The sequence below is a fragment of the Nitrococcus mobilis Nb-231 genome, from assembly GCF_000153205.1.
GTDB classification, from domain to species: Bacteria; Pseudomonadota; Gammaproteobacteria; order Nitrococcales; family Nitrococcaceae; genus Nitrococcus; species Nitrococcus mobilis.
In genome coordinates, this window is record NZ_CH672427.1 from 1,838,541 (window position 1) to 1,896,211 (window position 57,671).

At 60.6% G+C, this 57,671-nt stretch carries 53 protein-coding genes and 1 pseudogene; 27 read left to right on the forward strand and 27 right to left on the reverse strand.

The features are described from left to right. The first annotated feature begins 55 nt into the window (after positions 1–55). From NB231_RS08420 to NB231_RS08430, 3 genes are all read left to right on the forward strand, one after another. Positions 56–439, forward strand: a complete 384-nt coding sequence (locus NB231_RS08420; protein ID WP_005001589.1) for a hypothetical protein — start codon at positions 56–58, stop codon at positions 437–439. Between the two features lie 172 nt (positions 440–611). Beyond that, positions 612–1,205: a C39 family peptidase gene (locus tag NB231_RS08425; protein ID WP_198007263.1), complete on the forward strand. Its 594-nt coding sequence runs from the start codon at positions 612–614 to the stop codon at positions 1,203–1,205. Between the two features lie 8 nt (positions 1,206–1,213). Then, positions 1,214–2,161: a hypothetical protein gene (locus tag NB231_RS08430; protein WP_156776951.1), complete on the forward strand. Its 948-nt coding sequence runs from the start codon at positions 1,214–1,216 to the stop codon at positions 2,159–2,161. Positions 2,162–2,233: 72 nt separating this feature from the next. On the opposite strand, the gene NB231_RS08435 is transcribed toward NB231_RS08430, so the two are convergent. The 3 genes from NB231_RS08435 to NB231_RS08445 form a co-directional block, all read right to left on the reverse strand. Then, positions 2,234–3,412, reverse strand: a complete 1,179-nt coding sequence (locus NB231_RS08435; RefSeq protein WP_156776952.1) for a transporter — start codon at positions 3,410–3,412, stop codon at positions 2,234–2,236. A 307-nt stretch (positions 3,413–3,719) separates the two neighbouring features. After that, positions 3,720–4,118 (reverse strand): hypothetical protein, encoded by a 399-nt coding sequence (locus tag NB231_RS08440; protein WP_232210425.1) that lies wholly within the window; start codon positions 4,116–4,118, stop codon positions 3,720–3,722. A gap of 145 nt (positions 4,119–4,263) precedes the next feature. Continuing rightward, positions 4,264–5,619 (reverse strand): sigma-54 dependent transcriptional regulator, encoded by a 1,356-nt coding sequence (locus NB231_RS08445; RefSeq protein ID WP_005001609.1) that lies wholly within the window; start codon positions 5,617–5,619, stop codon positions 4,264–4,266. Positions 5,620–6,202: 583 nt separating this feature from the next. Here NB231_RS08445 and NB231_RS08450 point away from each other — a divergent pair. Next, positions 6,203–7,240: a 2Fe-2S iron-sulfur cluster-binding protein gene (locus NB231_RS08450; protein ID WP_005001611.1), complete on the forward strand. Its 1,038-nt coding sequence runs from the start codon at positions 6,203–6,205 to the stop codon at positions 7,238–7,240. 184 nt (positions 7,241–7,424) lie between these two features. Continuing rightward, positions 7,425–8,246 (forward strand): MlaA family lipoprotein, encoded by an 822-nt coding sequence (locus NB231_RS08455; protein WP_005001612.1) that lies wholly within the window; start codon positions 7,425–7,427, stop codon positions 8,244–8,246. Here the strand turns inward: NB231_RS08455 and NB231_RS08460 are convergent. Together NB231_RS08460 and NB231_RS08465 are read right to left on the reverse strand one after the other, a co-directional pair. Beyond that, entirely contained in the window at positions 8,215–9,102 is an 888-nt protein-coding gene (locus tag NB231_RS08460; protein ID WP_005001615.1) for a fructosamine kinase family protein, read from the reverse strand. The genes NB231_RS08455 and NB231_RS08460 overlap by 32 nt on opposite strands. After that, positions 9,099–9,680: an HNH endonuclease gene (locus tag NB231_RS08465; protein WP_005001617.1), complete on the reverse strand. Its 582-nt coding sequence runs from the start codon at positions 9,678–9,680 to the stop codon at positions 9,099–9,101. Before NB231_RS08465 ends, NB231_RS08460 begins: the two co-directional genes overlap by 4 nt. Before the next feature lie 717 nt (positions 9,681–10,397). Here NB231_RS08465 and NB231_RS08470 point away from each other — a divergent pair. Genes NB231_RS08470 through NB231_RS08485 form a run of 4 tightly spaced genes read left to right on the forward strand, consistent with a single transcriptional unit; the run spans position 10,398 to position 13,907 of the window. After that, complete coding sequence (locus tag NB231_RS08470) at positions 10,398–11,528, forward strand: NAD(P) transhydrogenase subunit alpha (protein ID WP_040662080.1); 1,131 nt, start codon at positions 10,398–10,400, stop codon at positions 11,526–11,528. Next, positions 11,525–11,833: an NAD(P) transhydrogenase subunit alpha gene (locus NB231_RS08475; RefSeq protein WP_005001621.1), complete on the forward strand. Its 309-nt coding sequence runs from the start codon at positions 11,525–11,527 to the stop codon at positions 11,831–11,833. The genes NB231_RS08470 and NB231_RS08475 overlap by 4 nt, the downstream gene beginning before the upstream one ends. Continuing rightward, positions 11,830–13,302 (forward strand): NAD(P)(+) transhydrogenase (Re/Si-specific) subunit beta, encoded by a 1,473-nt coding sequence (locus NB231_RS08480; RefSeq protein ID WP_005001624.1) that lies wholly within the window; start codon positions 11,830–11,832, stop codon positions 13,300–13,302. The genes NB231_RS08475 and NB231_RS08480 overlap by 4 nt, the downstream gene beginning before the upstream one ends. 14 nt (positions 13,303–13,316) lie before the next feature. Further along, positions 13,317–13,907, forward strand: coding sequence for a TIGR02444 family protein (locus NB231_RS08485; protein ID WP_005001627.1), 591 nt, complete (start codon positions 13,317–13,319; stop codon positions 13,905–13,907). On the opposite strand, the gene NB231_RS08490 is transcribed toward NB231_RS08485, so the two are convergent. From NB231_RS08490 to NB231_RS08515, 6 genes are all read right to left on the reverse strand, one after another. Beyond that, positions 13,904–14,884 carry a hypothetical protein gene (locus NB231_RS08490; RefSeq protein ID WP_005001630.1) on the reverse strand — a complete coding sequence of 327 codons (981 nt, stop codon included), beginning with the start codon at positions 14,882–14,884 and terminating at the stop codon, positions 13,904–13,906. The two genes, NB231_RS08485 and NB231_RS08490, sit on opposite strands and share 4 nt — an antisense overlap. A gap of 23 nt (positions 14,885–14,907) precedes the next feature. Further along, positions 14,908–15,912, reverse strand: coding sequence for a diacylglycerol/lipid kinase family protein (locus tag NB231_RS08495; RefSeq protein WP_005001631.1), 1,005 nt, complete (start codon positions 15,910–15,912; stop codon positions 14,908–14,910). 62 nt (positions 15,913–15,974) lie between these two features. Further along, positions 15,975–17,057 (reverse strand): LPS export ABC transporter permease LptG, encoded by a 1,083-nt coding sequence (gene lptG / locus NB231_RS08500; RefSeq protein WP_040663624.1) that lies wholly within the window; start codon positions 17,055–17,057, stop codon positions 15,975–15,977. Next, positions 17,054–18,130 (reverse strand): LPS export ABC transporter permease LptF, encoded by a 1,077-nt coding sequence (gene lptF / locus NB231_RS08505; RefSeq protein WP_005001637.1) that lies wholly within the window; start codon positions 18,128–18,130, stop codon positions 17,054–17,056. The genes lptG and lptF overlap by 4 nt, the downstream gene beginning before the upstream one ends. A gap of 123 nt (positions 18,131–18,253) precedes the next feature. Continuing rightward, positions 18,254–19,117 (reverse strand): nucleotidyltransferase family protein, encoded by an 864-nt coding sequence (locus NB231_RS08510; RefSeq protein ID WP_005001646.1) that lies wholly within the window; start codon positions 19,115–19,117, stop codon positions 18,254–18,256. Positions 19,118–19,143: 26 nt separating this feature from the next. Beyond that, positions 19,144–20,322, reverse strand: coding sequence for a hypothetical protein (locus NB231_RS08515; RefSeq protein WP_005001647.1), 1,179 nt, complete (start codon positions 20,320–20,322; stop codon positions 19,144–19,146). Between the two features lie 737 nt (positions 20,323–21,059). Between NB231_RS08515 and NB231_RS08520 the strand changes: the two genes are divergently transcribed. The 4 genes from NB231_RS08520 to spt are packed head-to-tail and all read left to right on the forward strand — an operon-like array spanning position 21,060 to position 25,283. Continuing rightward, complete coding sequence (locus NB231_RS08520) at positions 21,060–22,835, forward strand: fatty acyl-AMP ligase (RefSeq protein ID WP_050756078.1); 1,776 nt, start codon at positions 21,060–21,062, stop codon at positions 22,833–22,835. 20 nt (positions 22,836–22,855) lie between these two features. After that, entirely contained in the window at positions 22,856–23,764 is a 909-nt protein-coding gene (locus NB231_RS08525) for an NAD-dependent epimerase/dehydratase family protein (protein WP_198007265.1), read from the forward strand. 53 nt (positions 23,765–23,817) lie between these two features. Then, positions 23,818–24,069, forward strand: coding sequence for an acyl carrier protein (locus NB231_RS08530; RefSeq protein ID WP_198007266.1), 252 nt, complete (start codon positions 23,818–23,820; stop codon positions 24,067–24,069). Beyond that, a complete protein-coding gene (gene spt / locus NB231_RS08535) occupies positions 24,069–25,283 on the forward strand; it encodes a serine palmitoyltransferase (RefSeq protein WP_005001652.1) in 1,215 nt (404 codons plus the stop codon). The genes NB231_RS08530 and spt overlap by 1 nt, the downstream gene beginning before the upstream one ends. Before the next feature lie 60 nt (positions 25,284–25,343). On the opposite strand, the gene NB231_RS08540 is transcribed toward spt, so the two are convergent. Continuing rightward, on the reverse strand, positions 25,344–25,937 hold the full coding sequence (locus tag NB231_RS08540) for a DUF2147 domain-containing protein (protein ID WP_050756079.1): 594 nt from the start codon (positions 25,935–25,937) through the stop codon (positions 25,344–25,346). Positions 25,938–26,208: 271 nt separating this feature from the next. On the opposite strand from NB231_RS08540, the gene NB231_RS08545 reads away from it, so the two are divergent. Both NB231_RS08545 and NB231_RS08550 read left to right on the forward strand, forming a co-directional pair. Beyond that, positions 26,209–28,413 carry a primosomal protein N' gene (locus NB231_RS08545; protein WP_005001654.1) on the forward strand — a complete coding sequence of 735 codons (2,205 nt, stop codon included), beginning with the start codon at positions 26,209–26,211 and terminating at the stop codon, positions 28,411–28,413. 373 nt (positions 28,414–28,786) lie between these two features. Continuing rightward, positions 28,787–29,458, forward strand: coding sequence for an SPOR domain-containing protein (locus tag NB231_RS08550; protein WP_005001657.1), 672 nt, complete (start codon positions 28,787–28,789; stop codon positions 29,456–29,458). On the opposite strand, the gene NB231_RS08555 is transcribed toward NB231_RS08550, so the two are convergent. The 3 genes from NB231_RS08555 to speA form a co-directional block, all read right to left on the reverse strand. Beyond that, entirely contained in the window at positions 29,442–30,458 is a 1,017-nt protein-coding gene (locus NB231_RS08555; protein ID WP_040663642.1) for a lysylphosphatidylglycerol synthase transmembrane domain-containing protein, read from the reverse strand. The genes NB231_RS08550 and NB231_RS08555 overlap by 17 nt on opposite strands. Positions 30,459–30,787: 329 nt before the next feature. Beyond that, the gene (locus tag NB231_RS08560; RefSeq protein WP_005001660.1) at positions 30,788–31,672 is read right to left on the reverse strand and encodes an NAD(P)-dependent oxidoreductase; all 885 of its coding nucleotides are present in this window, start codon (positions 31,670–31,672) and stop codon (positions 30,788–30,790) included. Further along, entirely contained in the window at positions 31,672–33,591 is a 1,920-nt protein-coding gene (gene speA, locus NB231_RS08565; protein ID WP_005001661.1) for a biosynthetic arginine decarboxylase, read from the reverse strand. The genes NB231_RS08560 and speA overlap by 1 nt, the downstream gene beginning before the upstream one ends. 217 nt (positions 33,592–33,808) lie before the next feature. On the opposite strand from speA, the gene speE reads away from it, so the two are divergent. Then, complete coding sequence (speE, locus tag NB231_RS08570) at positions 33,809–34,666, forward strand: polyamine aminopropyltransferase (RefSeq protein WP_005001662.1); 858 nt, start codon at positions 33,809–33,811, stop codon at positions 34,664–34,666. 140 nt (positions 34,667–34,806) lie between these two features. Here speE and NB231_RS08575 read toward each other — a convergent pair whose 3' ends face one another. From NB231_RS08575 to NB231_RS08595, 5 genes are all read right to left on the reverse strand, one after another. Beyond that, the gene (locus NB231_RS08575) at positions 34,807–35,613 is read right to left on the reverse strand and encodes an ABC transporter permease (protein ID WP_005001663.1); all 807 of its coding nucleotides are present in this window, start codon (positions 35,611–35,613) and stop codon (positions 34,807–34,809) included. Beyond that, a complete protein-coding gene (locus NB231_RS08580) occupies positions 35,610–36,212 on the reverse strand; it encodes an ABC transporter ATP-binding protein (RefSeq protein WP_005001664.1) in 603 nt (200 codons plus the stop codon). Before NB231_RS08580 ends, NB231_RS08575 begins: the two co-directional genes overlap by 4 nt. Before the next feature lie 198 nt (positions 36,213–36,410). After that, entirely contained in the window at positions 36,411–37,718 is a 1,308-nt protein-coding gene (locus NB231_RS08585; protein WP_040662083.1) for an ammonium transporter, read from the reverse strand. Between the two features lie 32 nt (positions 37,719–37,750). Then, the gene (locus NB231_RS08590) at positions 37,751–38,089 is read right to left on the reverse strand and encodes a P-II family nitrogen regulator (RefSeq protein WP_005001667.1); all 339 of its coding nucleotides are present in this window, start codon (positions 38,087–38,089) and stop codon (positions 37,751–37,753) included. Positions 38,090–38,406: 317 nt separating this feature from the next. Beyond that, positions 38,407–39,588, reverse strand: a complete 1,182-nt coding sequence (locus NB231_RS08595; RefSeq protein WP_005001669.1) for an outer membrane beta-barrel protein — start codon at positions 39,586–39,588, stop codon at positions 38,407–38,409. Positions 39,589–39,828: 240 nt separating this feature from the next. On the opposite strand from NB231_RS08595, the gene ubiK reads away from it, so the two are divergent. From ubiK to NB231_RS08620, 8 genes are all read left to right on the forward strand, one after another. Beyond that, positions 39,829–40,176, forward strand: coding sequence for a ubiquinone biosynthesis accessory factor UbiK (gene ubiK / locus NB231_RS08600; protein ID WP_005001671.1), 348 nt, complete (start codon positions 39,829–39,831; stop codon positions 40,174–40,176). Between the two features lie 53 nt (positions 40,177–40,229). Then, positions 40,230–41,732: a YifB family Mg chelatase-like AAA ATPase gene (locus NB231_RS08605; protein WP_005001673.1), complete on the forward strand. Its 1,503-nt coding sequence runs from the start codon at positions 40,230–40,232 to the stop codon at positions 41,730–41,732. A gap of 388 nt (positions 41,733–42,120) precedes the next feature. Further along, entirely contained in the window at positions 42,121–43,392 is a 1,272-nt protein-coding gene (locus tag NB231_RS08610; protein ID WP_005001675.1) for a D-amino acid dehydrogenase, read from the forward strand. Positions 43,393–43,692: 300 nt separating this feature from the next. Further along, positions 43,693–43,845, forward strand: a complete 153-nt coding sequence (locus NB231_RS18510; RefSeq protein WP_156776953.1) for a hypothetical protein — start codon at positions 43,693–43,695, stop codon at positions 43,843–43,845. Next, positions 43,826–44,062: a hypothetical protein gene (locus NB231_RS18515; protein WP_156776954.1), complete on the forward strand. Its 237-nt coding sequence runs from the start codon at positions 43,826–43,828 to the stop codon at positions 44,060–44,062. The genes NB231_RS18510 and NB231_RS18515 overlap by 20 nt, the downstream gene beginning before the upstream one ends. Positions 44,063–44,178: 116 nt before the next feature. Continuing rightward, positions 44,179–44,355 carry a hypothetical protein gene (locus NB231_RS19065; protein ID WP_198007387.1) on the forward strand — a complete coding sequence of 59 codons (177 nt, stop codon included), beginning with the start codon at positions 44,179–44,181 and terminating at the stop codon, positions 44,353–44,355. 123 nt (positions 44,356–44,478) lie between these two features. Next, positions 44,479–45,579, forward strand: coding sequence for a RuBisCO large subunit C-terminal-like domain-containing protein (locus NB231_RS08615; RefSeq protein WP_005001686.1), 1,101 nt, complete (start codon positions 44,479–44,481; stop codon positions 45,577–45,579). A 10-nt stretch (positions 45,580–45,589) separates the two neighbouring features. Beyond that, positions 45,590–46,045 carry a cupin domain-containing protein gene (locus NB231_RS08620; RefSeq protein WP_005001688.1) on the forward strand — a complete coding sequence of 152 codons (456 nt, stop codon included), beginning with the start codon at positions 45,590–45,592 and terminating at the stop codon, positions 46,043–46,045. Between the two features lie 22 nt (positions 46,046–46,067). Here NB231_RS08620 and NB231_RS08625 read toward each other — a convergent pair whose 3' ends face one another. Further along, a complete protein-coding gene (locus tag NB231_RS08625; protein WP_040662088.1) occupies positions 46,068–46,673 on the reverse strand; it encodes a thioredoxin family protein in 606 nt (201 codons plus the stop codon). A 78-nt stretch (positions 46,674–46,751) separates the two neighbouring features. Then, complete coding sequence (locus NB231_RS08630) at positions 46,752–47,852, reverse strand: patatin-like phospholipase family protein (protein ID WP_005001693.1); 1,101 nt, start codon at positions 47,850–47,852, stop codon at positions 46,752–46,754. Between the two features lie 265 nt (positions 47,853–48,117). Between NB231_RS08630 and NB231_RS08635 the strand changes: the two genes are divergently transcribed. Continuing rightward, entirely contained in the window at positions 48,118–49,050 is a 933-nt protein-coding gene (locus tag NB231_RS08635) for a recombination-associated protein RdgC (RefSeq protein ID WP_005001697.1), read from the forward strand. Between the two features lie 52 nt (positions 49,051–49,102). Here the strand turns inward: NB231_RS08635 and NB231_RS08640 are convergent, their stop codons facing one another. Further along, positions 49,103–50,635, reverse strand: a complete 1,533-nt coding sequence (locus NB231_RS08640) for a GTPase family protein (protein WP_005001698.1) — start codon at positions 50,633–50,635, stop codon at positions 49,103–49,105. Then, the gene (locus NB231_RS08645; RefSeq protein WP_040662091.1) at positions 50,632–51,870 is read right to left on the reverse strand and encodes a YcjF family protein; all 1,239 of its coding nucleotides are present in this window, start codon (positions 51,868–51,870) and stop codon (positions 50,632–50,634) included. The genes NB231_RS08640 and NB231_RS08645 overlap by 4 nt, the downstream gene beginning before the upstream one ends. A 191-nt stretch (positions 51,871–52,061) precedes the next feature. On the opposite strand from NB231_RS08645, the gene NB231_RS08650 reads away from it, so the two are divergent. After that, positions 52,062–52,562, forward strand: a complete 501-nt coding sequence (locus NB231_RS08650; protein ID WP_005001701.1) for a DUF192 domain-containing protein — start codon at positions 52,062–52,064, stop codon at positions 52,560–52,562. 43 nt (positions 52,563–52,605) lie between these two features. Here NB231_RS08650 and msrB read toward each other — a convergent pair whose 3' ends face one another. The 3 genes from msrB to NB231_RS08665 are packed head-to-tail and all read right to left on the reverse strand — an operon-like array spanning position 52,606 to position 55,332. Continuing rightward, positions 52,606–53,118: a peptide-methionine (R)-S-oxide reductase MsrB gene (gene msrB, locus NB231_RS08655; protein ID WP_040663653.1), complete on the reverse strand. Its 513-nt coding sequence runs from the start codon at positions 53,116–53,118 to the stop codon at positions 52,606–52,608. A 20-nt stretch (positions 53,119–53,138) separates the two neighbouring features. After that, a complete protein-coding gene (locus NB231_RS08660; RefSeq protein ID WP_005001715.1) occupies positions 53,139–54,176 on the reverse strand; it encodes a CNNM domain-containing protein in 1,038 nt (345 codons plus the stop codon). Positions 54,177–54,213: 37 nt separating this feature from the next. After that, complete coding sequence (locus tag NB231_RS08665; RefSeq protein WP_005001717.1) at positions 54,214–55,332, reverse strand: PQQ-dependent sugar dehydrogenase; 1,119 nt, start codon at positions 55,330–55,332, stop codon at positions 54,214–54,216. 148 nt (positions 55,333–55,480) lie between these two features. On the opposite strand from NB231_RS08665, the pseudogene NB231_RS17640 reads away from it, so the two are divergent. Beyond that, positions 55,481–56,270, forward strand: a pseudogene (locus NB231_RS17640) (IS5 family transposase). Positions 56,271–57,671: the final 1,401 nt, after the last annotated feature.

The following is a 57,671-nucleotide window of genomic DNA, read 5'->3' on the forward strand; positions in this document are numbered from 1 at the left end:
CGGCGGATATCCCCCGCCGGCCCCTCCCCTTTAACCGATTCAGCCGGAGGACGCCATGAAGAACAAGCTCGCTATGCAATGGGGCAGGGCAGTGATGGCGGTGTGCGGATTGGCCGTTGCCAACAGCCAAAGCCTCGCCACCGAGCCCGCCACCGCCGCTCCAGGCAGCGATCCGTTCGCCGCCTTTGAGGTCGTGCCCTCGCAGGATCTCGCCACACAGCGCGGGCGCGCGGGCGATCTCACCATCGTCAGCAGTAATCAGGAGTTCAAATCCACCGTCGTCGGCAGCACGATCAATGCCGGGGCGATCAACTCGGGCAACGCCACGATAGGCGAAAATGCCTTCGCTGGGTTCGGCGGAATGGCCGTCAACGTCCTCAATACCGGCAACGGCAATGCCATCAACACCGGCGTGAATTACATCGTCAACCTGAACTGAGATACAACCCAGCATGGATAGGAAGCGGCGGATCTCTCAGGTAAAGCAACGACCCAGACGGGTAAGTGGGCGAGCGGCCCGACTTGTGGTCGGCCTGATAGTCGCCCTGCTGGCACCGGCTACCGCACAAGCCGCCAATATCCAAATCCCCGGCTTTGGCCATGGTTTCTTTATGAGCGCCAAAAGCCTCAAAGAGTCCAAGTGGGACACAACCATTCATCAGCAATACGACTACAGCTGCGGTTCGGCCGCGGTCGCCACGCTCCTAACCTACCACTACGCCATGCCCACGACGGAAGCCGTGGTTTTCCAAACCATGTTCCGGGCCGGCAACCAGCAAAAAATTCGTGCCCAAGGCTTTTCCATGCTGGATATGAAGCGCTTTCTCGACAGCAGAGGCCTGCACTCCGACGGCTTCCGCTTGACGCTGGACGGGCTCAAGAAAATCGGCGTGCCCGCCATTGCCCTGGTCAACACCAGGGGCTACCGGCATTTCATCGTCATCAAGGGCGTCAAGGCGACCGAAGTCGTGGTGGGTGATCCGGCCGCGGGCACGACGGTCGTGCCGCGCGCGTTGTTCGAACAGATATGGAACGGCGAGGTACTGGCCGCGCGCGGGCGAATCGTCACGGCGCGTGAACATTTCAACACCATCGAAGACTGGAGCGTGCGCCCGGTGGCGCCGCTCGCCCAGGGTATCCATCGCAATACCGGACTGGGCTGGTTCAACCTCAACCTGCCTGGGCGCAACGAGTTCGGGAGATAATGAAGGTGATGAGCGCAATCGTTCTTTCCAGGGTGGGGCGGAGCCGAGTACGCCGCCCCATGCAGGGGATGATGCTAGGCGCACTGCTGACGCTGCCGATCGCCACCCCCGCATTGGCCGGCGGGTGGAATGCAGCGGCGGAATCAGCTAATAGCCTCAACAACCCATTTGCAGCGTTCCCGGTCATTGACCACGATCAGATGGCGCAACTGCGGGGCGGATTCACATTCGCCGGCATGGAGTTCGAGGTCGGAGCCAACGTGCGCACCCTGATCGATAACGTCGTACGCTTGGAGACGATCTTTCAGCTCACCCAAGCCGGCTGGGTCAGCTCGAATAGGGATTTGGCGCAGGCAGCTAGCAACATGCAAAGCGCCCGCGGAGCACAGCTCTCCCAGGTGGCGCAGGATGCCGCCGGTCTGGTGAAGGACATCGCCACGGGCGCGGTCAATGGCAGCCAGACGGGCTCGGCTAACTCAACCGCCGTCGCGACGGCGGGCAATACTCAAGCCGCCGCAGCCAGTCGCGGCCAAGGAGGGGTCGTATCCATCGATCTCGCGGGGCAACTCGCCGGGCTTCGCAACTTGGCGACCCGGATCGGGGCGGAAGCGACCTCTATAGATAACCCGGCTGCGGCCAACGGTGCGCCCACTCAGCCCGGTGTTGCAACAGACCCTAGCGTTAGCCGCTTGGAGGCCGGCGCGCAAGTCGATCTCAGTGGTCTGGGGGACAAAATCCAAGCGGCGGTGCTCAACGACACCAAGGGGCTCACGACGGCCATTCAAGAGTTCACCCGCAATCGAATTAGCAATACCGTGATCAACCAGGCCAATGACCGTCGTATCGATATTCAGATGAATGTAGAAATCAACGTTAAGAATTTCAGCCAGTATAGCGCGGCGCTACGCAACACCCTCCTGAATAACCGTTTGTTGTCGAATCAAAATAACTTCTAAGAAATTAACGGCAGCACAATCTCAGAAGAGCGGCAAGGATATCGCTCTTTTTTTATATTTGCAGCCCCCCACTCAAAAGAGACCGAGCGCAAACGGTGCCCGGAAGCTGAGCACGACATCGGGGGCGTCCGCCGTAGCTCCCACCTCTAGATTAAAAGCGAGCTGAGAGCGCGGGGAGAGCGCGTAGCTGAAGCCGAGCAGAAATGAACCCACGATGAGCCGATCCGATTTAAAGGTCTGTCCGTTGATTTCGGTCCGGGTAGGGAAAATGTAGTCGTTTTTGTAGCCGAGTGTAAACGAGGTGTATTGATTCATGGCATAGGCCATGCCGAAACTCATGCGAAACGCATCCCCCGGATCCACCTCACCGATCCGGCGAGACAGATCATCCGCGCCGATGGTCTTGCCCACATTGGACTGCAGATTGAACAAGTAGCCGAAGTTGGCGAAGTAAACAGCAGGATCGGAAGGCAATAGGATTGTCAAGCTGGGCTCTACGCCGTGGAAGCCGGAGCCCGTGGCCAGCTCGGTCGGAAGCCCCTGCGCATTGCGGCTCACATCGAACGGCCCCGTGCCGGTGGTCGACTTGTAACGCAAATTCGCCACGAAAAAAGGCCAGCCGTTCAGACCTCCATTAATCTGATAGTGCAGATAGGCCTCCACGTCACCAAGGCCCGCGTTCTCTCGCGTTTGCTCCTCTTCCGCATTCGGATCATTGTTATCGAGCGAGACGAGGGTGAGTGTGCTCCTCTCCCGACGATAGATATAAGGCACTTTGACCCCGACTTCGAACCGATTGGTCACCCCCAAACGAAAAGTCAAAGCGCCTTCTGCCAGGTCGCGATCGGTATCTTCGGCATTGATGAGACCGATCAACAGGGTGTCGAGGACCGAGACGCCGTTGAAATTGAAACGGTTGACCTGAGCCGTTGAGAGTTGGAGCGAAGGTGTGACGATCAGTGTACCCTGGGGGGCCAGCACCCCCCCCAACTGGGGAATCGTTTGCACCCGCGGCACCACCGGCTTTTCCTTGCGTGGCGCCTGCCCGACCGGCTTTTTCTTGCGCGGCGCCTGCCCGACCGGACGTTGCGCCCCCTGGGGCTGTTTTTGCCCGGTATTCGCCTGCGCCAACTGCCAATTAAACCATTGCGGTTCGTGGCTGCTGTAACCGCTATCCTGCGCGGCACACACCCCCGAGAACACTGCGAACATAAGGCCTAGACAAGGCCAACCGATATTCTTTTTGGACATGAAATCAAGCCTCTACTGTCCGAAGTAGCGAATCATGTCGCTCCTACAGAGGTCCCGCTTGACCAGATCCCTCATTTATGAGCATACCCGCTACGTCTCCCTGGCACTCGGTGGCCGCCTCTCCGGTGAACCGCACTCCTGCGCTAGAACTTGTGCCGCTCTGGGAACTCCCTTTTGTATACGAAACACTTCAACTCGATCGAAGCTTTATTTTGCTGCCAAATGCACGCCTTCCCCCACCGCGGCGCACGCGTTACGCCAGCACCACTTTTACCCCCTGCTCGAAGGCAGACGCGTCATACGCTCGCTATTTGCCGTTGCCGATGGATACACTATGGGAACCGTTGAGAACCACTCCCCGTGCCAAATCACCGAAGTTATTTTCTGCCAGCGCTTGGGGCTTGGAACCACCATGGCCCGGTTCATCCCACAAGATGATACTTAGGTTGATCAGCGGTTGTGGCACACCCGCACCGCCTTTACCATGGATAGCGCGCAGCGCCTCCTCATCCAGCCGTTCGGATTGGAAGTGCGCCAGTGGAGTGCGTGCCGAAGCCTCACCGGTCTGCACCGAACGCTCCTCAGCATAACTCGGCGACACCAACCCGCCCGCAATAATAAGCGCAACCATGGCACTGTAACGGAGAATCCCCCACCGGCACCGATGGCGCGGCCGGATACGCATTCTCTGGGCTTGCGTGCTCACTGTGTTGTCCTCACCTCGACCGCCCGGCCGTTAAAGATAATATATAGAGAATAGTGCAACCTGCATGCCTAATTCTCATATATATGATCATACTGCTTTTATCGAAGGCGCAAGGAACACCGCCACATTCTGACTGTAACACCGACTAAACACCGTCTGGTGGGTTCTCAAAGCGAATTCGATACTTCTCTACCAGTCGGTATAGTGTAACGCGAGAGACATTGAGTTGACGCGCGGCTTGCGAAACATTGCCGTCCGCTTGACGCAGAGCACCCATTATGGCGGCGCGCTCGGCCGCATCCCGCGCTTGAGCCAACGTCATGATCCGGCGCACCGTTTGGCGCCGCTCCAACCCGAGATCGACGGGGGTAATCAAAGGTTTGTCGCACAAAACCACGGCGCGGCGTACCCGATTGATCAACTCACGCACATTGCCCGGCCAGCTATGTTGATTCATCGCTTCCAAGGCCCGGCGACCGAAGCCCTTCACCCCTGGGCTACGCTCGGCGGCGAAACGATTGAAGAAGAACCAGGCCAATAGCTCGATATCGTCTTGGCGCTCACGCAATGCTGGCATGTGCAAGCGCAATACATTCAGCCGAAAATAAAGATCTTCCCGGAAGCCCCTCTTCTCCGCCACCGCCTTTTCTAAATCTTTGTTCGTTGCCGCGATCACCCGCACATCCACATCGATCGGCTCTCTTCCACCGACCCGATCAATGGTCTGCTCCTGGAGAAAACGCAAGAGATTCACCTGCATATCGAACGGTAAATCACCGATTTCGTCCAAAAATAAGGTACCGCCATGCGCCGCCTCGATGCGCCCAATTTTGCGCCGCTGGGCGCCCGTAAACGCGCCGCGCTCATAGCCAAAGAGCTCCGACTGAATAAGACCACCGGGCAATGCACCACAGTTGACCACCACAAACGGCCCCTTGGCCCGACGGGAGCGTTCATGAATCGCCGCAGCGGCGAGTTCCTTTCCCGTGCCACTCTCACCCTGGATGAGCACCGGCGCGTCCACCGACGCCATCTTGCGAATGCTCTTGAAAAGCTCGCGCATGAGTGGGCTGACCCCGACCATCTCGTATTCGCCTTGCTGGCCTTCGCTGGGCAGGGTGGACGTCCTCAACGCAGCCATCCCGTAGGCATGTCCTAACGAAAGCGTCAGCCGGTCGAGATCCGCCGGTAGGGTGTGGTAATCGAAGAAAATCTGGTGAATTAGCCGCCGCAGGGATGAACGCTGCAAAGAGGGCCGCTCGAGCAGGGCCACCCAAGCCATCTGCTTGCCGCAGAGGAAGACGTCCTCACACGCAGACAATTTACTTTCTTTCTCTTCCAGCCACGCCAGGCCCACGTTGAAATCGGAGTGCTCGATCAATTGCCGAGCCTGATCTAGGTTCGTTGCCGCATGGATATCCCACTGCTCTTTCAGCATCCCCAGACCAGGAAGCGCATCGGTCCCATGCGCATTGAGGTAAAGCAGCTTACGTTTTTCCATCGTTCAAAGTCCCCCTCACAAGCGCGCCGTCCCTGCACGCTTTGTGATCATCGCGCTCTATACCCCTCTTCATGATTCTAGCATCAATACGGCCCTCCAAAAGCCGCCGCTGCATTACGCGACCCGCTGGCGGATTGGCTAATGCCACAAACGGCATGGGTTGCTATCCTTACTAAATTGAGAAATTGTCGATTGCCACATGGCAACGACAAGCGCTCCGGCATGCAATAAATAGCCGGTGGTACGCAAGCGCCGGCTTGTGTTGCCCACATCAGTTCATGTATAGAAACATGTATAGAAAGTCGGACTAAAGACAGCCGGAAGATCCGGACAGGGCACCTAAGCGGATAGCCATGTTGCTATTGGCAGTGCTGACCGGCCCGAGACGGGCATAACGTCTACCTTGGCGTTCGATCGGCAACCGGCGGTTGTCGCTTGCCAGCGTAATACCGGGTGGCAGTTCGGCGGGTAGCGCAAAGCACGGCGTGAGTAGGGTGCGCTACAAGCACGGGTGCTTTGCTCGTTATTGGAGGATCGGCCACAATGAAAATTGTTTCTACTCTTCGCTGACGCGTGAAACGAGATGAGCTACTGCGTCCGCATCGACAACACCGAGCTCGAGTTTACGGTCAATGCCGAGGAGTCGATACTCGATGCCGCCCTGCGGGAAGGGCTGGCATTCCCGTTCAACTGCCGCAGCGGCACCTGTGGGACGTGTGCAGCCAAGGTGATCGAGGGCGAGGTAGCTTACCCGGAAGGGCGGACCTCGGCGCTACCGGCCGCAGAAGCCCTCGGCAAGGCCCTGTTATGCCAGGCACAGCCGCTCACCGATCTGGTCATTGAGTTCCCGCGGCGACCGCCTGAACCCTTCATAGAGCCGCGTCAGTTGCCTTGCCGAGTTGCGCGCATCGAGGATCTGTGCCACGACGTGCGCCGACTCTACCTGCGCACGCCCGGCGTGGAGCGCCTGGAGCTGTTCGCAGGGCAATACATCGACATTCTGCTCCAAGGCGGCCGCCGGCGTAGCTTCTCATTGGCCAACCCGCCGCATGACAACGAACTGCTCGAGCTGCACATACGCCGTATACCCGAAGGGGAATTCACGAGCTACGTCTTCGACGAGATCGAACCGGAGACTCTACTACGCTTCGAAGGGCCGTTGGGTAATTTCTACCTGCGTGAGAATTCTCCGAATCCGATTCTGATGATGGGCGGCAGCACCGGTTTCGCTCCGCTCAAGGGTATGCTCGAACACGCTTTCCACGCCGGTATCGAGCGACCGATTCATTTGTATTGGGGTGCGCGCACTCGGGGCGACCTTTATCTCGACGAGTTACCCCAACGCTGGGCGCAGGAACACGAGAACTTCCAATATACACCGGTACTCTCTGAGCCCGAGGCGGATGTCGACTGGCCCGGCAAGACCGGCTGGGTCCATAGCGCACTGCTGGATGACTATCCGGATTTGGACGATTTCGACGTCTACATGAGCGGCCCGCCGGCGATGATCGAAGCGGCGTTGGACGAGTTTATCGCACACGGGCTGGACCCGGAGCATCTCTATTACGACTCGTTCGAATACGCTGCCGACTCACAGCCCGATGATAACACCGAGGCCTGAGGCGAACCGGCCCCGGTGCGGGACAGTGCCTGGCAAAAATCAGCTATCCATGCTATCGATTCGACCGTAAACCGCGGCGGCCAGCGACCTGCAGCACCGCCCCCTTAAACCGTATTATCCGAACTCGCTTGTGCCCGCTCTGGCGGCGTCGCCTGCCAAGGAACACTAAAAATCAGGAGAAGCAATGAGCGAACCGACCACCACCCGGACCAAGCTCTGGCTGGGGTTAACGCTCCTCGCCATACTGCTCGCGGGCTGCGCCAGCAATCCGGCACAACAGGACGTGTACGATCCACTCGAGTCGATGAACCGGAAAACCTTTCAGTTCAACGAGCAGGTCGACCGTTACGTGCTCCAGCCCCTCGCTCAAGGTTGGATGTTCATAACACCCAGCTCCGTGCGCGAGGCCATCGGCAATTTCTTCGTCAATATGACCTACCCTGGGGTCGTACTCAACGATATTTTACAGGGTAAGACCGTCGATGCCGGTCGGAACCTGCTGCGCTTTACGCTCAACTCCACGCTGGGCATCGCTGGTCTGTTCGACCCTGCCTCCGGTCTGGGGCTGCACCACCACCCCGAGGACTTCGGACAGACACTGGCCGTCTGGGGTAGCGGTCCGGGCCCCTACCTTATCCTCCCCGTGCTGGGCCCGTCGAACTTCCGTGATACGGCTGGGTTGCCGGCGGATCTGTATTCCAACGGCCTGACCTTCGCCCTGTCTTCGGTTGCTATACGCGCCGGGCTGTCGACCCTGCAAGCCGTCAATACCCGCGCGCAGCTGGACAAGGCCGTGCGCATCAGCCGCGAAGCCGCAGTGGATCACTACGCTTTCATCCGTTCGGCCTATCAGCAGCAGCGTCTCAATCAAATCTACGATGGCACCCCGCCGTTCGAGGAGCTCTACGACGAGGATCTATTCGAGGAGGATCTGCCTCCAGACGAGCCGTCTGCGCAGGAAGACACCGAGGGATCTAGCGAACCGCTGCCAGCAAACGGTCGATAAGCCGTCGCGCATGATCTGCGTAACCGGCGCCAAATATATTGAGATGGTTGAGGACATGATAGAGCTGATAGAGGTCACGGCGCAGCTCATAGCCGACAGTGAGCGGCCAAGCCGCCTGATAAGCCCGGTAGAAGCTCGCATCGAAGCCGCCGAACAGCTCGGTCATGGCAAGGTCGGTTTCGCGATCACCGAAATACACCGCAGGATCATAGAGTACCGGCACGCCGTTGCGATCAAACGCGGCGTTACCTCCCCACAAGTCACCGTGCAGCAATGAGGCGACCGGGTGATGACCGGCGCAGACCAGTGGTAGCTTCTCCAGCAAACGGAAACCCGCCTTGGTCAGCGGACCACCATAGCCGTTGCGCTCGGCGAGTTCGAGCTGAAAACCCAGTCGATGATCGCGATAAAAAGCGACCCAGTCATCGGTGGGCCGATTGATTTGCGGGGTCGAGCCGATGGTATTGTCCCGGTCCCAGCCGAAACGAGGCCGGGTCATCCGATGGATACCCGCCAGGCCCGCACCCAGACACTCAGCCCCCGGCGCTCCGCCGCGGCCGAGTTCGATATGCTCTAAAACCAAATAGGCGGTGACCCCGCTCGTACCACAACAAATCGGTTGCGGCACCCGCAGCACCCCGGGTTGCGCCAGCAGCCGCAGACCGGCTGCCTCCGCCTCGAACATCTCAAGACTTGCAGGGGCATCGTTGAGTTTGACGAAGTAGCGCGCCCCGCCTGCGCCGATACTCGCCGTGCGGTTGATACTGCCGCTTGCGATCGACCATGGCACGCGGGCACGCACGACCGAGCCGGTGGCCCGCTCGATCGCGGCGCTGATATCATCTTGCAGACTCATGAGAGGAAACGGGCCGGGCTCGGTTGGGCGGTGCGCTCGAGTCGCTCGCGCAGGGGACTGCGGCGCGGAAAATGCGCACGCAGAAACTCCATCTGATCCGCCAGGATACGCCGCCCCTGTAAGTAGACGTACTCGGCATGCGTGGGTGTAAAGGGAACGGCCAGCAACTGCATCCCGGCCCCCTCCGGACCGCGATTGCCTTTATGGCTATTACAATGCTTGCAGGCCGTAACGACATTGTTCCAAGCGTCTTCGCCGCCCCGACTGATCGGTCGCACATGATCCCTGGAAAGCTCGGATTGGCGCCGGCGCTCGCCGCAATACATGCACAGAAAGCCATCGCGTCGGAACAGCGTGGCATTGTTCAATGGGGGCGTGTATCCTGGTCGGCCTTTCATCGAAGCCTGAACCGAGCCGTCCGTGGCGATAATCGAGTTCACTTCGATGACGCTACGCTGACCGGTCGCCGCATTGTAGCCCCCATGAATACGGTACAGCAGGCGCCCGCAGCTGTAGGCCACCTGCTCGAGGTAGTAGAGGCGCACGGCACCCTGGTAGCTGATCCACTCCAGCGGCATACCCGAGATGTCGGTACGCAGGATGTCATGTTGAAGGCTAAGCACGGTGATGACCCTTTATCCGCACCCGGTCGGCTATTTACCCAAGCGCGGCCTACTCCACAATTTATTTCACAGATGCCCGGTACAGCGCAACTCCTACCACGCACGCCCGATGCACGACAGACGACGGCACCAGCGTTTACGACTATGTATAGGCCGTTTTCATCTTAAGCGGAATAACGCATCGAGTTGGGCGCCCAACGCTGATCCGCATATACTTGCCGACTCCACCGAGCAAGCGAGCGCACAGGGCGGTCGGCACTGTAAGTCGCTAACGGGTCGGACGTTCACTAAATATGTACGGACGGGCACCGGCAATCGTCGGTCCACTGCTGTACCGAGTGCACCCAAACAAACCGTAGCTGAATCGTTAAATGATAAAAAAACCAAACTGAATCATTGCATGCGGCGGCCGACTTGGCCGGCAACGCCGGCGTTCACCGCCCGGTCTCTCCGAGATTTGTCCCGGCCTCCCTACAATCCAGGCGCAGTCGATGGTACGCGTTTTCCTGGGCCGCTGACAAAGCGCGTGTGCGGCTCGCCATAGCGTCCATGGCCACACGCACGGGGACGGCGCCCGCGAGCGCCGACAAAATCGGGCCGCACTGACGCAAACAACCAGGTCGTCCGGTAACGATATACCCCTTGACGAATGAGAACAGGCGGGAGAGCACAATGACGTTAACTTTAGCCGTGCCCAAAGAGTCGGCTCCCGGCGAACGCCGCGTCGCACTTGTCCCGAGCGTGATCGAGCCGCTCGCCAAACTGGGCGTCAAGCTCCTGATGGAAAAAGGCGCCGGGGAGAATAGCGGTTTCGATGACACCGACTATCAAGGCGTCGAGCTCACCAACGCCGGCACGCTCTATAAGCAGGCGGATATTCTGCTCAAGGTCCAGCCGCCGAGCCTCGACGAAGCCGGCAAGCTCAAGAAGGGCAGCATTCTACTCGGCTTTCTTGCGCCACACACAGGGGATAGCCGGATCAGGAAACTGCTTGAGCGCAAAGTGAGTGCCTTTGCCATAGAATTAGTGCCGCGGATCACCCGCGCCCAGTCCATTGACGCGCTTTCCTCCCAGGCCAGCATCGCCGGTTATAAAGCCGCCTTGTTAGCGGCGAGCCTGTGTCCACGACTGTTCCCCATGCTCACTACGGCCGCCGGGACCATCCGACCAGCCAAAGCCCTGATCATCGGTGCCGGCGTGGCCGGGCTGCAGGCCATCGCCACCACCAAGCGCTTGGGCGCCATCACCGAGGCCTATGACGTGCGCGCGGCGACCAAAGAACAAGTGGAATCACTCGGCGGCAAATTCATCAACACCGGAGTGAAAGCGGAGGGGGAAGGCGGCTATGCGCGGGAGCTCACGGCGGCCGAACGACAACAACAGCAAGAAGTGCTGGCCGAGCGCATCGCCCAAGCCGATGCCGTAATCTCGACCGCAGCCATACCGGGCCGGCCGGCACCGAAGATCATCGATAAGGCGACTGTGCAGCGAATGAAGCGCGGCTCGGTAATCATCGATCTGGCCGCGGAAAGCGGGGGCAACTGCGAGTTGACCCAGGCCGGCAAGCACATCGATCACCACGGCGTCGTGATCTATGGACCGGAGAACATCACCAGCACCGCGGCCACCCACGCCAGCGAGATGTATGCGCGCAACCTCTACAACCTACTCGTGCTGATGATAAAGGACGGCGCGCAGCGGCTCGACTGGGACGATCAGGTCATCGCGGACAGTTGCCTAACCCATGCCGGCGAGATCCGCCACACACCGACTCGGGAACGTGTGGAAGGAGGCAAAAAATGATTGAAGGATTGATCGCGCTGTGGATATTCATGCTCGCTGCTTTTACCGGTTATGAAGTGATCAGCCGCGTGCCCGTCATCCTGCACACCCCATTGATGTCGGGCTCGAATTTCGTCCATGGAATCGTACTTGTGGGCGCCATGGTCGCGCTCGGCGAAGCCAGTGGCGCGACCGAGCAGCTGATCGGCTTCATCGCCGTAATTCTGGCGGCGGGCAACGCCGTCGGCGGTTATGTAGTGACCGAGCGCATGCTCGAAATGTTCAAGACCAAGGACGAACAAAACAAGAAAGGGGGACAAGAATGAACACCGTCGTCCAACTCTGCTACTTTGTAGCCGCCGTTTTGTTCATCCTCGGGTTGAAGGGCATGAGCTCGCCCCGAACCGCCCGCAAAGGCATCGTCTGGGCCGGTATCGGCATGGTGCTTGCGACAGTCGCGACCTTCTTCCACCCGGATTTGCATCACGCCGTCAACTATCTGCTCATCATTCTCGCCATCGCTGTCAGCGGTGGGCTCGCCTGGTGGTCCGGCAAGCGCGTGCCGATGACCGACATGCCCCAGATGGTGGCACTGTATAACGGTATGGGCGGCGGTGCCGCTGCCGCGATCGGAGCCGTAGAGCTGTTCAAGGCCGTGAGTCAGATCGGGGCTACGTCGGCGCAGCAACTCGCGGCCCAAAAGGATCTGGGCCTGGAGCAAGTCGAACAATTCGCCGCGGGTCACAGCCACGTAGGCAGCCTGCTCGGGGCCGACCACGCTGTGCTCGGTATCAGCGGCGCGCTCATCGGCGCGGTTGCATTCTCCGGCTCGCTAGTCGCCTGGGCCAAACTCGACGGACGGCTGCACCGCAACCAACTCCTGCCGGCGCAACAACTGGTAAACCTCGGTGTATTCGTCGCGACCGTGCTGTTCGCTATTCTCAGCTACTATACCGATGGTTCGGCGGTAATCATTGTCTTCTTCGTCCTTGCGCTGGTCTTCGGCGTATTCATGGCGATCCCGATCGGCGGGGCGGATATGCCCGTAGTCATCTCATTGTTCAATGCCCTGACGGGGCTGGCCGTCGGCTTCGAGGGCTATTTGCTCGGCAATCCGGCTATGATCATTGCCGGCACGGTCGTGGGCGCCGCCGGTAGCCTGCTCACCCAGCTGATGGCGAAAGCCATGAACCGGCCCTTGACCAATGTACTGTTCAGCGGTTTCGGCACCGCCACGGCCGACGCGGGCAGCGATCCGGAGGGCGAGATGAAGGCGATCCAGGCCGAGGACGCCGCCATCATGATGGGTTACGCCAATCAGGTCGTTATTGCACCCGGCTACGGTATGGCCGTCGCGCAGGCCCAACACAAGGTCTGGGAATTGGTGGAGCTGCTCCAGGAGCGAGATGTCAGTGTCAAGTTCGCCATTCATCCGGTAGCGGGGCGCATGCCCGGGCATATGAACGTCCTGCTCGCCGAGGCCGGCGTGCCCTATGATCTGATCTACGATATGGAAGAGATCAACGCCGAGTTCGACCGCACCGATGTGGTCGTGGTAATTGGCGCCAATGACGTGGTCAACCCGGCCGCCAAAAACGACCCTTCGAGCCCCATCTACGGCATGCCGATCTTGGACGTGGCTGCCGCGCACAACGTGATCGTCATCAAACGCGGCAAAGGCAAAGGTTTCTCCGGGGTGGAAAACCATCTGTTCTTTGCGGACAACTGCCGCATGCTCTTCAATGACGGTCAGAAGGCGGCCGGCGAGCTCATTCAGGTGCTAAAGAAGCTTTAGGTGCGCTGTCCGCCATGTCGGTCGATACCGAGCACAACGATATCGATGGCGAAGCCCGACGCCTCTGGGAGTTCGCGCTCGCGCTCTACGAGGTCGAGGCGGTGAAGCAGGCCTGTCTCAGTATCCAGGCCCGCTACGGGCTAAGCATCAGTCTTCTGCTGGGCGCCATATGGGCCGGCGCCAACGGTTATGGCCGGCTCGGTGCCACAGAGCTCGAGACCGCGATTCGGCGCGGCGTGGAATGGCACCGGGAGATCATCGAGCCGCTGCGCGCGCTGCGCCGTCGCCTGCGGCAACTCCCACCACAGGGTCTTGAGCGCCGCACAGAGCGGCTACGCCACCGGCTACTGGAGCAGGAATTGGAGGCGGAACGGATCGAGCAGCGGTTATTCCTGGAAGATTTCCCGCCCGGCCGCCCAGCCGCTCCGCTAGCGGAGCGCTGGCGTGACGCCGCCGCCAATGCCGCCCTGCTTACCCGCAAGAGTTGCCCGCAACCGGAGCCGCAGGCCCTGGAGGCACTGAGCCACATCCTGCAAACGACGTTTCCGGAAGTAGCGGCCGCCGGGCTCGCGCGCGAAGCCGAGGCAGTCTGGCGGATCGGCTAGCGCAATGAACCCTGCCGCAACAGTCGCCACAAGACACTCCAGCCGAATAGCAGCGGATAGCGGCGCTGGTACTCCGTAAGCTTCAGCGCCACTCCCGTATGCCGCTCGAGCTTCCAGGCGAGATAATCGACCCCATTCTCGAAAGTGAGCGCCGATTTCATCAACCGCAGCACGGTCAACACGCGCCCCTGTCCCCGCCGGATACGCCAACCCCAGTTCGGCGAGAAATACCCTCGCGCCGACATTCGATTGATATACCAATCGCCTTCATCGACCGCTACCACGCCTGGCATCCCGACTACCGCCGCCACTATGCGCCGGCGGTAGTCGGGCAGATCGTGGTATACCAATTCGGCGGCACGCTGCGGAGATTCCGGTCGCAGCTCGGCTGTGTAACTCAACGCTAAGGCACGCTGCCAACACTCGGCGCTATCAAACCGTTCGGGCAGGCAGGGTAAAGCGCGCTCGAGCAGCGTCACCACGGCGCTCGCCAAAGCACGCTCGATGCGCCCTCGGGTCGGCTCATCGCGGACATAAACCAAACGCACAGGCTGGGCGAAGCGCCCCCAAAGGTAGGAATGAAACCACTGCGCCGTGCCAAGCTCCAGATCTTGCAAAGAGAGTACGGCACATTTGGCGCGCAGCGTCGTACCATCGGTGTCGGCCGCTTCATGATAGAAGACATTCGGTGGCAGCAGGGCATTGAGCCAGCACAATAGGCGGCTCTCATACACCGCCGCGTAGCGGTCGACCACGACGTATAAATCCACCACGCCCGTCCTTGGTTGGCCACTGCGCAGGCACGAGCCATAGAAAATCACACCCGCCACGGCCGCACCGAAGCGAGCAATCATGCGCTCGCAGAGCCGGTGTAGAGCAGGCTCTACCGGCCGGGCGCTCTGCGCCGCCACCGCTGCGATCAAAGCGGCGGGGGGCTCGGAATTGATACGGCCGGGCCGCACGAGCGCGTATCGCATCGGCGATCACTCCACCGGCTGGGTCATTGGAATGACAAAAACGTCACTGGCCCACGCTGCGATAGATGCAGCGGGCCCTGTGATCGCTCGGCCCGGTAACGCTCCCCATCCAACACGAACCCACCGTCGAACTCGAGCGCCAAGGTGTGGATGTTGTGGCTGAAATAGCCATCCTGCTCGCGTGGTGGTGCTCCAGCGCCGCCTCTGAGCACGGCTGGAAGGGAACGCCACAAGCGCCCAGGCCGGTGTCGAATCGCGGTGTAGTGCAACGGCGCCGGCTCCACCCCCCAATAGGGTTTCGAGCCCAGCAGGAGACGCTCCAAGCCGCTGACGAGGATCAATAAGTAGTCTCCTAGCTGGCTGGCGCTGCCATCCAACCGTAGTCTCAGCCGTACAGGCTGGACCCGGCTCTGGGCGGGTCGCACCAATGCGAGCAACAACCGGGCCCAGGCAAGCCCGGGGCCAATCGTGCCGCCGGTACGCAAGGCCGCAATTCGGCGATGGAAATACTCCACCCCGGTGTGGATCGCGCCGGCACCGAAGAACATACCATAAAGTGGCGGCCGCTCGGGTGCCGACACCACCCGCAACACGGGACGTTCGGTGCGCAACGGCCCGTCGCGGGTACCAGCAAGCCACGCGCCGAGCGCTCGCAATGCTTGCTGGGGCGTCCCTCGGGCACCGACGTCGGCCGCCGTCATGTTAGTCGTACCGCCTGCAATCACTACGAGCGGCGGCGGTTTCCCCTGCCGCTCACCCGGTCCCAATAGATAGGTCAGTACTGCTTGCAACGTTCCATCGCCGCCGTTTATGGCCAGCAATTCCGCCCCACTGGCAAGCAGTTCTTGAATACCGAGCGCCGTTTCCGCCGGGCAGACCGCTTCTCGATATGCAGCGCCCGGAAGCCGCCTCGCCTCTTCCCGAACTTGCCGCAAGCAGCGCCGGTTGCGCCCGCTGTTCGGATTGCAAAGCACACCGACCCGCCGCGGCACCAAGGCATCGGATTCACTCGGTTGATTGCGCCTCATTGGATTATGCTAGCGCCCCTTAAGTAATGGATCGGTCCCGGTCACCACCACCACGATATCGATCAACGCCGCGCGGCGCTTTTGCCAAGCGCCGCCAGCGCCACCGCAAGCAACACGGCCCCCGGCCCCAGCGCGATCAGCGGCGGGCTGAGATCGAGCAACAAGCCCATATTAACGATGATCTGATCGGCGAGGTACACGCCCAGGCCCGCGATGGCACCCAACGCGATTCGGCTGCCAATACTGGCGCCGCGCGGCGCGCCAATGCTGAAGGGCACCGCAAGTAGAATCATCGCCGCGGCGGTCAGGGGCAATCCCAGCTTCTGCCAAAGCATCACAGCGTAGACGGCCGATGATTGGCCGGTACTGCGCAAATACTGCACGTAGCCATAGAGCTGCACCGGTGAGAGGCTCTCCGCCGGCTTCTCCAGCAACCCGATCTGGGCAGGGGTCAGAAAAGTCTGCCAAACCATGCTGGCGTGCCGAGTCGTTACCGGCGTGCCGGCCATGAAAGCTTTGACCAGCACTGTATTGAGCCGCCATGGCGCGCGATGATGAATCTCGGCATAATCGGCGTGAATATACCTTACGAGATGCCCCTCGGCATTGAAATGAAAAATCTCGATATCTGCTGGAATGCGCCCCAGGCGCAGGGCGCCGACCCGGAGTAGGCGATCACCACGCCGCGCCCACAACGCGGCGCCGCTTCCCGACTCGGCGTTGCTATCGCCGCTCAGCGCGGTGGCACGCATACCGAAAGCGTGCTGCTGGAGCGGCGAGGCAACCAATTGATCGATCGCCGCCAAGAGCAGAATCAACAAAACACCGGCTTTGAGCGCTGCCAATGCGATGCCTCCGGGTGAAACACCGACCGATCGCAGCGCGGTCAGCTCCCGATGACTCGCCAAGCCTCCCAGCGCAACGGTAGTGCCCAACAGTGCGATAAAGGGGCCAAGCTCGATCAGCCGCCGCGGCAGTATAAGACCGACGTAGGCAAACGCCTGGGCACTATGGTAGTTGCCCTGCCCGGTGTCATCCAGCTGTTCTATCAAGTCGATGAAACTGAACAGCGGTAACAGCACAGCCGCGGCCACCACGAAACCACCCGCCACGGCCCGCATGAGATAACGCTCTGCCGTCTTCATGGCCGCGGCCATCGCCACCATTGCAAATCATGGCTGATCAAGGCGACAAGCACGACGAACATCACCGCATTGATCCACCAAATACCGGGTACAGCCCCGACCACGCCATGCTCCACCCAGGTTTTTGCCAAGCCGCTGGCGCTGTAGATCAAAGCATAGACGAGCGCGGCCAACAGAATCTTGGAGAACCGGCCCCGGCGCGGCGCGGTGCGGCTAAGCGGCACCCCGAACAACGCGAGCAGCACCGTCGTCAAAGGGCGGGAGAGGCGCCACTGCAGTTCGGCAAGTTCCGCGGGATTACCCGAGCGCGCGAGCGCGGCCGTAGGCGCGGCCTTGCGCTTGTAGCCCACTACCGGTTGCGGTTGCTGCAGACGTAGCGAGAGTTCGCCGAAACGTAGAATCCGATCATGACTTCCAGCCTGATCAAGCAAGTAGGTAACCCCATCGTGCAGTATCAGTCGCGCCTCGTCGGCTTGCTCCGTCGGGAGCTGCCGCGCTTGTCGAGCCTTGGTCAGGTACGTCGCCTCCCCGGCACGCTGATAGATCAACACACCGTGCAACAGGCCGCGTTGGTCGTCCACTTCTTGCGCGAGGATCATGCGCCCGGTCTGCGATTCTACATAGAAATGGCCGGCGCGCAGCCGATCCAGCGGGATCTCCACATGCGCGTGCGCTTCAGCCTGATAGGCTTGCTGGTAGGCCCATGGTCGGCCGAACAACGACAACGCACCGACGGCGAGTGCAACCGGTAGCGCGAGCAGCAGGATCGCCCAATAAACCCGCGCCGAGCTGATGCCGACCGCGCCGAGGACAGTCATTTCCTGATCGTTGTAGAGACGACCCAGGCCGATCACTACCGAGGCATAAAGCGCCACCGGAATGAGCACCTCCAGTGCAATCAGGGTCCTGAGCGCAACCATCAACGCAACCGCCTGCATCCCGAGGGTCTCGCTGAGCGCATCCGCAAGGTAGCGTGCAACCGAGTAGCTCGCAAAAATGAGGCTCAGGACACCAACCACGGCCACCAGCGGGCGGCGCACTTCCGCGATCAAGTAACGTTCGATCAGCAACACGGGTTTTAAGTACCTTCGACCAACGGTGACGGCACAATCCGGCAGGAACGTACCCACTGGTACGAACCCCTTGCCCGCAACGGCCCCGAGTCGATACTCAAGCGAGCGAACCGGCCGCTATCGTTACGGGCGATTATCCCCTGCCGCCTCAGTACGCTCGCGCAGCACCGCCTCGGCAAGCTGCCGGTCAGCCGGTGTATCGACATCCACCGCGGCCTCCGGATAAGGGAGGATAATGGCGCCTATCCGTATTCCCAGTCGACGCGAGAGCTGCCGCAGAGCTTGCTCCAGAGTGAGCAGCCCCAAAGCGTAGCCCAGCACGGCCCGCCAACCGAGCAATCGTGCGACGACTCGCCAGGGCCGCTTGCGCTCCTGCTCCACCCTCCGCCAATAATCCGCTAACCGCCGACCACGGGGAGTTAGGAACGCATACAGGTTGCAGCCGCAATACGGCCCGCCTCGCAAGCGAATGGCGGTGCGCCGAGCGGCCGGGAACCGAGCCGCTACGATCCGCTGCTCGGCTACCGCAACCGCCAAATCCCAGTTGCCGGCCTGCGCCCGCTGCAGGAAATAGCGAATCATCGGGGCACTGAGCAGCGCGTGATCCGCCGTGGTGAGCAATGTGATCCGCTCTGGCGGTAAAGCCGCGAACGCCCCGAGTGCACTCGCACTGGGCGAGTCGGCGCAGGCGACCCAGTCGATGCGCGAGGCGGACAGCAGTTCTTGAAGCACCGGCGTGCTTGCAACGATCTCTTGTGCCGGCCCACAGAGAATAATTCGATCAACCAAAGTGCTATCCCACAGCGCCTGCAGCACCCGCCGCAGCATCGGCGTGCCAGCCACCGGCGCAAGCGCCTTGCAGCACGTGCCGGCCTCCTTAGCTACAGCATCCGGGGTCTTGCGATCGCCCGCCAATACAATGGCCGCTACGCGGTTCGCCGCCGAATCGACCACGGCGCCAGGCTGACTCGGGGTGGAGGTATTCATAATCAGGGAGCGCCGAGCCCGCCGCCCTAAAGCGCCTTCTGGTAGAGCCGGTAACGCTTGTAAGGCTCGGCACCGATATTCTCCAGTATGTTGCGCATGCTCGCGTTGTCCTCGAGAATCCACGACATCTCGACCGCTCGAATGCCCTTTGTCATCACCGGCTCCTGGATAGCGGCAATCAGCGTGAGCGCCAGCGCCGGCCCGAGCCGGCTGAACTGATACCGTTTAGCCACCCCCATGAGCGGAATCCGGCCGGTCAGCGGATAGCGCACTTTCAAACGCCAGAGCAGTTTCATCCAGCCGAAAGGCATTAGACGGCCACCTAAATCGCGAATTGCCTCGTTGATATTGGGCAATGCTACGATGAACGCCACCGGCACGTCGTCGACTTCAGCGATCTGGATGAGATCGTAGGCGACGAATAACCGTAAGTTGCGCCCCAGTTCACGGAACTCTGCCGTGGTAAAAGGTACAAATCCCCAGTTCTCGGACCAGGCATCGTTGAAAATGTCCCGCAAGGCCGCCATATCCGCAGCGAAGCGCTCCCGGCTGCTGGGGCGCACGCGAATTCGAGCTTGATAACGCGCCATCAGCCGGCGCATCGACGGGGTGAAGGACAGCTCGGCAGACGGCATCCAGTAGGCGAGAAGCTCCTTGACCGCGCTATAGCCTTGTTCTTCCAAGCGATGAGCATAATAGGGCCGGGCATGTCCCATCATGAACACCGGTGGACAATCGAATCCCTCCACCAGGAGGCCGCACTCGTCGTTTATGGACAGATTGAACGGCCCGCTCACCCGGCGGGCGCCGCGCTGGCGCAGCCAATCCTCTGCAGTCGCCGTCAAGGCCTCGAATGCAGCGGCGTCATCTATGGCCTCGAGCATCCCGAAATACCCCGTATGATCCCCATGGCGTTGCTGATGCAGATGATCCAATTGGGCCGTGATCCGCCCTATCGGTCGCAGCCCGCGCCAGGCAACCCACCCTTGCCAATCAAGATGCTCGAACAGTGGGTTGTGTCTTGATAGATGCTGGCGACGCTCCAGCTGCAACGGCTCAATCCAATGTGGATCGCTGTGGTAAAATTGTCGCGGCAAACCCAAAAATGTGGCAAAATCACCACGTCGCTGCAACGATCGAACGACAATCGGCGAATCCCGACGGCCGTGATGCTCGTGATAATTCGTTGCGGCGCGTTTTTCCATATGCGGTAATCTCTCCGGCGCTCCCGCCCGAATGACGTAAAGACAAACCGGGCTGAGGCAAAGTGCGGTTAAGATTATTTCGAACTACCACCGAGCGTGGAGGTCAATATTTTGGCGGGTGCAACGCCTCATCCTCTGTTATGTGCATCTTGTCTGTTATGAAAATCTTGCTTGTTTTTATAGGACTGTTGTTTCATATTCATGTAGACTCTGAACTTAACGTAGATTCTGAAGTTCAGTAGGCTGATCTCCACTGCACTTTAAAAGAAAAGGCGCCATGGAAGATCCTCATTCGACTCTGGGCAAGCAACGGCTAAGCGCGGCGCAGCGTAAGGGCGGGACGCAGCCTGCCTTTGCATGGGAAGTTGGACACTGGCAGATGGCGCGGTTACTGGAAAAGTCATGGCTTGTCCGCGTATCTCGTCACGATTCGACCCTGCATGCCAATACTAATATAACCAACAGTACGGGTATTGAAACGCGTAAACAACGACAGCGGCAGAGGCTTCGCCGGGCACTGGGTGCACTCTCTGCCGCACGCAACGCCCAGCTGGCAAGATTATCCTGCGCAGCGGGCATTTACCAGCGGACCCCATAGCGGTCGCATTATAGGCTCACACGGGCTCCCTCTGGCGAGCCCTGCATGGAGGCGGGCGGACGCGCCGGTTTACGGCTAACCGCCACTGCGACCGCAATGGTCGGAGAGCTAGGGACAAAGAAAGCGGAAGGTACCTGAATTGATTAGAACGGCCACGCCAACAATCAATAATCGCCCTCTGCGCTGCGCGGATTTCCCAACGCTCGCGCAAGCGTTGGATTATGCTGCGCAGGGCGTCACTGGGTATAATTTCTACGACGGTCGTGGGCGGTTGCGAGCGGCGCTTCCATACGCCGAGCTTCGGCAACGCGCGCAGGCCACGGCCAAACGTCTCCACGGGCTCGGTTTGAAACGGGGTGAGCGGGTCGCATTGATTGCCGAGACCTGTCCGGAGTTCATGGAATTCTTCTATGCCTGCCAATACGGGGGCTTCGTCCCGGTACCCTTGCCTATCACGATCAATCTCGGCAGCCGGGGGAGCTATATCGAGCGCCTGCGCCGCCTGCTCCATAGTTGCAGCGCCACGGCCGCCATGGCGCCTGCGGAATTCCTGTCGTTTCTGCAGGAAGCCGCCGACGGCCTCAAGCTGCGCTTCGTAGGCAGCCCAGCGGATTTCTATGCGCTCGAAGAACCGGCGGTGGAACTTGAATCCAGCGGGCCGGACGAGATCGCCTATTTACAATACACCTCTGGAAGCACCCGCTTCCCGCGCGGGGTGGTCATTACCCAACAAGCGGTCATGGCCAACTTGGCCGGCATCGTGGGCACCGGGCTTGCAGTTCGCCCCGGCGATCGCTGTGTCTCATGGCTGCCTTTTTACCACGATATGGGCTTGGTCGGGTTTGTCCTCGGGCCATTGGCCTCGCAGCTCTCCGTCGATTATCTGGGTACCCGCGACTTTGCCATGCGCCCACGGCAATGGCTGGCATTGATCAGCAACAACCGAGGCACGATCGCCTTTGCACCCCCGTTTGGCTACGACATCTGCGCTCGACGTATCCATCGCGCCGAGCTCGACCGCTATGATCTTAGCTGTTGGCGCGTAGCCGGCGTCGGCGCGGAGACGATTCACGCCGAGACATTAGAGCGCTTTGCCGATTTTCTGGCGCCGGCCGGTTTCAACCGCCACGCCTTCCTACCCTGCTACGGACTGGCGGAGAGTTCGCTGGCCGTCACCTTCGCGGCGCTCGATCAAGGCATGGTCGTGGATCAGGTCGACCGCCGAGCTTTGGAAGACCGCATGTCCGCTCGCGCGTTCGCGGCAACGGATGGCCGCGGCGAGCGCGTCAGGGCATTCGTCAACTGCGGCCGACCGTTGCCTGGCCACGAGGTGATTGTTCGCGACGCCGACTACAAGGCGCTGCCCCACCGTCAGGTCGGTATTGTCAGTGTCAGAGGGCCGAGCCTGATGTCCGGTTATTTCCAGGACGCGGCCAGTACCCATGATGCCCTCGGGCCGGACGGCTGGCTCGACACCGGCGATCTGGGCTACCTGACCGAAGCCGGGTTGTTCATCACGGGACGCTGCAAGGATCTGATCATCGTCAACGGTCGCAATATCTGGCCCCAGGATATGGAGCGCCTCGCCGAAGAGCAGCCGGAAGTCCGGCTCGGCGATGTCACCGCTTTCGTCGCATCTCACCCCAAGGGCGGCGAGATCGTGGTCATGCTGGTTCAGTGCCGACTGACTGAAAACGAGCGTCGTGCTGACCTGGTAAACCGGCTGCAGCGGATGATCTACAGCGAATTCGGTATAAAATGCCGCATCGAGCTGGTTCCGCCCAAAACCCTACCGAGGACTTCCTCCGGCAAGCTCTCGCGCTCGGAGGCGAGACGGCGTTTCATACAACGAGTCGGCTGGAATCAACGCAGCGAGATTATCGTGGAGGCGCCCAAAGCCGCGGTCTCCAGCTGAAGATTTCGATGGCGGGTGTAGTGGCACTAACCGGCGCGACGGGTTTTATCGGCGGCGCCTTGTGCCAACCACTCGCCCAAGCCGGATGGCGCATTCGTGCTCTAGTGCGACGGGCCCCCGACATTGCGTTGGCGAGTAGAATCGAATGGGTCCGTGGCGATCTCGATGATGTCGCTGCATTGCGCCGCCTGGTGGCCAATGCCGATGCTGTCATCCATTGCGCAGGTGCAGTTCGCGGGCGCTCCCTCGAGGACTTCGATCGGGTCAATGTCCACGGCTCCGAACGCCTACTGCATACGGCCCGCGCCGAATTACGCTGCACGCGCTTCCTTTTCATGTCGTCGTTGGCCGCTCGTGAACCGACTTTATCCTGGTACGCTGCCTCCAAACACCACGCCGAAGAGGTCTTGCGGCAGCAGAGCGGTGCGCTTGCGCTTACCATCTTCCGCCCCACTGCAGTCTACGGACCCGGTGATCGAGAACTCAGTCCCCTTTTTCGATTCCTGCGCCGCGGCTTACTGCCCGTTCCAGGCAACCAGCACGCACGGTTGACCCTGCTGCATGTGCACGACCTGGTCACAGCGATACTACGCTGGCTCGACTCCTCACCCCCTGCAGCGGGAACGTTCGAGCTCCATGATGGGCGAGCCGACGGCTATAGCTGGCAAACCATCGCTGCGATCGCCGCCCGGGTCCAGGGCCGCCCGGTGCGATTGCTGAATCTGCCGCGCACCGGCCTGACCTTGGCAGCCGCCGTCAATCTCCGCCTCGCACGCTGGCTCAGATATCAGCCGATGCTTACACCAGGGAAATTAAGGGAACTTCGGCATCCCGATTGGATATGCGACAATAGCGCGCTCGCCGCGGCGCTCGGCTGGCGACCCAGAATCGATTTCGAGCGCGCCATGCGGGAGGGGTTGAGCGGATAAGCCGCTACACCACCCGAAGCGTAGACACGCAGTCCACACGGGGCTGGCAAGCCATGATGGCAGACTATCAACAAATTCTAGATCGACTCTACACTCACCTGCGCCCTATGGCGCCGCAAGGCACGAGGTTGGGCGAGGACACGGACTTGATCAGTGAGTTCGGCCTGGATTCCGTCAATGTCATGGACCTGTTGCTGGAAGTCGAAGAGGATTTCGATATATCCGTGCCGTTGAACCTCCTCGCCGATATTCGCACGCCCAAGGATCTCGCACGCGCAATCGTTCGGTTGCTGGAGGCGGGATAATGGCATTGTTTGACAAGTTCAATAAGCTCGCCAACGACCGCGCGGAACTCTTTCCCACCGGCCTCAGCCCTTTCGAGACCCGGATCGAGGAAGTATATTCGCCTACCGAGGCACGCATCGGCGGGCGGCGGGTGCTGCTCGCTGGCACCAACAATTATCTCGGCCTGACCTTCGCGCCCGAATGCATCGAGGCGGCCCATAAAGCCGTGGAGCGAGAAGGGACGGGGACCACGGGCTCGCGGATGGCCAACGGCAGCTACGGCGGCCACTACGCTTTGGAAGCGGAACTCGGAGACTTTTATCGATGCAATTCGGTGATTGTTTTCTCTACCGGCTATCTCGCCAGCTTGGGCCTGATTGGCACTTTGGCCGGAGCGCAAGACATAATACTGCTCGATGCGGATTGCCATGCCAGCATCTACGATGCCTGCCGACTCAGCGGCGCTCAAATCATACGGTTTCGACACAATGACGTTGCCGATCTCGAACGGCGGCTGCAGCGACTAAGAGAGCGTACCGAGAACACACTCATCGTGGTGGAGGGGCTCTATAGTATGCTCGGCGACCGGGCACCGTTAGCCGAGATTGCCGCGGTCAAACGTCGCCACGGTGGTTATTTGGTGGTGGATGAAGCCCATTCTCTCGGAGTGCTCGGCGAGCACGGCCGCGGGCTATCCGAGGAAGCCGGGGTAGCCGCCGAGGTCGACTTCGTACTTGGCACATTCAGCAAAAGCCTGGGGGCCGTAGGCGGATTTCTCGCCAGTAATCACCCCGAGTCCGAGTTCTTACGCTACGCCAGCCGTCCGTACATCTTCACGGCATCGCCCTCGCCCTCCGTTGTTGCATCCACGCGCGCCGCGCTACAGCTGCTGCGTAATCGTCCGCAGTTGCGTGAGCGGCTGTGGGCCAATGCCACTCAGCTCTATCACCAACTGCGGGCACTCGGCTACCAGCTCGGCCCCGAGCCGAGCCCAGTCGTGGCCACCCTGCTCGGATCCCGACAGCAGGCGGTGGCATTCTGGCAGGGGCTGCTCGAGCGTAACATCTACGTCAATCTGGTGTTACCGCCGGCTGCACCCGGTGGTTATACCCTGGTTCGTTGTAGTGTCAGCGCGGCCCATACCCCCGCACAGATCGACACCATCTGCGAGGCTTTTGCCGATCTGCGAGCGATGCTTAAGCGCTCGGACACGCCGGACTCCCATCGCGGCTGAACGCTGCCGATCCAGGCAACTCGAGCCGGCGGCTACGTGACCATAAGCATAGCCGCCGACTTAACCCGCGGGGCTGCGTGTACGCGAATGACGGGGGCATTCGTGCGCCGGAGGAACCGTGCGGTGCCAAATCTGAGTTTTGCCAAACAACGGTAGGAGTACGTAGGCACGGACCCGTAACTGATCCGGTTCGGCAAGTGTCAGGTAACTATGGTAGGTCTTACCCTTGCGAGGATCATAGATCAAACCGTCGACCCAGCTTCGCGCGGCCGTTTGTTGGAAGCCCTCGAGCACTTGCAGCCCGCACAGGGGTTGCTCACGCTTGCCAGGATTTGGATTATGCCGATCACGCTTGAGCGCTCCGTTGCCGTGATAAGGCTTGGCGAGCCAAACGATGCGGCCGCAGAGCTCGGAGCCGCAGTCTGCGATGCGTACCGCCACGGTCGACTTGTCGTTGATCCATACGCCGAGCGCTCCTTGCTGGCCGGCCGGCCCAGCCTGGAGCGGCAGGCTAACGAGCAGCCAAAGCGACGCCACAACCCTCACAATGCGCACCGTGCAGTCACCTCGGAGCAAGGCCACGCAGCGTTTGGGCCAGGTCACGCCGAGCTCGCCCATACAAAGCAGCGCAACAGCGCGGCAGTCAATCGGCACAGGCGGCACCTCCACAAGAATGAGTCGCTACCCCCCAGGGATCCGATCCTCGGGCTGGCAATATCCGCGTATTATTATTGCTGGCAGGCTGGCAACTCAACCACTCCGCCTCACTCCCACTCCGCCTGTACCCTCACCCCGACCTCAAAACAGCCAGCACCGCCAGATCGAAAACGCAGTGCGGCGAAATCACCCCGGCGCAGGCGGCGGCTAGCGGCACTATGGCAAAGGCCCTATTGCTCGCTTCATCACCCCAAACGGTGACAGCAGCATGGCCAATTGCGACGCAATCGCCCAGGTTGCCGTACCCGCCCCTTTTCACCACTTGTTCGACTATCTTCTGCCGACTGCTGAGCCGCCCCCCTGCGTGGGTGGTCGTGTTCTGGTGCCCTTCGGCAAACGCCGTGTAGTTGGCCTGGTCACGGGACTGACCAACGAGACGCCGATCGAACGACGCCGTCTGCGTGCAATCGAGACAGTACTCGATACCCGACCTGTGCTTCCGGAAGAACTCCTGAAACTGCTGCTATGGGCCAGCCGTTATTACCACTATCCTATCGGCGAGTGCCTGGCCACGGCATTACCGAGCTTGTTGCGCCGTGGTCGGCCGGCCGAACCAGCGCTCGAACGGGTCTGGCGAATCGCACCGGCGGGCCAAACCATCGCGGCAAATGCGCTGCGCCGGCGCGCCCCTCGCCAGGCCAGACTGCTGGAGATCCTGCAGCAATCGGCGCGGCCCATTGGCTGCGCCGAGTTGACGGATTCGAACGGGGACTGGCGCGGCGCCCTCGAGCGCTTGGCCGCTCGGGGCTGGATCGCGGCGTCGGACCGACCGGTCTATGCCCTGCGGCGTAGCCACACCCGAACCGCCGCTCCGACACTTAATCTGGCACAGAGCAAGGCGGTTCGGGCGATCACCGCCGCCTTGAACAATTTTCAAGCGCTGTTGCTGGAAGGCGTGACCGGCAGCGGCAAGACGGAGGTGTACTTAGCCGCGATCGAAGCCGTTCTCGCCGCAGGTCGGCAGACGCTCCTACTCGTACCCGAGATCGGGCTCACACCGCAGCTCGTGGCACGGTTCACCAGCCGGCTCGATGCTCCCCTTGCCGTGTTGCACTCGGGGCTCTCCGATACAGAGCGACTGGAGGCCTGGCATGCTGCCGGCAACGGCGCCGCCCCGATCGTTATCGGCACCCGTTCGGCGGTGTTTGCGCCGCTTGCGCGTCCAGGGTTGATCGTCGTCGACGAAGAACACGACACCTCACTTAAACAGCAAGACGGTTTTCGCTATTCTGCGCGTGATTTGGCGGTGGTTCGCGCCCGACGCTTGAATATTCCAATCGTCCTAGGCTCGGCCACGCCCTCGCTCGAAACGCTATACAATGTGCGCCGCGGACGTTATCGACAGCTGCGCCTACCACAGCGAGCGGGAGGAGCCGCTACACCTGAGTTTCGAATCTTCGACGTACGGGGCAAACCGCTGCGCGAGGGGCTATCCCAACCCTTGCAGCAGCGGCTGCAAACGCATCTAGATGCCGGCCGACAGGCGCTGCTGCTACTCAACCGCCGCGGCTTCGCGCCGACGCTATTGTGCCACGAATGCGGCTGGATCGCGCTGTGCCACCGTTGCGATGCGCGGCTGATTTATCACCATCCAGGTAAGCGGGTTCGCTGTCATCACTGCAACTATGACCGCCCCGTGCCTGCCCATTGCCCGCACTGCGCCGGCCCCGATTTGCGTCCACTCGGCTTGGGCACCCAACGCGTCGAGGCCGCACTGCGCCTGGCTTTCCCTAGCGCCGGCCTGTTACGTATCGATCGCGACAGCACCCGGGGCAAAGGCGCCTTCGAGGCTCGGATGGCGGCGGCTCAACGCGGTGAAGCACAAATTCTGCTTGGAACTCAAATGCTCGCCAAGGGTCATCACCTGCCAGAAGTAACGCTGGTGGCAATCATCGATGCCGATCAAGGACTGTTCGGATCGGATTTCCGTGCGCCGGAGCGGTTCGCCCAGCTCCTAATTCAGGTAGCCGGCCGAGCTGGACGAGCAGCGCACCTCGGCGAAGTCGTCATACAAACGCACCACCCCGAACACCCGTTGCTGCAAATACTGATCCACAGAGGCTATAAAGACTTCGCCGAGGTAGCGCTCAAAGAGCGCGAACAAGCTCATTTACCGCCATTTTCCGCTATGGCTCTGCTCCGCGCCGAAGCACACGAGGCGGACACACCGCACGTGTTCCTGGCTCAGGCGAAGGCGAGTGCCCAGCCAGCGCCGGGGATAACCATGCTGGGCCCGGTACCCGCCCCTATGGAACGCCGTGCCGGGCGTTATCGTGCCCAACTGCTGTTGCAGACGGCGCATCGTGATGAGTTACAAGCCTTACTGCGCAACTGGGTGCCGCGCTTGGCCGAGCTTGAACAGGCGCGCCGCGTGCGCTGGTCGGTGGACGTCGATCCATTGGAGACGCTATGAAAAGAGGCCAACCGACTATGCGCCCTCCTTGCAAGTCTCATCACAGCCGGGATAATACGCGGCTGCGAAGCAGCCGTACGAATCTGGTAGAGTGCGGCGTGAGCGATGGGCAATGGTTTGTCGAGCGTACTGTGTTGACCAGCGGCTCAGCTAGGCTGTCACCTGGAACCGGTAGCAAGCACCGCTTTAGCTCACGAGCCACATCAGCTCGATCATCTGCCTACGGGAGTGGCAAACGCGTTGCCTACCTACTACAACGCCATTCGTCTCTAATACGCAGCAACGTCCGGTTTTTTCTGATATTCGCCAGATGGCAGATTCTAAGTAGTGACCTTACGATATTGGATGCCTCTATCCCGCAAAGCAGGTAACCATGGCCCGAGAAACTAGCAAACGCGCACGGCAGGCAAGTCGCCCCTCCGCCCTCGGGCGATCGTCGCTACCGAACTGGATTTGGGGACTTGCGGGGCTTAGTATCGGCCTGTTCGTCGCCTTGCTGGTCCAACTGCATCATTCGGCACCAAATAATACCGAAGCCGTTACCAGCCTGTTTCAGCCGCAGGAAAGCGATATCGACAGCTCTATCGGGCCGACTACCGGGCGCACATCCATACCGAACGAACCGATCCAACCCCGGTTCGAATTTTATAAATTGCTGCCCGATCAAGAGGTTGAGGTGCCCGCACCGGAGCCGAATTTAGCAATCCCCATGGCCAAGCCACCGACCGCTGCCGGTCACCGGAGCAACGCCGAACATCCACGGCCGCAAACCGCAACGGCGCTACCCAGAGAGAGCGGGCCGACGAACGCCAGCTATCTGCTGCAGGTGGGCTCATTTCGCAACCTCGATGACGCCGATCAGCTTAAGGCGCGGCTGGCCTTGTTGGGAGTCGAAGCCTCAATCCAGAATGCGGAGCTTGCCGGTGGCGGGACCTGGCATCGGGTCCGGATCGGACCGTTCAGCGATCGCGAGCACCTCAACGCCATCCGTAAGCGCCTACAGGCGGATAATATCCATGCCATCCTGCTCAAGCGCGGCGGCTGAGGTCGGCCGGTTTGTTAGCAACCCCCAATACCCGCCGGCCGGTAGTAAATATGAATACCGGAGCACCCGCGAGTAGATACCAATAAAAGGTGCAGAAGCGCCAAACCAGAATCGCCGCGGCCGTAGTACCGCCGTCCAAATAAGGTCGAAGCAGAGCGCCAAAAACCAGTTCCACTCCCCCGGCCCCACCGGGCAGAAACGACAAGTGACCGACCAAGAACATCAAGCCCTGAGCGAGAAATATGTAGGACCAATGTCCTGAATAGTCCATAAAATACAGCAGCATCGGTAACACCCCATAGCGGAGCATCCAGTGCCCGACACAAAGCACATAGACCAACAGCAAACGGCTCACGCCGATGCGCAGCAACAAAGCAACGCTGCTACGAAACTGGATCAACCAGCGGGCCAAACGATAGCGTAGCCGGCACAATCCCGGCACACGGCGGATTACCCGCCCCAGCCAAATCGCCACCGGACGGTAGTGACGCGGCAGCCACAGCAGTAGGACCACCCCGAGTGCGAGCACGCCGACCAATATGGCGGGTGCACTCAGTGACTGAGTAATACCCTGGCCGGTGAGAAACAGCAATAACGCGACCGGCATCGCCGTTGCGAAGAAAATCAAGTCCATGACTTGGTCGAACGCCACGATGGCAGCGGCCTCGCCCAACCGCAGACCCCGCCGGGAAAGCAAAAAGATGTAGGTGGCTGCTCCGCCGGTCGACGCCGGCGTCGCCACGGCGGCGAACTCGGCGCTGATCACGGTGCGCAGTGCTTCACGCGAGCGCAGCCGCACACCGAGCCCGCGCGCCAAGATTCGGATGCGCCCGGCATTGCACATCCAACCGGCCACGACCATTCCCAGCAGCAGGATCACCACGGCCGGGGATAAGGTCGCAAGTTGCCCAAAACTATCCCAACCACCATAGATGAGTGGCAACGAGAGACTCACCGCCAGGCTGACAAGGACGAGAACCCCCCACGAATAGCGCTTCACGTAAGTAATGCCCTCTCTCATAGTCGGATGGTCTCGCACGCAGGGCAAGGGTCGAACAGAACCGGAAGCTGCGCGATCGCCCTGCTCGGGTTACCGATTTGGACGGTACCCTTGAAGGTAGGCGGCTCGTGGCAGCAACGAACCGAGTGGCGCTGAAAACACCAACGCAGCTTAGCTATCGCCACGGGCACATTCACCGCCGGTGTGTGGCCGACAGTGTACGTCCGATACCGACATAATTAAGGTGTTAGATCACATACGAGCAAACCACCCACTCCGATGTCAAACACACCGGCGGATCGAGAATGCGTCACCGACACCCACCTCGTTCACAAGCTACGTTTATTACCGCTCACAAACATCGCTTGCTTGAGGCGATAGAGTGCCGATATGTCCTCTTCCCCATAGCCTTGATCCAGTAGGCGCTGGTAGTGCTTGAGCGTCATTTCCACCACCGGCAGCGCCACACCTAGCCCATCGAGCATACGTCGGCAAATGGACAAATCCTTGTAATGCAAGACGCACTTGAAACCGGGCTCGAATGAGCCACGCAACATTGTCGGACCACGGTGTTCAAGGAACCAGTTGCCGGCCGCGCCGCCACGCAGCAACTCAATGACGGTGGCCATATCGAGACCCAAGGCTTCACCGAAAGCCAATGCTTCGCAAACCGCCTGATTGATGCCGGCGCACATGACTTGGTTAACCGCCTTTGCGGCTTGGCCCTGACCGGACTCACCCACACGGACCACCCGCTTGGCGATTGCCTCGAGCACGGGCATGGCCTGATCGATCGCAGCGGCATCGCCGCCCGCCATTATCACCAGAGTGCCCGAATGCGCGCCTTCCGCGCCGCCCGAGACAGGTGCATCGATGAACCAAGCGCCGCTGTCTGCAACGCGTTTAACCGCCTCCACAACCGTATCTACGCCGATGGTCGAAGTATCCACGACGATTTTACCGGGGCTGAGCCCGTCCTGCATCGCAGCCAGAACCTCGAGCACATCGGCATCCGCCGAAACCGAAATAATGATGAGATCGCACTCATACGCCAACGTGGCCGGGTCGGTGCATGCAACAACACCCAGGTCTTCGGCAAGCACCGCGGCCGTCGAACGGGTTCGATTCCAAACGGCGCTCAGCAGCCGGGCCTGCGCCAACCGCCGCGCCATGCCGCGGCCTATAGCCCCGAGTCCGATGAGTCCTACTTTCATCACTTGCCTTCCTCGTCATACTCACCACTGACGTAGGGGCTGTTGAGGTAGGTATAGCCCTGCAGCCCCGCCTCCAGTTCGCGCAGACACTCGCGGCGTTCAGTCTCATCAAGCGGTGCAGCCACGACGCGTCGCCGGTAACTCTGCAGCAACTCACGCCCGTCGAAATGCACCTGGCGCAGCACGGCTTCAATGCTGTCCCCGTTATGGGCATCTGCCAACCGATAGCCCTCGGGGGTTAGGATGACGTTGACCGAGTCCGTATCACCAAAAAGATTATGAATGTCGCCCAGAATCTCCTGGTAGGCACCCACCAGAAACACGCCCAGCAGCAACGGCTCACCGGACCGGCAAACCGGCAGCGGCAGTGTGCGCTCGACACCGGCTCGATCCACGTACAGGCGTACCGTTCCATCGGAGTCACACGTCAGATCCTGCAATATGCAGCGCCTGACCAACGGCTCATCGAGCCGGTGCAGCGGCAGAATCGGGAAGAGTTGATCTATAGCCCAAATATCGGGCATGGATTGGAACAGCGAAAAATTGCCGAACAGCTTGTCGGCGAGCTTCTCGTTGAGCTCATCGAGCACACCGCGATGGGCGCGCACCTGGGGATCCAGGCGGCTGTGCACACGCCGGCAGGTAGCCTGATAGATACGCTCCGCATCGGCCCGTTGCGCCAGGCTCAGCAATCCATGTGTGTACATGCCCTGGGCCTCATCGAGCCAATGGCAGGCATCGTGATAGACCTCTAACGGCGAGCGCTGCTCGCCCTGCGCGAAGCCACGATAGAGGTCACGCAGAATCGGCGGAGCCTCCTCGGCGGGGGCTAACAAATCGGTTGTTTCCGGAATCCGGTCGACATCGACCACATCGGTAATCAGAACCGCATGATGAGCGGTCATGGCACGACCCGATTCGGTCACGATATCCGGATGGTCCAAACCGGCCGCACTGGCAAGCTCACCCAGGGTATGGACGATGTTGTGGGCGTATTCCTCCACTGTGTAATTCATGGAGCAGAAGCTGCGCGAGCGGGTGCCCTCGTAATCCACCCCTAACCCACCACCGACGTCCACGCAGCCAATCGGTGCCCCTAAGCGGTGGAGTTCCACATAATAGCGAGCCGCCTCGCGTATCCCGCGCTGGATATCGGCGATGTTGGGAATTTGCGATCCGAGATGAAAATGCAGCATCTGCAGCGAAGCGAGCCTATCCACCGCGCGCAGGCGTTCGACTACCGCCAATGCCTGTGCGGCGGATAAGCCGAATTTGGACTTCTCGCCCCCCGTATTCTGCCATTTCCCCTCGCCGATGGAGGCCAGCCGCACCCGTAGACCAAGGCGCGGCTCCACTCCTAAACGGCGTGACTCCGCAATGATCAGCTCGAGCTCAGAGCACTTCTCGACGACAATCCAGCAATCCAACCCCAGCTGACGGGAGCGCAACGCGAGGCGAATGTATTCTCGATCCTTATAGCCATTGCAGATAATGCGTCCCCCGGGGGGTGCGACCGCGATGGCTCCCATGAGCTCTGGTTTGCTTCCGCATTCGAGGCCGACATGATTATCTGCACCGGCCAGAATCTCCTGCACCACGCGGCGCTGCTGATTGACCTTGATCGGGTAGACGGCCGTATAGGACCCAGCGTAGCCGTGCGTGATCATCGCTTGGCGAAAGGCTCGGCACAAGCGCTCCACCCGATCATGGAGGATATTGATGAAGCGCACCAAAACTGGCCACGCAAGCCCCGCCCGGCGTATCTCGTGGGCGAGCTCATAGAGGTCGACCTCGGAGCCGCCCCGACGACCACCGGGGCGCACAATCAGCCGCCCGGCCTCCGTGATATCGAAGTAGCCGCTACCCCAATGGCCGATATTATAAAGCTCACGGGCCGAGTGAGCGCTCGTATAATCCATGTACAATGACTACCAGCACGATCCAAAACGACGCCCAGTTTACCATCCGCTCCCGCCCGCCGAACCCGGTAACGTCTCTGAGGGGTGACTCGACTAGCCCGCTCGAGCGGCCACCGGCTGTATCGGTCATGCGGCTGCGCGGCGCAACGCAGCGATCCCGCGCGGCGGGCCGAGAGCGTGCCCAATGAGCAACCAGCCGTCGGGGAACACAACCGCCATGGCACTTGACGAGAATTGGTTCACAGAAACAGTACTTGACGAGGGCCTCGCTTTCTCGCTTCGCATTAAGGAAAGGCTGCATGCTGAGCAATCCCCTTATCAGCGCATCGAGGTTTTTGAAACCCTCCACTGGGGCCGCTTGATGGCTATTGATGGCTGCGTGATGCTCACCGAGCGCGACAACTTCCTCTACCATGAGATGATGGTGCACCCCGCCATGTTCACGCACGCCGAGCCACATACCGTGCTGATCATCGGGGGCGGCGATTGCGGCACCTTGCAGGAAGTGCTGCGCCATCCAAATGTGGCGCGAGTTGTGCAAGTAGAGATCGACGAGCGAGTAACCCGTATTGCCGAGCGCTTCTTCCCTGAGCTCACGGCCATGAACGGCGACCCACGTTGCGATTTGCGGTTCGAAGACGGCGTGAAATTCGTTCGCAGGACAGCCACGGCCTGCTTTGATGTGGTCATCATCGATAGCACAGATCCGATCGGACCGGCGCAAGAGTTGTTCGGCAGCGGCTTTCTGCGTCAGATCCACCGTATACTGCGACCGGGTGGTGTGCTGGCACAACAGAGTGAATCGCCCCTATTGCATGAGAAAAATATCCTCAAGCCACTGCATCGCAGTTTAGCGGAGGCGGGCTTCGCACGCCGAGTGACCCTTTGCTTCCCGGTACCCAGTTACCCCAGCGGCTGGTGGAGCTGCACGCTCGCCGGCAAGGCGTGTGAGGTACGTGACTTCCGCCGCACTGCGGCAGCGGCACGGCCGTTTACGACCCGCTATTATAATGAGGATGTACATCGTGGCTCACTGGCAGTGCCGGAATTCTGTCGTGGCGCGTTCGATGGCTGAACCCGTTGCGGGGTCACCAGGGGTGGCCTTGCACCCCAGGTACCCTTGCGCAACTGTAGACCACACCGCTGCCAGCAGACAGAAACTGCTGGATAAGCGCACTTGTTCGCGACCGCTGGACGTCATGAGCAAACGGATGATCAACGCGATTGCATCTCAACCAGCCGGTCCACGCGCAGACGTTCCCGCTCATCGAACAACCGCCGGGCCACCAAGCGATTGGCCAGCAGCGTGCCGAAACCGCTCCCAACGGTGATCAGCAAAAAGATCAGAATTTGATACTTGACGGCTTCCGCCGGCGGGCTGCCGGCTAGGATTTGGCCGGTCATCATGCCCGGCAAACTAACCACGCCCGCCGCAGCCATGCCATTGATCAGAGGAATCATGCCACTGCGCATGCTCTCGCGGCTAACCGACCCCATCGCCTCCTGCCAACCCTGGCCAAGCATCAGGCGTGCCTCGATGACATCGCGCTGCTGCCATGCCCCCTCGATCAGCCGATCCTGGCTGAGAGCCACCCCATTCATTGTATTGCCAAGGAGCATGCCGAGCAGAGGAATGGCATACCTTGGCTCATACCAAGGCGTCGCCTGCACGAGGGCAATCAGCGCGAACACGGTCACGGAAAACGAGGAAATGAACATGGCCCCGGTGCTGATACCGAAACTCCACCACCCGGCCAAGCGGCGACGTTGCCGCGCCACCACCTCCCAGCCAGCGAGGATCAACATCACCATGGCCATCAACGAGACCCAATAGAGTGCAACGTGAGCGAATAAAGCCTCCAACACGAAGCCGACCAGCGCCAGCTGTATCACCATACGCGCGGCCGATATCAGCAGTGGCCGACTCACCTCCAGCCGCGCCCGGGCGGCGAGCACGGCCAGCAGCACGACCAAGGCCGCGGCGACGCTGAGATCCAACCAGCTCAGTTGCGCCAATGTCATGGAAATGCCTGTTGCAATGTGCTGGCTGTGATTCGATAGCCGCGCTGCGCAACCCGCACGGCTTGAGCAGCGTTGTGAGTAACCCAGAGTATGGCCGTACCATCTCGCTGGCGACGCTCGGCGAGCCAGTGCTCGACGCGCTCGATGGCCTCGGCATCCAAATTGGCGGTCGGCTCATCGAGCAGCATGACCACCGGCTCCAAGGCCGCCGCCCGCGCCAGCCCCAAGCGTTGGCGCTCGCCGGAGGAGAGCCGGCGCACGGCCCAACCCCGCACTTCCGGGCCGAAACCAAGCGCCTCGAGGTCCACATCCGGGCTACCGTTGAGATGCACACCAACCGTATCGGCCCACCAGTGGCTCTCGGCCGGAACCATCGTAACCCGACGGCGCCACTGAGCTGGGGTAAAGCACTGCCGATCCTTGCCACCCAGACGGACCGTGCCGGAATGCACATCCAAATCCGCAATCGCACGCAGCAACCGCGTCTTACCACTACCAGAGGCCCCGGCGAGGCTGACGCATTCGCCCACGGCAAGCGTGAAATTCACCTCACGAACGCTTCCGCAATCGAGATTTTCGACGACCAGGCACGCGCTCATTATCCCTCATCCGCCATCTCCTACCCGCCGAGCACGATGCCATTGCTGGCAAATCGAGGCGGGGACGAGCCCCGTAGCCGAATAAACGGTGCCACCAACCGCGGTGGCCGGCGTCGATCCCGCAGCGGCGCGCAAGTGCCTACCACCACCGCCACTCGACGCACCAGCTCGCAGAGACATGGTCAAGCGAGCGGGCTTTCAGAGGTTATAACCGCGCTCATCGTGCAAGGCGATATCCAGCCCTGCCGTCTCCTGCTCATCCGTAACGCGCAGCCCGATAACACCATCGATGCCCTTTAGGATAAGAAAGGTAAATATTCCATCATAAATGATCGTTACCGCCACCCCCAGGATCTGCTTACCCACCTGCACCACGATCGGAACTTCGGCCGGAAGGCCAACACCACCCAGTGACTTGGCTGCGAATACGCCCATAGCGAGCGCACCGACGATTCCGCCAACCCCGTGTACCCCAAAACAGTCTAAGGCATCATCGTAGCCGAATGCGGGCTTGGCGCGGGTAACCGCATAGAAGCAGGCGAGCGCAGCACTGCCCCCAATTACCAGAGCCCCCAAGGCGCCAACATACCCGGATGCGGGGGTAATCGCCACCAGACCGGCGACGGCACCCGAGGCAATCCCCAGCGCACTCGGCTTCCCATGGCCGGCCCATTCAGCGACCATCCAGACCAAAGCCGCCGCCGCCGTGGCGAGCTGAGTTACGAGCACAGCCCGGCCGGCGATGCCGTCGGCGGCCAGCGCGCTGCCAGCGTTGAAGCCGAACCAGCCGACCCACAGCATTCCAGCGCCAACCAGAGTGAAGACCATATTGTGCGGCATCATCGGTGTGGCCGGATAACCACGGCGCTTACCCAACACCAGTGCCGTAACCAGACCCGCCACCCCAGCGTTGACATGCACCACCGTACCGCCGGCGAAATCCAGCACTCCGAAAGCACCGAGCCAACCCCCGCCCCACACCCAATGAGCGACCGGGACATAGACCAATGTCAGCCAAAGGCCGACGAACCAAAGCATGGCGGAGAACTTCATTCGCTCGGCAAAGGCCCCGACGATAAGTGCCGGCGTGATGACCGCAAAGCTCAACTGGAACATAACGAATACGGTTTCCGGGATGCGATGACCACCGAGTGCGATCCCGTCGACCCCGGCCAGGAAAGCCTTCTCGAGCGAACCCACGACGGCCTGCAATCCCCCACCGTTGCCGAACGCAAGGCTGTAACCGTAAGCAGCCCACAGCACGCTGACCAGGCAAGTGATGGCAAAGCACTGCATCATGACCGACAAGGCATTCTTACTACGCACCATACCCGCGTAGAATAGAGAAAGACCCGGAATCGTCATAAGCAGCACCAACGCCGTGGCTGTCAACATCCAAGCAGTGTCGCCCGAATCCACCTCGCCGGCCGCAGTCGCTGCAAGCGGAGCACACCACGGCAAACACATGGCCAGCAGGAGGGCCATTCTAAGTAACCGTCCGTTCATGGATACATCCTCTGTGATTATTCTATTCTCGACTACAGCGCCGCTTTGCCGGTCTCATCGGTGCGGATACGCACACTCTGCTCGAGCGGCAAAACGAAAATCTTGCCGTCGCCCACCTTGCCCGTGTGCGCGGCTTGGCAGATTGCCTCGATCGCCTCCTCTACGCGATCATCATCCAGGGCCGCCTCGACCTTAATCTTAGGTAGGAGATCTGCCCTATACTCCGTGCCCCGATAGAGCTCGGTATGGCCCTTTTGACGCCCGAACCCCTTCACCTCGGATACGGTAAGGCCCCGCAGCCCGACCCCGGAGAGTGCTTCGCGAACGTCATCCAGCTTGAACGGCTTGATTATCGCGACTACGAATTTCATATGGGATATCCCTGCAATGTTTTGTTTGTGCCGGCGGCAACAGGCACACGCGGCATACAACTCCGCCGCGAAAACTAAGGCATCGTCTGCGCCAAAGTATTTTTTTATTAAAATAAACAAATAGATAAATAGTTATCCCGAACAGTTCTAGCATGCCGCTGGACACACCAAAGCACCATTTTGGTGCGGAGTGGCGCAAAATCTCCCGACATTGGATGGATTCGACCGTTAACATACAATCTGCTCAACCGTCTGCTAGTGAATGCTCACCAGCAAACGCCCACAACCGACCCGCCCGCTGATTCTGCTAGGCCTCCTCAATACATCAGCACGGCGTCGATGCCGAAGATCGTCGTACCGGTCGACACACCGAACTGGCTGGCGAAAAATCGCTCATCTGCGCTACTGCCCCCGAACTGCCAACGGACTTCTGGGCGAATGCTGAGATTCTCTATCGGCCGCAAGTTCACACCAGCGGTAATTTCATAGAGCGAATGATCACCGGAGCGAAACCATTCGCCCCGCACGCCTGCCTTGAGGGTGTCGGTGATCGTATAGAAAAGGTAATTATTGAAGGCGGAACGGTGGTTGGTGTCCGGCCCCAGCGGGTTGGCATTGACTTCGACAAGATCATATTGAAAGACGTAAGCCCAATTCTTGGCGGGGGTCGCATGCACCACGAGACTGTGGCTGTAGCCTTTACCTTGCGGAAAACCCAGATTACCGGCGGTAAGAACGTAGGTGGCGACCATAGAGGTGCCTAAGGTGACCTTGATGCCACCCAAAAAGCTGCTGCCCTTGGAGTGTCCGGTTGCGCTGAAACGATCGAATCCAGTGTCCCAACCGGCCGTCCAACCGCCATAAAGAGTGACGCCGTTCGACGCCCTATAGGCGCCCAACACGCCACTGTGGGTAAACGGCTCATTGAAATTGAACGTGAACGAGTGGCTGTAAAAAAAATTAGTCAGGGCGGGAACGGCTTCATAGCCTATGAGCGTATAGAAGTGGCCGAGTTTGACGGACCAATCACCGTAAGCGACCTCGACAAATGCCTGCGGCAGAGCCCACCCATAGATGCCCATGTCCCACTCGTTGTCCCAGTGGCGTTGGGGAGGCGGTTCGCCGAAGGCCTGCGTATTCTGGGCATCCGTGCCATAGAGGAGATCGACCCAGAAACCGAAGCTCAGCCCGCAACGACCGTCGGCAACGCGACCAGCGTAGAGCCATTGCTGGTGAAGGTTGATGTCACCGGGGTGCGTGTTGAATACGCCAGTGCTGTGGCCGTGATAGCCAAGCTGCGTCCAACCACCGATGGTGAATGGCGCATCATCGCCCATCAGCGAGGCAATGCTGAATGCTTTGGTCCCGGCTGCATCGGCCTCGCCACAGTTTGCACACTGACACTCCTTCGCCCAGAGAGCCGGAGCGGCGCCCAATAGCAGTCCAAACAATACTGTGCCAGCAAAATGGGCGAAAAGCCCATTCCCCAAAATGCTCATTATCACTGCCAGTTCCCGCTTGCCTCACCGCCACGGAAACTATGCAAAATTTATTCCTAAAATAAATTATTTTTAAAATTAGATAGATATATATGGTCCGGGCATCCAGCGCAGGCCCGACGGTATCATTCGGTGCACCAGGCACCAGCGTGGTGCACAGCGGAGTAGGCAAACCGACTCTGGCGGGTGTAGCACGGGCGACTTACAATGAGTCAAGCTCGCCATTAGGGAGGCAATCCAATGCTCGACCCCAAGCAACTCGATGAGCTTGCACGCCGTTTCACCGAGAGCCTGCCGCCGGGAATGCGCGAATTTCAGCAGGAAGTGGAGCGGAATATTCGGGCTACGATGCAGTCCGCATTCGCCCGCATGGATTTGATCACGCGCGATGAATTCGACGCACAGGCAAAGACCCTGGCGCGCACCCGGACCCGACTGCAAGAGCTCGAAAAACAGGTCGCGGCACTCGAAACGACCCTGAAAACCACTGCATCCAGCGAGCCGGCGACGGGCAAAGCCGCCAACAAGCCAGCCACGCGGCGCACGCGCGGCACGACGGGGAAAGATCCGCAAGCCAACAACGATTGACGACCCATTCGCGGTGAAAAAATGGACCACTCGCGTCGGCCAAGGAGGGTGCCGTGTCTGTTGCCATCGCCTACGGGCGCGCGGCCGTCGGGGTGCAGGCACCCTCGGTCGCCGTCGAAGTCCATCTGACCAATGGACTGCCCTCATTGTCCGTGGTTGGGCTACCGGAGACGGCCGTAAAGGAGGCGAAAGATCGCGTCCGCAGCGCCATACTCAACAGTGGTTTTGAGTTTCCCACACGCCGGATTACCGTCAATCTCGCCCCGGCCGACCTCCCCAAAGAGGGCGGTCGCTTTGATCTACCCATCGCCGTGGGTATTTTGGCCGCCTCCGGTCAGCTGCGCTGCAAGGAGCTGGAATGCTACGAATTTGCCGGCGAGCTCGCCCTTACCGGTAAACTGCGGCCCGTGAGTGCCATTTTGCCGATGGCACTGCATACCCGAGAGGCCGGGCGATGGCTGATCCTACCATTCGATAACGCGTCCGAGGCGGCGCTGGCCGCCGGAGATCGCGCGCTCGGGGCGCAGCACTTGCTCGACGTCTGTGCCCATCTCGCCGGAACAGTCCGGCTCAAGGCCGTCGAGGCACCCCAGAGTACACTGCACGCGGACGGCCCGGAACTTGCCGAGGTACGCGGCCAGCAGCAAGCCAAACGCTGCCTGGAAATCGCCGCTGCCGGCGGACACAGCTTGCTGCTGATCGGGCCGCCCGGAACCGGTAAGAGTATGCTCGCCCGGCGCCTGCCCGGACTGCTGCCGCCCATGTCCAAGCAAGAAAGCCTGGAGACGGCGGCGGTGTTATCGATAGCCGACGGCGGCTTCCGCCCCGAGCACTGGGCTCGGCGACCGTTTCGAGCCCCCCACCACAGCGCCTCCAATGTGGCACTGACCGGCGGCGGAACTCGACCTCGTCCAGGCGAGATCTCACTGGCCCATAACGGCGTGCTCTTCCTTGACGAGCTGCCCGAGTTCAGCCGCTCGGCATTGGAGGCGCTGCGCGCGCCCATCGAGACCGGGCGAGTGGTCATCTCCCGGGCCGCGGCCAAGGCCGAGTACCCAGCCAGCTTCCAGCTCGTGGCCGCCATGAACCCATGCCCATGCGGTCATCTGGGGGATGCGCTAACGGTCTGCCGCTGTACGGCGGATCAGATCGCCCGCTATCGGGGTCGGCTCAGCGGTCCACTACTCGATCGCATCGACATGTACGTTGCCGTTCCCCGGCTGACCCCGGTCGAAATGCGCGGCAACGTAACGGGTGAGCCCACGGCCATCGTTCGGGAGCGTGTCGCTCGCGCCCGCCGGCGGCAACATGAGCGCGACGGCAAAGCCGCCGCCCGACTCACCGCGAGCGAGGCGGAGTCCGCTTGCCCGCTCGGCGAACCGGAGGCACAGCTTCTGCAACAGGCCATGGAGCAACTGAAATTCTCGGCCCGTGCCTATCATCGTTGTCTGAAGCTCGCGCGTAGTATTGCGGACCTGGCCGGCGCTGATACCATCGGTTGCAATCATCTGGCCGAAGCGATCGCTTACCGGCACTGGACGCAGACATCTTACTAGCAGCATGACATAGCGCGTTGTAGGCAACCCCATATTCGAGACTATCCAGAGATATTGCTGCCCTCTTTACGGTCGACGGAGAGCAGCACCATGAGCACGGGGCATGCCATAATATGGTCCAGCTTGTGGCAACACCGACTCAGTGAAACCCTAAGCGCCTGTTTGCGCACCGCGCTTTGAGCGCCGCCCGCACCCTGCGCACACGACAGCAATGGCCGGGCGTTGAACGCTGAACAAGGTAGGCGGCATGAATCAAATTTATTGGGAGTCCGCCCTTGGGTAGCATGGGGTTGGTTGAAAGAGTCATTAAAATCATGCGGCAGCGCTCGAATACGCTCGGCCATTTCTCCGCTGGGCACCCGCTCCATGCATACCAAGTAAACGGCCAATGAAGGTTCTGGTGATCGGCGGCGGAGTCATCGGCACGACTACCGCGTGGTGTTTACGACAGGATGGCCATGAGGTCACGGTCCTGGACCGGGCAAGCACCCTGGCCGCCGAGGGAAGCTTCGCCAACGGCGGCATGCTCCATGCGAGCCACACCGAACCCTGGAACACCCCCGCCGCCATTCGCCAGCTGCTCCGCTGGGTGGGACGCGAGAATTCGCCGCTGCTCTTACGTTTGTCGCAGCTGCCCCATCTCATAGGCTGGGGCATGGGCTTCCTACGCTACAGCCAACCCCATTATCATCGACGCAACACGCGCATCAACACCCGGTTGGCCCGCTACAGCCAGCAGATGACACGACTGATTCGGAAGCAGACCGGGATCCGCTACGATGAGGCGCAGCGTGGCATCATCAAGATCTTCCGTTCCCGACGTGAGCTCGACAAGGCAGCCCTAACAGCAGCCCTCACGGCCGAACTCGGCGTCCGCCACAAGATTCTCGACGTACCCGAAACGCTGGCCCTAGAACCGGCACTGCTGGGAATATGCAAAGAGCTCGTCGGCGCAATCTATTATCCGGATGACGAGAGTGGCGATGCCTGCCTGTTCACTCGCCGCCTGGGCGAGCTGGCGCAGCGACAAGGGGTCTGTTTCGAGCTGCGCACACAGGTGCAGAGCATGGAGCTCAAAGGCGGCTCCATTCATCATCTTTTGACCAGTCGCGGGATACGCCAGGCGGACTGCTACGTGCTCGCCGCGGGTGCGGATGCACCACTGCTCGCCGAACCGCTCGGCATTCACCTACCCATCCGCCCGGTGAAAGGTTACTCTGCGAGTCTGCCGGTCAGTGGTTGTTCCGGAGTGCCGCGGGTGCCCATCATCGACGAGCGGCATAAGGTCGTTATGACCCAGCTTGGCGAGCGCCTGCGGATTGCGGGTACTGCCGAGTTCGCCGGCTACGACTACAGCATCCGTACACAGCGCGTGCGCATCATCATCGAGCAGGCCCTGAGTAACCTGCCACAGCTCGCCGCGAGCGTAGATCGCGACTCAGCCTCAAGCTGGGCCTGCCTGCGACCGCTCACCGTGGACGGCCCCCCCATCCTGGGCCGCACGCCGGTGCCCAACTTGTTGTTGAACGTAGGCTCCGGTCACCTCGGTTGGACCTTTGCGGCCGGGTGCGCCTATGCGCTTGCCGATATTCTAAACGGGCGCCGGCCCGCGCTCGATCTCGACGGGCTCACACTCGCCCGCTATGCACGCTGTAACTGAGCCACGCCGCTATTGGGCCACTTCAGTGTTGGCTGTAATAGGGTGGCGTATATTATCGTTATAGTCCCAGCTCAAGCCCCGCGTTCGCCGGGCTTGCCGCCTTAGCCGCCCGCTCCGTGCCCACTTAGCGTTCGATCATCTTCGGGCGCCGCTCGTGGATCACGGCCAGCACAAAGACGCCGGGATGGTAAGGCTGGATAGCGTAGAGGACAGGTTGCCCATCACCGGAGCACCAACCTATCTGTTGCCGCCCCCGACTGATGGCCAACAAGATCGCCCACACAACACCGGACCACGACGATGAGCGAGTTGAGCAAGATCTCCAGTGACCATCGGCACCGGCGCGCCGTCGTGTACGTGCGCCAGTCGAGCACCACGCAGGTGGAGCACAACCGCGTGAGCGCGGTCAATGTTATTGATGGCGATTCCGTCTGTGGCGATCAAGTTTGGTAATGGTTTGAGCAGGATTCCCCTCGGGGGAGTCTCCGGTTACCACAGCCAGGAGACCCCCGAAGTGGGCCACGCCGTTCTGCAAGATCCCGCATTTTTTCGTCTCCTTACCCGCATCGATGAGGAACTCGCCTTGGCAACCCGGTTTCGGGGTTGCCGGTTCTGCGCGGGAGCGCTGCGCTTCAGCGCGCCCTTGAGCACCCGCGCTACGGTCAGCTAATCCGAGGCTCGCCCGCTACCCGCAGGAGATGTCGATAGCCTGCCCGTCAGGTGCTTTGTAGTCTGCGCTCCTATCAACGATGCCGCGGCGATAAGATCGCGATGGGGGCGAGAGTGATGAACGAGGAGAATCTGCCGCAACGCGATCGCTGGGCGCGGCTGCGCTTTACGATCATCGGAGCACTGCTCGCGGCGCCGCCGCCGGCAGGCGAATTATACGCACTGCGCTCACCGCCCTGGCGGCGAGGACTTGGCGCCATCCGTACAACGGGCCTTGAGATCCACTTTCGGTAAAGCGATGCGCCCCTGCCTGGGCATGGTTTGCTTCCTTCGGTGTTATCCTGACTCCAAACCAAGATACGGAATCGGTTTAGCAAATAAATCCGCCCCTTTTTCTGTCCCTTTTTACTTTTTAATATGACTAAGCGATTCGAAGTCGTCTACCGCCTTACCCTGTCACAGGGCGAATCAGCAGAATCCAAGGCGCGAGGCATCGCTCTGGAGCAAACTGCAGAGCTGCCGCGAGAGCTCGTGCCCGATGACGTGATGGAGCGCATGGTCGGCCGTGTGGAGTCGGTTGCCCCGGCGGGGCGAGACCAGCACCTAGCATGCATCTCCTATTCTGTGGAAAGCATCGGCTCGGAGCTCACGCAGTGCCTAAACGTGCTTTTCGGCAACATTTCGCTCAAACGCGGCATTCGCATCGTGGACATTCATTGGCCGCATCGATTGCTGGAGGCCTTCGGTGGACCCGGCCATGGCATCGCTGGAGTGCGCCGGCTCACGGGGATCGAGAATCGTCCGTTATTGGCGAGTGCACTCAAACCGATGGGCCTACGCCCGACTCAGCTGGCGCGCCTGTGCCGGGATTTCGTCTTGGGCGGTCTTGATATCGTCAAAGATGACCACGGCCTGGCCGATCAGGCAAGCGCCCCTTTCGAGGAACGGGTCGAATACTGCCAAGCCGCGATCAGCGCCGCCAACCGCGAGGTCGACGGCCAGACATTGTACTTTCCCAACGTAACCGCCGCGCCATGGGAACTTGCGGAGCGCGCGCACCATGCTCAACAAGCCGGCTGCGTGGGTGTGCTGGTCAACCCCTGGCTGACCGGTCTAGATGCGATGCGCTGGATCCGCGACCGGTTCGGATTGGTGATCATGGCCCACCCGGCGCTTACCGGGGCTTATCTACACCCAAGTCACGGGATTGCGGCCGAAGTGCTGCTAGGCGATCTCTTTAGAATCGCGGGGGCCGATGCGGTGATCTATCCCAATGCAGGCGGCCGATTTGGCTTCAGCCGCGCGTTGTGTGAGAGAATCAATCGGCACCTACGACAACCGCTGGGTGAGCTGGCAGCCAGCTTTCCCACGCCGGGCGGGGGTATGAGCATCGACCGGGCCGCCGATTGGGCCAAACGCTATGGGCCGGATACGATCTTTCTCATCGGTGGCAGCCTCTATGGACAAAGCGATCTGGTCACGGCCTCCCGGAAGCTGAAACAGGCCATTGGCGGCTGAGTTGAACTCGATGGACAAATCCAAGATTGTTCGGGCGCAGGGTTACCGCTGGCAAGGCGTACCGCTGCGGGAGTACAAAACCGAAGGCAGCCATTTCCACGCCATTACCCGCCAGTCCTTGCTCGGCGAGGGCGAGGACGAGCAAGCGGTCAACTTCCTCACCCGTTATTTCGAGCTCCAGCCGGGGGGGTATTCGACCCTCGAACACCACCAACATCCGCACACGGTGGTGGTGCTACGCGGCAGCGGCGAGGTCATCTTAGGCGACCGGGTGGAGACAATCGACCGCCATGATTGCATCTACATCGCCCCTGGCACCTTCCATCAATTCCACGCCAGCGGCGGCGAGCCACTCGGCTTTCTCTGCATCGTCGATCGCCATCGCGATCGACCGGCACTACCCTCGCAGGAGGAACTCGAGCAGCTGCGCCGCGATGATCGAATACGCCGGCGCCTGCGTATTTGAAGCCAACCGGCGCATGACCGGCTCAGCTGTTCAAACGGCCCTCGGGCTTACCCTGGTAATACTCCGGCTCATTGCCCGGCTTCCACTTGATATTACAGCCGATGCTGGGGTATTGCGGCTCCGGTATCTCGGCTCCGGCGAGCAACGCATCCACCGCCCGCCGCATATCCTCGCCCGTGACAGGGTCCGGTTTGCGCGGGCTGCTGGAATCGAAGCGTCCCCTATAAACCAAGCGGCGCTCCCGATCGAAAAGGAAGAAATCCGGCGTGCAAGCCGCACGATAGCTCAAAGCGGCATCCTGAGTGTAATCGTATAGATACGGAAACGGGTAGCCGGCTTGCTCTTTCTCCTCCTTCATGCGCTCCGGGCTGTCATCCGGATACTCCTCGGCATCGTTCGAGCTGATCGCGACGATAGCCAGCCCCTTCGGCTGGTATTCACGAGCAAAGTCGGCCAGACCGTGCTGAATGTGCTTGACATAGGGGCAATGGTTACACAGAAACATGACCAGCAGCGCCTCGGCCTCTTCAAAATCCACGAGGGCGACCATGTTCTCATCGGTATCATTGAGCAGAAAATCGGGCGCTTGCGTGCCTAATGGCAGCATGGTGGATTCGGTTCTCGCCACGATATCACCTCCAATGGCTGACGGTATTCAAGAAACAACGCAGATTATAAGCCCATCACCGTAGCATAGCCGCGCCGATCACGAACCATCGGGCTCGTAGCCGATGCTTGCCATGAAATCCAGGATAACAGGCTGCATACGCCGCACTACCTTGTAGCCTTCCTCGATCGCCTCGGCTCCGCGCGCGTACTCTAGTAACCCGATCCGCGCGAGCCGGGGGCTGAGCAACAGATCCGGTGGATCACCTGCCATCCGGCTGCGGGTTATACGATCTTGCATGATATTGATCGCCGTAGTCATCACCTCGAACAACCCAGGCCCCGACGCCGACGAGCCGGCGCGAAACTGGCCCAGGAGGACAGCGGTGCGGTCACGCAGCTGCGCCGATACCCGATTGAACAAGCCGGGCTCACCGGGCTCAATGCTCTCATCATCCTCGGTTGCTGTTGCCGGATCGACCGGGTCTGGCACGGAGGAGGCTTGCTTGAGGATGGGCTGAAGATGTCGTCCGATCAGATCGCCGTTGAGATTGACTGCGATAATCGCATCGGCACCCATGGCATGGCAGAGCGAGACCGGGACGGGGTTGACCAAACCGCCATCGACGAGCCACTTACCATTCCGAGATGAGGGTGTAAACAGTCCGGGCAGAGCCATCGATGCCCGAACGGCCTCAACCACGGAGCCTTCCCGCAGCCAGTGCTCACGACCCGAATAGAGGTCAGTAGCCACCACACCCAAGGGCCGTCGTAACTGATCAAAGTGTAAATTACCGAAGCTTTCGACGAAGAGATCGATCAACCGCTTCCCTTCGAAAAACCCGCCCCCGCCGCCCACAGCCAAATCCAGCAGGCTGATGACCTCGCGACGGGTCAGCCGACGCACCCAGCGTTCGAATATTCTTAGATGGCCACATGCGTAAACGGCGCCAACAATAGCGCCACAGGAGGTCCCGGCGATCAGATCCGGCTTGAGGCCGAGCTCGCCAAGCCCACGCAGCACACCGATATGGGCCCAGCCCCGAGCCGAGCCACTGCCCAGGGCGATTCCGATGCGAGGACGGTCCGCTGGAGTGCGCATGAGTATAAGTTTGGCAAACTCACGCCGGCCCGGCCAGAGCCAGGTGGCGCGGCGAGCACAACGGACTCGAGAAGTACAAACGACTGCGAAATCGAGCATCCCCCCATACCCGCGCCTGGTCTATCATGTTCGCTGCCTCGGCTCATAAGCGCATGGGCTTAAATCCATGGGTTTCATCCGAACATTCCCATGGCGGCGATGGGCGCCTGCGTATCGCAGCGGCCTCATCGTGGCTGCGTCAAACACTCGGCTTAAGGTGCAGAAGCGCTTTGCCGAACTTGCTTGCTAGCCGAGGCCACCATGCCAATCCAGGCGACGGTGACAGGACGCGTTTATTTGCAGCGAACGGAGGAGATCGCCGGCAATGTGGTTCAAGAATCTGTGTATCTATGATCTGACCGAGGGTTTTGCGTTTACGGCCGAGGCGCTGGAGCAAAAGCTTGCACAGTTCGCCTCGCAGCCCATTGGCCGCGCCGATTTCACCGCTCAGGGATGGGTAGCGCCGCTTGGACGACAAGCCCGGCAGCTGGTGCACGCCGCCAACGGCACACTGCTGCTTTGTCTGCAGCAAGAAACGCGCGTTCTGCCGCCGGCCGTCATCCGCGACGTACTGGAAGAGCGTGTGGCCGAGCGCGAGGCACGGGAACTGCGACCGCTTGGCCGGCGCGAGAAAAGCCGCATGAAAGAAGAGATCACCTTGGAGCTTTTACCCCGGTCATTTACGTATACCAAGCGCATCTTTTCCTACATCGACCCACAAAATGGCTGGCTGGTGGTCGACACGGCCAACTGGCGCCAGGCCGAAGAACTCACGGAGCTGCTGCGCACCAGCCTCGGCTCACTGCCCATCCGACCGCTGCAGGCGGCGGTGAACCCACAGAGCGTGATGACGTGGTGGCTCGCGCATGAGCGCACTCCGGCAGATATCGAGCTCGGCGAGGAGACCGTGCTCGAAGACCCTCACAAAGCCGGCTCCGAAATCCGTGCCAAACGCCAGAACCTGGCTGCCGGGGAGATCAAGGGTCATATCAAGGCCGGCAAGCGCCCACGCCAACTGGCCGCCACTTGGGAGCAACGCCTTGCATGCATCCTGGATGCCGACCTTTCGGTAAAACGGCTCAAATTCCTCGACATCGTCCAGGAGGAGGCCGGTGACCGGGAGCCGGAGACCGCCGCAGAGCGTTTCGATGCCGATTTCGCCATCATGACCCTCGAACTCGGGCGATTCATTCCTCGGCTATTGGCACTGTTCGGGGAGGAAGGGCAGCAACCGCAAGCCGCCGGCCAACCGGGTTGAGCTCGGCGCTTTCTGTCGAGGCGCCGGGCGAGCACTCGAGGGACGCGGCCGGTCAGTTCGGCCGCTTGCGGCTTACTCCCAGACCCGCACGAACGGCCTGTTGCAGTACTCGCCGCCAATGCCGCGCCGGAATGGATTGACGGATTCGCAATGCCCGTCCCCGTTGGGCGCGCTCGAAGCGCTGCATTAACAGCGCCCATAAGAGCTCGGTATTATAGAGTGCGGCTGGCGGATCCAGCCGCACGGGCACCACGGTATCAAGCGGCACCTGCAAGTCGATGGCGATCGTCTCCAGCGCCGCGCGGATCGCAATAGCCTTGGGGCGGACGGGCTCGTTGACATTGTAGGGCGGCGCCCACTCCCGCGCCGGCGAAAGCCGATCTACGTGGCTCGCCACCACCAGCAAGGGCGGTGGGATACGCTGCAGGTTGGCCGCGAACCGCGCTCGCACCGCCGTCAGCGCAGCCCGATCCAGTGCGCGGTCGGCCCGATGCACCGCCACCACCCACAACAAACAATCACCGTCGCAGGCGCGGTCTACTATTTGCTCCAGGCCCGCCTCATCCTCCAGCCCCGGCGTATCGATGAGCACCGCCTCCGGCACTCCTTCGCGCTGCAACTCGTAACCGCGGCAGGCGGTGGTCAGCGATAGCACATCCACGCCGGCGGCTATCTCACCGAGCAGGGCATTCACCAAACTCGACTTGCCGGCCTGGGTCTGGCCTGCCACCACCAGCCGCAGCGGGCCGGGCGGCTCGGCCGCCGTCACGCCCGAACCGAATGGCTCACGCCCAGCCGCCCCGCACAACTGCCCGGCGTCCACCTGCAGCCGCCCCGAATACAACTCGATAGCGGCCCGCCCGACCTCCTCTACCCAGATCTGGGCGCCCTTGCGGCGCAGATACTCCCCGGCATCACCTAGGGCCGCCGCAAACAGCCGCTCGCGGGCCTCCGCAAGCAGCGCCCAGCCCGGATTCACCAGCCGCGTCAAGCGGTAGACGAGCGTAACGCCACGGAACACCTGGGCACCCCGCTGAGCAGCGGGCTTGAACTCCCATAGTCGCAGCAGTTGACCGGCACGAATCATGTGCGATCCCGGCACATGATCCAGCAGCACCTGGCGCAACCGCGCACTGACCCGTTCGGTGAGCAGCAGCGCTTCCGGCACGGTAAAGCGCCAGATGGGATGACGCTCCTCCGGGTAATAGTGCCGCGCCACCTGCTCGAGGACACGGCGGGCGGTAGCGAGCATCAAACGATGGTCGGCGACGATGTCCTTGTCCACCTGGGCCGCGAGCGCTTGCACCGCCTCCCAGGCGGCCAACTCGCGCGGCGACCAATCGGCATCCGGTTCCGACGGCGCTTCATCCAGCGCTTGCACCTGCTTCGAGAACTGGGCACGCGCGATCTGCCGCCGCAACCACTGAGCGTAACCGTAGCCGCTCAGTGCCAGCCCGGCCGCTGCACCCAACCACGCCAGCAGCCAGCCCTGTTCCCACAACCACAAGACACCGAATGGAATCAGCACCAACAACGGCAGCACGAGCGCCACCAAGGCCAGCCACACCGCCGATTGTCGGCTCATGACGCCGTACCCGAATCGTTACCCTCCGCCCAAGGCCCGCTGGCAGCGCGGCGATAAAACTTGGCGTAGGCGTCCTTTAACGCACCCCGGTATGTGCTGGCCACGCCAGCCGGATCCTGTCGGCCCAACCGGGCCTGCTCCAGGTAATAACAAGCCGCCCGGCCCAACGCGTAGGTGAGCGCCGCACTGGCCGCTCCGGCCGCCGCAGCCCCGACAAGTTGCCCATAGACTGGGATCAGTTTCATAAACTGCCGGGCGGTAAAACGAGCGCCGACGCCCAGCACCGTACCCGTGCCCAGCGAAGTCACGAATCCCTTGAGCGTGCGGCGGTCCCACTCGATGCCATAGAGCGCCGCGATGCTGTGCAGCATTTTGCCCTGCAGGGTGGGCACGGTGACAAAACCCATTAGCGGGACCAGGTCGCTCATACCAGCGGCCGTGGCATAACCGAGCAGGTGCGGATGGGCGCGCGCCAAGCGGGCATCGCGAACGGCCCGGCCAAGATCGCGGATAAGGGTGGCCCGCCCTTCCAAGCAAGCTTCATCTAGGGCGTCAAGCAACGCCTCCAAACCGTAATGCGGGTCGCTGAACTGATCCTCCGGCCGGGTCAAATCCACCGCGACCGTACGGAACATCCCCTTACCAGGCAGGCGACGGAACCGGCTTGCCTGCACCTCAAGCGCGCGGCGCAAATCGTCCAAACCCGGTGCGTCGGCCAACTCGTGGTACGGTGGATGGTCGCGGTCATCCGGATAACCATCGTGCAGCCGAGTCTGCACCAACACCACTGCCCAATCCGGATGATGGCGGCGCACCGCGTGCAGCACTTCCAAAATAGCCGCTTGCTGCGGATCCAACGCACGTGCCACCGCCACGACTACATGCGCCGAGCCTTTCACCAGAGCCAAATCTTCGGCGGGATCGTAGGCCACTTCACCCAGCCCGCGGGTATCCAGAAAACGTACCACCGGCACGTCTGGCGGAAACTCGTAGAGACGCGAGCGGCGCGTGCAAGGCTTGAAGGCGACCCCCACTTCCGCCTCCGCAGCGCCGGTAATCGCCCGTACGATAGAGGTCTTGCCGGACTGCACCTTCCCAAGCAGCCAGACCACCGGCGCCTGATCACGCGCCTTGGCGGCGATCGCCTCATCCAGCGCCGGGTCGGACTGCGGATTCAGGACGGCTGCGAAGACCTTGCGCCAAGCGATCTCCGGCATGAGGCGGGGGAAAGGCATGGCCCGGCTCCAATGAGGCGAGTGATAAGATCAGCTTACCGATTGCACCAACCCTTGTGCACCTGCCGAGATAACGCGCGAAAGCAGGCATCTTGCAGCGGCAACGTCAACCAAACGCCAGGAAAACCACCTCTCGAAAAACAGCGCATGCCGCTAGCGATCCGAGCGCCTACCTGCATAGAGGTTCGCCTATGGATAAAAGCATCCTTACTGTCCTCGTTGCCGGCCTTGTGCTGGTCGCTTGCGGTTACGGTCTCACCGAGCGGCCGCGGCGCGACGTAGCCGATCTGCCCGTCTGTGAACTCTTGATCGATGGCCATGCCATCACCGCACGCATCGGCGCCACCCCAAACGATCGGGGTCTTGGCTTTCAATACGCCACTCCGCAGCAGATCCGCCGCGAGCTCATTTATTTTCGCTATCGCTTTGCCCAAATCCCGCACTTCCACATGACAAACGTCGCCGCGCCCCTGCTCATCGCTTGGATCGGACCCGACCACCGGGTCATCGCCATCGAGCGCATGACGCCTGGGAGCTGCTGCTATGAGCCCCCGACCGAAATCATCGCGGCACTGGAGTTCGCGCCTGAACATCCGCTGGCGAATCGCATCCGGCCCGGCACCCGCGTGCACCCCATACAGCCTCCTACCGGCGATTTACGACACGGCGAGCACCATTCCCAGCGACGGTGAAAATCGGCTTGTTGCGGCCCCCCCTGAAACCGTGTGCAGCCCGTCAGGCGGGTGAGAAGGTAAGTGCCGCGCCGTTGATGCAGTAGCGCAGGCCGGTAGGCCTGGGACCATCTTCGAATACGTGGCCGAGATGTCCGCCGCAGCGGCTGCAGTGCACTTCAGTGCGGACCGCAAACAGTAATGAACGATCTTCCCGGGTTCCGATTGCGGCTTCGATCGGCGCCCAGAAGCTCGGCCACCCCGTGCGGCTATCGTATTTGGTCTCGGAGCGGAATACCGCTTGGTCACAACCCGCACAGTGGTAGGTACCCTGGCGCTTCTCCTTGAGCAAGGGGCTTGAGCCGCGCGGCTCCGTGGCCTCACGACGCAGGATCTCGAATTGTCGCTCGGTCAGCTGCTCCCGCCACTGCGCTGGCGTCCGCGTCACCGCAAACTCGTGCTCGTAGTCGTCTTCGGTTGCAGCCGAGGCGCGCGGTGTCGCAACCAAACGCCACAACATCGGCGCCGCTAGCGCGCAGCCACCGGCGATCAGTAATCGTCGTCTAAGCGGGTTCATGGTGTTCTCCCGATCGAGCCTCATGTCACGCTGGCTCGCCTTTTGCCAAGACGGCGCGCCAGCTCCTGCATATCGACGTTCTTATCGCCTTCATCTATAATCTCCAGCCCCAGCAAGGTTTCCAGCACATCCTCCAGCGTCAAAATCCCCTTCATGCTCCCATATTCGTCCACGACCAGCATGATGTGAACTCGCCGCGGGATAAATTCATCGAAGGTGCGCAAGAGCGAGGTGGAATCCAGGACGGCCGGTATCTCGCGCAAGTAGTCTCCCAATATCTTATCGATATTGCCGCGAGCCTGCGCCAACAACAGGTCGCTGCGCAATATAAATCCGATGACCTGATCACGGTCGCCGTCGTAGACGGGAATGCGGGAGAACCGGATACCGTCGTGCTTGTGAAAGAACTCCTCCACTCGAGTGATTTTCGGCAACGAAAACACGACCGTCTGTGGCGTCATGACATCCTTGGCGCGCAGCTCGCGCAGTAACAGGAGATTCTTGAGAATCTTCGATTCCTTTTCCTCGAGTTCGCCCTCCTGCGCGCTGATCTCGGCCATAGCCGAGAACTCCCCGCGACTGAATCCGACTAGGACAGAACCTCCGGTCAAACCACCGGCGAGTTTCTCCGACATCTTTACAAACGGATAGAATAGCCAGATGAGGAATCTCAGCCCATAGGCCGTAGCAGGGGCCAGCTGCCGCCAGTAGTGCGCCCCCAGGGTCTTGGGGATGATTTCGGAGAATACCAGGATTAAAAAGGTCAGCACCGCCGAGAACAGGCCCACGAAGGCACTACCGAAGACGACCGCCGCCTGCGCACCGGCACCCGCCGCCCCCATGGTATGGGCAATGGTATTAAGGGTCAGAATTGCAGCGAGCGGTCTATTAATATCTTCCTTGAGATCCCGCAGTAACGCGCCCGATGGCTTCTCTTCCTGCTCCAGAAGATGAATATGAGCGCTCGACACGCTCAACATGACCGCTTCGGCAATGGAGCAAAGAAAAGACATCATCAAGGCAACCGAGACGTAGACAATCAAAAGCACAATGTCCATCGGTTACCGTCGACGGCCGTGAACGGCGTCTTAAACTTCATTGTCGCGGCGTAAGACGCCACACCTTGCCGTCGTCCTCATCGGTCAGCACATAGACCGAACCGTCCGGCGCCTGTTCGACGTCACGGATGCGCGCACCGAGCAGGATGCGCTCTTCGCCGGTCACGCTCTGGCCATCGATCATCACGCGTACGATCCCGCGCGCCGATAATCCGCCGATCAGCGCGCTGCCGCGCCATTCAGGGAAGACATCGCCGGTATAGAAGACCATACCCGAGGGAGAGATCACCGGCGTCCAGTACTTGATCGCGTCGGCGAAGCGCGGCTGAGTCGGCGGGTCCGGTATGTCGACCCCATTGTAATGTCTTCCCCAACTCACCACCGGCCAACCGTAATTGCGGCCCGGCTGCGGCAGGTTGAGCTCATCGCCGCCGCGCGGCCCCATTTCGCCAATCCACAGCGCGCCCGTGTGCGGGTTGAGTGCGGCGCTCTCGATGTTGCGATGACCATAGGACCAAATCTCGCCCTTCGCATCTGCCCGATCGATGAACGGGTTGCCCGGCGGAACCGAGCCGTCGCGATTGATGCGCACAACCGTACCGAGATGGTTGGAGAGGTCCTGCGCCGGATCGAACCGGTAGCGCTCGCCTAGGGTAAGGAAAAGTTTGCCTTTGGGCGAGAAAACGATTCGCCCACCGAAATGGTTGGCGCCGGAGACCTTCGGCTCCTGACGAAAGATGACCTTGAAGCCCTCGATCCGGTCGTTTCCCAAACGACCGCGCCCCACCGCCGTGGAGGCACCCCCTTCGCCGGGCTCGGCAAAAGAGAGATAAACGAGGCGATTCGAGTTGAACTCTGGATCGAGCGCCACATCCAAAAGCCCGCCCTGGCCCTTGGCGAAGACCTCGGGCGTGCCCTCGACTGGCCCCGAAAGCGCACCGTCGGCTGCAAGAATCCGCAGATCCCCCGCGCGCTCCGTCACAAGCAGACGCCCGTCGGGCAGAAACGCCATACCCCATGGGTGATCGAGCCCATCCGCCATCTCCTCGATCACAATCACCCCCGCCTGCGTCTGCACCAATTGGTCTGATTGCGCCACCAGCGGGGCACCCGCCAGCACCATCGCGCCAGCGGCGAGAATAGCCTTGCGTCTCATATGGCATCCGCTCCCACTGCTTCCAATTCAAACCCTAGTCCACCCGGCCGAGCGGCGCAACGCAAGTCGCGTGGGGAGACAAATGCCGTCTCGATAGGTTTTCACTAAAAGCCTGTTCATAATCTCTCTTCTCTCTGATAATGAGGGGATGAGGAAGCAATATTCAAGCGATATCACGCGCGAGCAGTTTGAACAGATCAGGCCACTACTGGAGCGTGCGCGCAAGCGCACCAAACCGAGGACGGTGGATCTCTATGAGGTGTTCTGCGCGATCCTGTATCTACTCAAAAGCGGTTATCAGTGGCGAATGTTGCCAGGCGAGTTTCCGAAGTGGCGCACGGTTCATTCCTACTTTGCCAAGTGGAGCGAACCGCGAGGAGAGGATGGCAGCCTGCTGGAGCAGGCGTTAAAAAAATCAGGTTGGCGCGGTCTGTACCAAACAGGGGCGTAGCGCCACAACGAGCTTCTTGATCGTTAATGCATAGAGTGTGAAGAACACGGACAGCGCCGAACACAAGGGATATGACGCGGGCAAGAAGGTCTCGGGAATCAAGCGCCCTATTGCGGAGGATACCCAAGGGTTGCCGCATGCCATTGCGATCACCATGGCCGATGTGACCGACCGCAAAGGGGCCTTGGCGGCCATGGATCGCTGCGCATCGAATCTACAGTCGGTTCAGAGCGTATTGGTGGATGGGGGTTACACGGGGCGCCCTTTTGCGCAAGCCGTACAGAAGAAGCTCCAGGCGACGGTACAGGTGGTCAAACGCAACGAAGCGCACACCTTTGCCGTGCTGCCCCAGCGTTGGGTCGTGGAACGCTCCTTCGGCTGGCTGGAAAAATGCCGCCGCTTATGGAAGAACTGCGAGCGTACGCTCAATACCAGTCTGCAGTTCGTCCATCTGGCGTTCCTCGTTCTGCTCATTAGAAGATTGTGAACAGGCTCTTAGGGCGAGTCGGTGCACAGCAGTCGTTCCAAGTCGATTAAGGCTCGGTATCGTGGTGGCCGGTAGTTATGGCGATGGCGTAGCGAGCTGTAGAATCGGCGAACATCAATGGTCAGCGCCAGTATTCTTCGCTTTATCGACTGTGAGCATAGGCCCTCAAGCGGGTATAGAATCGACGGCACTTATCCTTCTGTTCATGGATCAAAGTATCGATGTTCTTGCTAAAGGAAAGGTTGAGCTAGGCGCTGATATTGAAGTCACGACCTAAAAATTAACTGCGTATAAAGAAGTTTTCATTAAGCCGAAATCAGTCGTTGCCTATCAACAAATCCCAGAAGGGCTATTTCTAGGTGCCGATATTGAAGGCGCCACAATTATTTTAAACGATGAGAAAAATAGACAGATTCATGGATACGATTTTTATATAAATGAAATTTTTCATGGTCGATATGACAGAAAGGATGTTCCTGAACAGATTAAATCTGTATACCCAATCGCTAAATTATCATTGACATCACAGAATAAATAAAATATACCCCTGCGCATACTGACGGAATGCCTGAGTTATTCTTAAACATAGGAAAGCACCAGTCTTCTGAAATATAGAAGGCCCGACAGATTTCGAAGTTGCGGCAAAAGATTATGAGTTTTTTTCAAGCCAGCTGGACCGCACGAGAATTCCGGAGGCTCATTGATGTAGTTACGCTGCTTCAGTGGACTCTGCGAGTTGCTGCGCGGTATCGCCTACTACCGCTCTTGTCGGTAGAGACAAGGGGCCTCCCAGGTTCCTGAGTTATCCCGGTGTGCACATGCCTTGCTCTTTGACTTCGGCGGGATCGCATAGCCTCGCCTTGCCTTGCCTTGCCTTGCTTGCAAGCCCCGGGCACGCAGGCGGTTCGCGGACAAAGGCTATGACTACAACGCCGTGGTCGAATACATAGAGGCTCAACACGCCGAAACCATCCTTTCGCCTCGGTACAACCGCAATGCGCCTCACCACTACGATCGCCATCGCTACAAGGCTCGCAATCTCGTGGAGTGCTGCTTGAACCGTCTCAAGCAGTTCCGTCGGGTGGCGAACGATACGAACAACTCTCTGCCCATTTCGCCGCCATGGTCACATGCGTCTACATTGTGCTCTGGCTCGCGTAACTGTTGATAGGCTCCAGACTTTACACGGGGGCTTCTAAGGGGTGAAGATCACACAGGGAGCATCCTCCGGGTGCGCCGCTTTTGGGCCGCAAAACCGATCGGGGCGAAGGTGGCCTGCGTCATCGATTCCACTTGAGTCAGTAGCGATGCCGTAACCTATAGGCGTATAGGCGGGGTCAGGTATAATTTAGCGTTTTCTTAGCGGCTATACGCCGCCACAGGAAGCTCCCCACGTAAGCG

Excerpts from the sequence above, each read along its gene's own strand:
- NB231_RS08420 (WP_005001589.1), top strand. The coding sequence starts at position 56 with ATGAAGAACAAGCTCGCTATGCAATGGGGCAGGGCAGTGATGGCGGTG.
- NB231_RS08425 (WP_198007263.1), top strand. The coding sequence starts at position 612 with ATGAGCGCCAAAAGCCTCAAAGAGTCCAAGTGGGACACAACCATTCAT.
- NB231_RS08430 (WP_156776951.1), top strand. The coding sequence starts at position 1,214 with ATGAGCGCAATCGTTCTTTCCAGGGTGGGGCGGAGCCGAGTACGCCGC.
- NB231_RS08435 (WP_156776952.1), bottom strand. The coding sequence starts at position 3,412 with ATGTCCAAAAAGAATATCGGTTGGCCTTGTCTAGGCCTTATGTTCGCA.
- NB231_RS08445 (WP_005001609.1), bottom strand. The coding sequence starts at position 5,619 with ATGGAAAAACGTAAGCTGCTTTACCTCAATGCGCATGGGACCGATGCG.
- NB231_RS08450 (WP_005001611.1), top strand. The coding sequence starts at position 6,203 with ATGAGCTACTGCGTCCGCATCGACAACACCGAGCTCGAGTTTACGGTC.
- NB231_RS08455 (WP_005001612.1), top strand. The coding sequence starts at position 7,425 with ATGAGCGAACCGACCACCACCCGGACCAAGCTCTGGCTGGGGTTAACG.
- NB231_RS08460 (WP_005001615.1), bottom strand. The coding sequence starts at position 9,102 with ATGAGTCTGCAAGATGATATCAGCGCCGCGATCGAGCGGGCCACCGGC.
- NB231_RS08465 (WP_005001617.1), bottom strand. The coding sequence starts at position 9,680 with ATGCCGCTGGAGTGGATCAGCTACCAGGGTGCCGTGCGCCTCTACTAC.
- NB231_RS08470 (WP_040662080.1), top strand. The coding sequence starts at position 10,398 with ATGACGTTAACTTTAGCCGTGCCCAAAGAGTCGGCTCCCGGCGAACGC.
- NB231_RS08475 (WP_005001621.1), top strand. The coding sequence starts at position 11,525 with ATGATTGAAGGATTGATCGCGCTGTGGATATTCATGCTCGCTGCTTTT.
- NB231_RS08480 (WP_005001624.1), top strand. The coding sequence starts at position 11,830 with ATGAACACCGTCGTCCAACTCTGCTACTTTGTAGCCGCCGTTTTGTTC.
- NB231_RS08485 (WP_005001627.1), top strand. The coding sequence starts at position 13,317 with ATGTCGGTCGATACCGAGCACAACGATATCGATGGCGAAGCCCGACGC.
- NB231_RS08490 (WP_005001630.1), bottom strand. The coding sequence starts at position 14,884 with ATGCGATACGCGCTCGTGCGGCCCGGCCGTATCAATTCCGAGCCCCCC.
- NB231_RS08495 (WP_005001631.1), bottom strand. The coding sequence starts at position 15,912 with ATGAGGCGCAATCAACCGAGTGAATCCGATGCCTTGGTGCCGCGGCGG.
- lptG (WP_040663624.1), bottom strand. The coding sequence starts at position 17,057 with ATGAAGACGGCAGAGCGTTATCTCATGCGGGCCGTGGCGGGTGGTTTC.
- NB231_RS08510 (WP_005001646.1), bottom strand. The coding sequence starts at position 19,117 with ATGAATACCTCCACCCCGAGTCAGCCTGGCGCCGTGGTCGATTCGGCG.
- NB231_RS08515 (WP_005001647.1), bottom strand. The coding sequence starts at position 20,322 with ATGGAAAAACGCGCCGCAACGAATTATCACGAGCATCACGGCCGTCGG.
- NB231_RS08530 (WP_198007266.1), top strand. The coding sequence starts at position 23,818 with ATGATGGCAGACTATCAACAAATTCTAGATCGACTCTACACTCACCTG.
- spt (WP_005001652.1), top strand. The coding sequence starts at position 24,069 with ATGGCATTGTTTGACAAGTTCAATAAGCTCGCCAACGACCGCGCGGAA.
- NB231_RS08545 (WP_005001654.1), top strand. The coding sequence starts at position 26,209 with ATGGCCAATTGCGACGCAATCGCCCAGGTTGCCGTACCCGCCCCTTTT.
- NB231_RS08550 (WP_005001657.1), top strand. The coding sequence starts at position 28,787 with ATGGCCCGAGAAACTAGCAAACGCGCACGGCAGGCAAGTCGCCCCTCC.
- NB231_RS08560 (WP_005001660.1), bottom strand. The coding sequence starts at position 31,672 with ATGAAAGTAGGACTCATCGGACTCGGGGCTATAGGCCGCGGCATGGCG.
- speA (WP_005001661.1), bottom strand. The coding sequence starts at position 33,591 with ATGGATTATACGAGCGCTCACTCGGCCCGTGAGCTTTATAATATCGGC.
- speE (WP_005001662.1), top strand. The coding sequence starts at position 33,809 with ATGGCACTTGACGAGAATTGGTTCACAGAAACAGTACTTGACGAGGGC.
- NB231_RS08575 (WP_005001663.1), bottom strand. The coding sequence starts at position 35,613 with ATGACATTGGCGCAACTGAGCTGGTTGGATCTCAGCGTCGCCGCGGCC.
- NB231_RS08580 (WP_005001664.1), bottom strand. The coding sequence starts at position 36,212 with ATGAGCGCGTGCCTGGTCGTCGAAAATCTCGATTGCGGAAGCGTTCGT.
- NB231_RS08585 (WP_040662083.1), bottom strand. The coding sequence starts at position 37,718 with ATGAACGGACGGTTACTTAGAATGGCCCTCCTGCTGGCCATGTGTTTG.
- NB231_RS08590 (WP_005001667.1), bottom strand. The coding sequence starts at position 38,089 with ATGAAATTCGTAGTCGCGATAATCAAGCCGTTCAAGCTGGATGACGTT.
- NB231_RS08595 (WP_005001669.1), bottom strand. The coding sequence starts at position 39,588 with ATGAGCATTTTGGGGAATGGGCTTTTCGCCCATTTTGCTGGCACAGTA.
- ubiK (WP_005001671.1), top strand. The coding sequence starts at position 39,829 with ATGCTCGACCCCAAGCAACTCGATGAGCTTGCACGCCGTTTCACCGAG.
- NB231_RS08610 (WP_005001675.1), top strand. The coding sequence starts at position 42,121 with ATGAAGGTTCTGGTGATCGGCGGCGGAGTCATCGGCACGACTACCGCG.
- NB231_RS18510 (WP_156776953.1), top strand. The coding sequence starts at position 43,693 with ATGAGCGAGTTGAGCAAGATCTCCAGTGACCATCGGCACCGGCGCGCC.
- NB231_RS19065 (WP_198007387.1), top strand. The coding sequence starts at position 44,179 with ATGAACGAGGAGAATCTGCCGCAACGCGATCGCTGGGCGCGGCTGCGC.
- NB231_RS08615 (WP_005001686.1), top strand. The coding sequence starts at position 44,479 with ATGACTAAGCGATTCGAAGTCGTCTACCGCCTTACCCTGTCACAGGGC.
- NB231_RS08620 (WP_005001688.1), top strand. The coding sequence starts at position 45,590 with ATGGACAAATCCAAGATTGTTCGGGCGCAGGGTTACCGCTGGCAAGGC.
- NB231_RS08630 (WP_005001693.1), bottom strand. The coding sequence starts at position 47,852 with ATGCTCGATTTCGCAGTCGTTTGTACTTCTCGAGTCCGTTGTGCTCGC.
- NB231_RS08635 (WP_005001697.1), top strand. The coding sequence starts at position 48,118 with ATGTGGTTCAAGAATCTGTGTATCTATGATCTGACCGAGGGTTTTGCG.
- NB231_RS08640 (WP_005001698.1), bottom strand. The coding sequence starts at position 50,635 with ATGAGCCGACAATCGGCGGTGTGGCTGGCCTTGGTGGCGCTCGTGCTG.
- NB231_RS08645 (WP_040662091.1), bottom strand. The coding sequence starts at position 51,870 with ATGCCTTTCCCCCGCCTCATGCCGGAGATCGCTTGGCGCAAGGTCTTC.
- NB231_RS08650 (WP_005001701.1), top strand. The coding sequence starts at position 52,062 with ATGGATAAAAGCATCCTTACTGTCCTCGTTGCCGGCCTTGTGCTGGTC.
- msrB (WP_040663653.1), bottom strand. The coding sequence starts at position 53,118 with ATGAACCCGCTTAGACGACGATTACTGATCGCCGGTGGCTGCGCGCTA.
- NB231_RS08660 (WP_005001715.1), bottom strand. The coding sequence starts at position 54,176 with ATGGACATTGTGCTTTTGATTGTCTACGTCTCGGTTGCCTTGATGATG.
- NB231_RS08665 (WP_005001717.1), bottom strand. The coding sequence starts at position 55,332 with ATGAGACGCAAGGCTATTCTCGCCGCTGGCGCGATGGTGCTGGCGGGT.